General features: G+C 59.8%; 46 protein-coding genes and 2 pseudogenes (2 of these 48 cut by a window edge). 27 read left to right on the top strand and 21 right to left on the bottom strand.

The window, feature by feature from the left end:
* The 7 genes from KF708C_RS28275 to KF708C_RS35115 all read left to right on the top strand — a co-directional run.
* Nucleotides 1–1,015, top strand: the 3' portion of a protein-coding gene (locus tag KF708C_RS28275; protein WP_059414547.1) for a type 4b pilus protein PilO2. 326 nt of this gene lie to the left of the window's left edge; the window shows 1,015 of its 1,341 coding nt (coding positions 327–1,341); its start codon lies beyond the left edge, outside the window; it ends in the stop codon at nucleotides 1,013–1,015.
* Nucleotides 1,016–1,325: 310 nt separating this feature from the next.
* Nucleotides 1,326–2,744: an RNA-guided endonuclease IscB gene (iscB, locus tag KF708C_RS35120; RefSeq protein ID WP_082080036.1), complete on the top strand. Its 1,419-nt coding sequence runs from the start codon at nucleotides 1,326–1,328 to the stop codon at nucleotides 2,742–2,744.
* Entirely contained in the window at nucleotides 2,741–3,370 is a 630-nt protein-coding gene (locus KF708C_RS28270; protein ID WP_063923077.1) for a hypothetical protein, read from the top strand. Before iscB ends, KF708C_RS28270 begins: the two co-directional genes overlap by 4 nt.
* A gap of 6 nt (nucleotides 3,371–3,376) precedes the next feature.
* Nucleotides 3,377–5,209 carry an ATPase, T2SS/T4P/T4SS family gene (locus KF708C_RS28265; RefSeq protein ID WP_059414543.1) on the top strand — a complete coding sequence of 611 codons (1,833 nt, stop codon included), beginning with the start codon at nucleotides 3,377–3,379 and terminating at the stop codon, nucleotides 5,207–5,209.
* Between the two features lies 1 nt (nucleotide 5,210).
* Entirely contained in the window at nucleotides 5,211–6,431 is a 1,221-nt protein-coding gene (locus tag KF708C_RS28260; protein WP_156174006.1) for a pilus assembly protein TadE, read from the top strand.
* Between the two features lie 15 nt (nucleotides 6,432–6,446).
* A complete protein-coding gene (locus KF708C_RS28255; RefSeq protein WP_082080033.1) occupies nucleotides 6,447–7,082 on the top strand; it encodes a type 4 pilus major pilin in 636 nt (211 codons plus the stop codon).
* Nucleotides 7,083–7,206: 124 nt separating this feature from the next.
* Nucleotides 7,207–8,511 carry an adhesin gene (locus KF708C_RS35115; protein WP_082080030.1) on the top strand — a complete coding sequence of 435 codons (1,305 nt, stop codon included), beginning with the start codon at nucleotides 7,207–7,209 and terminating at the stop codon, nucleotides 8,509–8,511.
* A 55-nt stretch (nucleotides 8,512–8,566) separates the two neighbouring features.
* Here the strand turns inward: KF708C_RS35115 and KF708C_RS28245 are convergent, their stop codons facing one another.
* On the bottom strand, nucleotides 8,567–9,418 hold the full coding sequence (locus KF708C_RS28245) for a hypothetical protein (RefSeq protein ID WP_059414539.1): 852 nt from the start codon (nucleotides 9,416–9,418) through the stop codon (nucleotides 8,567–8,569).
* Nucleotides 9,419–10,353: 935 nt separating this feature from the next.
* Between KF708C_RS28245 and KF708C_RS28240 the strand changes: the two genes are divergently transcribed.
* Entirely contained in the window at nucleotides 10,354–11,220 is an 867-nt protein-coding gene (locus KF708C_RS28240; protein WP_059414537.1) for a hypothetical protein, read from the top strand.
* Between the two features lie 325 nt (nucleotides 11,221–11,545).
* Here the strand turns inward: KF708C_RS28240 and KF708C_RS28235 are convergent, their stop codons facing one another.
* Both KF708C_RS28235 and KF708C_RS35110 read right to left on the bottom strand, forming a co-directional pair.
* Nucleotides 11,546–12,388, bottom strand: coding sequence for a GSU2403 family nucleotidyltransferase fold protein (locus KF708C_RS28235; protein WP_059414535.1), 843 nt, complete (start codon nucleotides 12,386–12,388; stop codon nucleotides 11,546–11,548).
* Nucleotides 12,385–13,518 carry a helix-turn-helix domain-containing protein gene (locus KF708C_RS35110; protein WP_082080027.1) on the bottom strand — a complete coding sequence of 378 codons (1,134 nt, stop codon included), beginning with the start codon at nucleotides 13,516–13,518 and terminating at the stop codon, nucleotides 12,385–12,387. The genes KF708C_RS28235 and KF708C_RS35110 overlap by 4 nt, the downstream gene beginning before the upstream one ends.
* Before the next feature lie 797 nt (nucleotides 13,519–14,315).
* Between KF708C_RS35110 and KF708C_RS36130 the strand changes: the two genes are divergently transcribed.
* From KF708C_RS36130 to KF708C_RS28215, 5 genes are all read left to right on the top strand, one after another.
* Nucleotides 14,316–14,705 (top strand): hypothetical protein, encoded by a 390-nt coding sequence (locus KF708C_RS36130; protein ID WP_156174005.1) that lies wholly within the window; start codon nucleotides 14,316–14,318, stop codon nucleotides 14,703–14,705.
* Between the two features lie 204 nt (nucleotides 14,706–14,909).
* Nucleotides 14,910–15,545 carry a DUF1444 family protein gene (locus KF708C_RS28225; protein ID WP_059414531.1) on the top strand — a complete coding sequence of 212 codons (636 nt, stop codon included), beginning with the start codon at nucleotides 14,910–14,912 and terminating at the stop codon, nucleotides 15,543–15,545.
* A 110-nt stretch (nucleotides 15,546–15,655) separates the two neighbouring features.
* Nucleotides 15,656–15,925 (top strand): hypothetical protein, encoded by a 270-nt coding sequence (locus KF708C_RS36125; protein ID WP_156174004.1) that lies wholly within the window; start codon nucleotides 15,656–15,658, stop codon nucleotides 15,923–15,925.
* Nucleotides 15,926–16,132: 207 nt separating this feature from the next.
* Nucleotides 16,133–17,866, top strand: a complete 1,734-nt coding sequence (locus KF708C_RS28220) for an ATP-dependent nuclease (RefSeq protein ID WP_059414529.1) — start codon at nucleotides 16,133–16,135, stop codon at nucleotides 17,864–17,866.
* Nucleotides 17,802–19,277: a UvrD-helicase domain-containing protein gene (locus KF708C_RS28215; RefSeq protein WP_059414527.1), complete on the top strand. Its 1,476-nt coding sequence runs from the start codon at nucleotides 17,802–17,804 to the stop codon at nucleotides 19,275–19,277. The genes KF708C_RS28220 and KF708C_RS28215 overlap by 65 nt, the downstream gene beginning before the upstream one ends.
* Nucleotides 19,278–19,907: 630 nt before the next feature.
* Here the strand turns inward: KF708C_RS28215 and KF708C_RS35105 are convergent.
* From KF708C_RS35105 to KF708C_RS28185, 7 genes are all read right to left on the bottom strand, one after another.
* Nucleotides 19,908–20,987, bottom strand: coding sequence for an FRG domain-containing protein (locus tag KF708C_RS35105; RefSeq protein WP_197090439.1), 1,080 nt, complete (start codon nucleotides 20,985–20,987; stop codon nucleotides 19,908–19,910).
* A 1,074-nt stretch (nucleotides 20,988–22,061) separates the two neighbouring features.
* On the bottom strand, nucleotides 22,062–23,051 hold the full coding sequence (locus KF708C_RS28210) for a hypothetical protein (protein WP_059414525.1): 990 nt from the start codon (nucleotides 23,049–23,051) through the stop codon (nucleotides 22,062–22,064).
* A 956-nt stretch (nucleotides 23,052–24,007) separates the two neighbouring features.
* Nucleotides 24,008–24,688, bottom strand: a complete 681-nt coding sequence (locus tag KF708C_RS28205; protein ID WP_156174003.1) for a hypothetical protein — start codon at nucleotides 24,686–24,688, stop codon at nucleotides 24,008–24,010.
* A gap of 26 nt (nucleotides 24,689–24,714) precedes the next feature.
* Nucleotides 24,715–25,599 carry a DNA-processing protein DprA gene (locus KF708C_RS28200; protein WP_059414522.1) on the bottom strand — a complete coding sequence of 295 codons (885 nt, stop codon included), beginning with the start codon at nucleotides 25,597–25,599 and terminating at the stop codon, nucleotides 24,715–24,717.
* A gap of 513 nt (nucleotides 25,600–26,112) precedes the next feature.
* Nucleotides 26,113–26,541 (bottom strand): hypothetical protein, encoded by a 429-nt coding sequence (locus KF708C_RS28195; RefSeq protein WP_059414520.1) that lies wholly within the window; start codon nucleotides 26,539–26,541, stop codon nucleotides 26,113–26,115.
* 209 nt (nucleotides 26,542–26,750) lie between these two features.
* Nucleotides 26,751–28,475 carry a YbaL family putative K(+) efflux transporter gene (gene ybaL, locus KF708C_RS28190; RefSeq protein WP_059414518.1) on the bottom strand — a complete coding sequence of 575 codons (1,725 nt, stop codon included), beginning with the start codon at nucleotides 28,473–28,475 and terminating at the stop codon, nucleotides 26,751–26,753.
* Between the two features lie 695 nt (nucleotides 28,476–29,170).
* Nucleotides 29,171–30,019 (bottom strand): AraC family transcriptional regulator, encoded by an 849-nt coding sequence (locus tag KF708C_RS28185; RefSeq protein ID WP_370552870.1) that lies wholly within the window; start codon nucleotides 30,017–30,019, stop codon nucleotides 29,171–29,173.
* 522 nt (nucleotides 30,020–30,541) lie between these two features.
* On the opposite strand from KF708C_RS28185, the gene KF708C_RS28180 reads away from it, so the two are divergent.
* Together KF708C_RS28180 and KF708C_RS28175 are read left to right on the top strand one after the other, a co-directional pair.
* Nucleotides 30,542–30,802 carry a type II toxin-antitoxin system RelE/ParE family toxin gene (locus KF708C_RS28180; RefSeq protein ID WP_082080016.1) on the top strand — a complete coding sequence of 87 codons (261 nt, stop codon included), beginning with the start codon at nucleotides 30,542–30,544 and terminating at the stop codon, nucleotides 30,800–30,802.
* A gap of 8 nt (nucleotides 30,803–30,810) precedes the next feature.
* Nucleotides 30,811–31,122 (top strand): helix-turn-helix domain-containing protein, encoded by a 312-nt coding sequence (locus KF708C_RS28175; RefSeq protein ID WP_231586618.1) that lies wholly within the window; start codon nucleotides 30,811–30,813, stop codon nucleotides 31,120–31,122.
* 318 nt (nucleotides 31,123–31,440) lie between these two features.
* Here the strand turns inward: KF708C_RS28175 and KF708C_RS35100 are convergent, their stop codons facing one another.
* Together KF708C_RS35100 and KF708C_RS35095 are read right to left on the bottom strand one after the other, a co-directional pair.
* Nucleotides 31,441–31,722 carry a DUF4148 domain-containing protein gene (locus KF708C_RS35100; protein WP_082080014.1) on the bottom strand — a complete coding sequence of 94 codons (282 nt, stop codon included), beginning with the start codon at nucleotides 31,720–31,722 and terminating at the stop codon, nucleotides 31,441–31,443.
* Nucleotides 31,723–31,818: 96 nt separating this feature from the next.
* Nucleotides 31,819–32,369, bottom strand: a pseudogene (locus tag KF708C_RS35095) (MgtC/SapB family protein).
* Between the two features lie 1,224 nt (nucleotides 32,370–33,593).
* Here KF708C_RS35095 and czcI point away from each other — a divergent pair.
* The 8 genes from czcI (at nucleotide 33,594) to KF708C_RS28125 (ending at nucleotide 43,684) form a co-directional block, all read left to right on the top strand.
* On the top strand, nucleotides 33,594–33,941 hold the full coding sequence (gene czcI, locus KF708C_RS37110) for a cation efflux protein, CzcI family (RefSeq protein WP_156174002.1): 348 nt from the start codon (nucleotides 33,594–33,596) through the stop codon (nucleotides 33,939–33,941).
* Nucleotides 33,942–34,016: 75 nt separating this feature from the next.
* Nucleotides 34,017–35,273 carry a heavy metal efflux RND transporter CzcC gene (gene czcC / locus KF708C_RS28155; protein WP_059414508.1) on the top strand — a complete coding sequence of 419 codons (1,257 nt, stop codon included), beginning with the start codon at nucleotides 34,017–34,019 and terminating at the stop codon, nucleotides 35,271–35,273.
* A gap of 18 nt (nucleotides 35,274–35,291) precedes the next feature.
* Nucleotides 35,292–36,854, top strand: a complete 1,563-nt coding sequence (gene czcB, locus KF708C_RS28150; RefSeq protein ID WP_059414506.1) for a CzcB/NccB family metal efflux transporter periplasmic adaptor subunit — start codon at nucleotides 35,292–35,294, stop codon at nucleotides 36,852–36,854.
* 16 nt (nucleotides 36,855–36,870) lie between these two features.
* Nucleotides 36,871–40,062: a heavy metal efflux RND transporter CzcA gene (gene czcA, locus KF708C_RS28145; RefSeq protein WP_059414504.1), complete on the top strand. Its 3,192-nt coding sequence runs from the start codon at nucleotides 36,871–36,873 to the stop codon at nucleotides 40,060–40,062.
* 50 nt (nucleotides 40,063–40,112) lie between these two features.
* Nucleotides 40,113–41,063: a cation diffusion facilitator family transporter gene (locus tag KF708C_RS28140; protein ID WP_059414501.1), complete on the top strand. Its 951-nt coding sequence runs from the start codon at nucleotides 40,113–40,115 to the stop codon at nucleotides 41,061–41,063.
* A gap of 2 nt (nucleotides 41,064–41,065) precedes the next feature.
* The gene (gene czcR, locus KF708C_RS28135) at nucleotides 41,066–41,743 is read left to right on the top strand and encodes a heavy metal homeostasis two-component system response regulator CzcR (protein WP_059414499.1); all 678 of its coding nucleotides are present in this window, start codon (nucleotides 41,066–41,068) and stop codon (nucleotides 41,741–41,743) included.
* Entirely contained in the window at nucleotides 41,715–43,181 is a 1,467-nt protein-coding gene (locus tag KF708C_RS28130; protein ID WP_059414497.1) for a sensor histidine kinase, read from the top strand. The genes czcR and KF708C_RS28130 overlap by 29 nt, the downstream gene beginning before the upstream one ends.
* Before the next feature lie 98 nt (nucleotides 43,182–43,279).
* Nucleotides 43,280–43,684, top strand: a complete 405-nt coding sequence (locus KF708C_RS28125) for a CzcE family metal-binding protein (protein WP_269432187.1) — start codon at nucleotides 43,280–43,282, stop codon at nucleotides 43,682–43,684.
* A 255-nt stretch (nucleotides 43,685–43,939) separates the two neighbouring features.
* On the opposite strand, the gene KF708C_RS35085 is transcribed toward KF708C_RS28125, so the two are convergent.
* Both KF708C_RS35085 and KF708C_RS28120 read right to left on the bottom strand, forming a co-directional pair.
* Nucleotides 43,940–44,146 carry a hypothetical protein gene (locus KF708C_RS35085; protein WP_082080013.1) on the bottom strand — a complete coding sequence of 69 codons (207 nt, stop codon included), beginning with the start codon at nucleotides 44,144–44,146 and terminating at the stop codon, nucleotides 43,940–43,942.
* Nucleotides 44,147–44,327: 181 nt separating this feature from the next.
* A complete protein-coding gene (locus KF708C_RS28120) occupies nucleotides 44,328–45,395 on the bottom strand; it encodes a porin (protein WP_059414496.1) in 1,068 nt (355 codons plus the stop codon).
* 301 nt (nucleotides 45,396–45,696) lie between these two features.
* Here KF708C_RS28120 and flgB point away from each other — a divergent pair, with 301 nt between their 5' ends.
* Both flgB and KF708C_RS28110 read left to right on the top strand, forming a co-directional pair.
* The gene (gene flgB, locus KF708C_RS28115) at nucleotides 45,697–46,119 is read left to right on the top strand and encodes a flagellar basal body rod protein FlgB (RefSeq protein WP_059414647.1); all 423 of its coding nucleotides are present in this window, start codon (nucleotides 45,697–45,699) and stop codon (nucleotides 46,117–46,119) included.
* Between the two features lie 505 nt (nucleotides 46,120–46,624).
* Nucleotides 46,625–49,117 (top strand): heavy metal translocating P-type ATPase, encoded by a 2,493-nt coding sequence (locus KF708C_RS28110; protein WP_059414494.1) that lies wholly within the window; start codon nucleotides 46,625–46,627, stop codon nucleotides 49,115–49,117.
* A gap of 53 nt (nucleotides 49,118–49,170) precedes the next feature.
* On the opposite strand, the gene KF708C_RS35080 is transcribed toward KF708C_RS28110, so the two are convergent.
* The 4 genes from KF708C_RS35080 to KF708C_RS28095 all read right to left on the bottom strand — a co-directional run bounded on the left by KF708C_RS35080 (nucleotide 49,171) and on the right by KF708C_RS28095 (nucleotide 52,859).
* Entirely contained in the window at nucleotides 49,171–49,425 is a 255-nt protein-coding gene (locus KF708C_RS35080; RefSeq protein ID WP_231586622.1) for a double zinc ribbon domain-containing protein, read from the bottom strand.
* Nucleotides 49,426–49,720: 295 nt separating this feature from the next.
* Nucleotides 49,721–50,845: a glycosyltransferase family 2 protein gene (locus KF708C_RS28105; protein ID WP_059414492.1), complete on the bottom strand. Its 1,125-nt coding sequence runs from the start codon at nucleotides 50,843–50,845 to the stop codon at nucleotides 49,721–49,723.
* Complete coding sequence (locus KF708C_RS28100; RefSeq protein WP_059414490.1) at nucleotides 50,842–51,225, bottom strand: GtrA family protein; 384 nt, start codon at nucleotides 51,223–51,225, stop codon at nucleotides 50,842–50,844. Before KF708C_RS28100 ends, KF708C_RS28105 begins: the two co-directional genes overlap by 4 nt.
* A complete protein-coding gene (locus KF708C_RS28095; RefSeq protein ID WP_197090441.1) occupies nucleotides 51,222–52,859 on the bottom strand; it encodes a glycosyltransferase family 39 protein in 1,638 nt (545 codons plus the stop codon). The genes KF708C_RS28100 and KF708C_RS28095 overlap by 4 nt, the downstream gene beginning before the upstream one ends.
* A gap of 1,160 nt (nucleotides 52,860–54,019) precedes the next feature.
* Here KF708C_RS28095 and KF708C_RS36795 point away from each other — a divergent pair.
* Both KF708C_RS36795 and KF708C_RS28085 read left to right on the top strand, forming a co-directional pair.
* The gene (locus KF708C_RS36795) at nucleotides 54,020–54,310 is read left to right on the top strand and encodes a mechanosensitive ion channel family protein (protein WP_231586617.1); all 291 of its coding nucleotides are present in this window, start codon (nucleotides 54,020–54,022) and stop codon (nucleotides 54,308–54,310) included.
* A gap of 50 nt (nucleotides 54,311–54,360) precedes the next feature.
* Nucleotides 54,361–55,414: pseudogene (locus tag KF708C_RS28085) on the top strand (DMT family transporter).
* A 140-nt stretch (nucleotides 55,415–55,554) separates the two neighbouring features.
* Here the strand turns inward: KF708C_RS28085 and KF708C_RS36115 are convergent.
* The 3 genes in view from KF708C_RS36115 to KF708C_RS28080 are tightly spaced (at most 52 nt apart) and all read right to left on the bottom strand, a layout consistent with a single transcriptional unit that may run on beyond the window.
* Nucleotides 55,555–55,896 carry a hypothetical protein gene (locus tag KF708C_RS36115; protein ID WP_156174001.1) on the bottom strand — a complete coding sequence of 114 codons (342 nt, stop codon included), beginning with the start codon at nucleotides 55,894–55,896 and terminating at the stop codon, nucleotides 55,555–55,557.
* A 52-nt stretch (nucleotides 55,897–55,948) separates the two neighbouring features.
* Nucleotides 55,949–57,142, bottom strand: coding sequence for a FlhC family transcriptional regulator (locus KF708C_RS35075; protein WP_082080008.1), 1,194 nt, complete (start codon nucleotides 57,140–57,142; stop codon nucleotides 55,949–55,951).
* A gap of 2 nt (nucleotides 57,143–57,144) precedes the next feature.
* Nucleotides 57,145–57,671, bottom strand: partial view of a hypothetical protein gene (locus KF708C_RS28080; protein ID WP_059414487.1) — the 3' end only. It continues 631 nt past the right edge of the window; 527 of the gene's 1,158 nt are visible here — the last part of the coding sequence; the start codon falls outside the window, past its right edge; the stop codon is at nucleotides 57,145–57,147.

The following is a 57,671-nucleotide window of genomic DNA, read 5'->3' as shown; positions in this document are numbered from 1 at the left end:
GGTAGGCTTTGACCAGGTGATCAGCGACGAGCGGGAACTGGCGGCGCTGGTGGTGGATTTTGTCTCGAAGTGCGACGGCCAATTCAAGCTGGCGGGCAATGCTCCCGAGATTCAGGGGCTATTCCCGCCCGATACGCGCGCTGTCCACGTGCCGTTCACGCTCGAGCAGATCGCGGAGGGCCTGGGTCCACACGCCCTCCTGAAGAGGCCGAGCGCCATCACGCAGCGCAAGCAGACCATCGTGCTTGGCGTGCTCGCCGTGCTTGGTATCGTCGGTTGGCAGTACAGCGCGCAGGCCTATCGCGCCTATCAGGCAAAGATGCACCCGCCTCCGCCGCAGAAGTCTCCGGCCGAACTCTACGCGGAGGACATAGCCTCCCGTGCAAGCGTGCCGGTCGCGCTCGCGTCCACCGCAGTCCCTCGTTTCATGGCCTGGTTCACGAGCGCGGTACCGCTGCAGATCGGTGGGTGGACGCTCAAGACAGTGGCCTGCGACCGGGTCGTCACGCCGAGGACTGCTTGCACGCTGGTCTACGAGGTCAAGGCCACGACCAAGGGCGCGACCAATATGACTTTTCTGGCTGCGTTGCCGGATGACATGGCCAACCCGATCTTCCGCAACGAGGACAAGGAAGTGGTGGTGCAGGGCGGTTTCGACGTGGGTCCGGAGATACGACTGACGGCGCTGCTGGTTCAACCGCCCAAGCCGATGGCCTTGCGTGCGGGATTCGGCTCGACGCTGCAGACGCTGCGCCCGGTCGCCGGCAAGGCTGTGCTGGGAGATGCGGCCCTGTTCGGCGTCATTCCCGCCGGTTCCATTGGGGTCGAGCATGCCTACCGGACCGCTTCGTGGCAACTGGAAGGGCCGATGCGCAACGCGACCGAAATCGTGGCGTTCCCACGCACCGTCACGCTCGACAAGATCGCGGTCACCGTCGATCTGGACGCGCAGCCTGCCCTCAAGCAATCCAAGTTCATGCTCGCGCTCAACGGCACGGCCTACGCGCAAGACTGACGACTGAGGAAACATTCGTCAATAACCCCTCCCTGAAGGGAGGGGCTTGAGGGAGCGATCCCAAGAGCCCGAGATTGACCAGGGCAAGCGGTAACCAGCCCGCTACGTTGTGCAGAAGTGCGCAGACCCACCGCCGAATGCTTCCTCAGTTCGGCGCTCTGGAAGCGATGGCGGCAGACAAGCCACGGGTAGGCACGAAACGGGCTATCGCCGGGAGTCATCCCAATCTGCTGCACAACCTGCCCGAGGGGAGACCTTCCGTGAGGAAGGCGTTACAAGGCCCGTAAGGGCACTTATATAGGAGCCGATCATGTCGGTTTTTGTTCTGGACAAGCATGGCAAGCCGCTCATGCCATGCACCGAGAAGCGCGCTCGATTGCTGCTTGAGCGTCGCCGGGCGCGCGTGCATCGCGTTGTGCCGGCCGTTATCCGTCTGGTTGACCGCACGGTCGATGACTGCGAGTTTCAGCCCCTGCGTATCAAGTTGGACCCAGGCAGCAAGATGACCGGGGGGGCGCTAGTGCGCGATACGGAGCTGGCTTGCTCCGTATCCGGGGAGATCCGACGTGGTGCGGCAGTGTTGAACCTGTTCGAACTCGTGCATCGTGGCGGCCAGATCAGCGAAGGGCTGACGGCTCGCCGCTCCATGCGCCGGCGTCGCCGCAGCGCGAACCTGCGCTATCGGGCGCCGCGCTTCCTGAATCGTACGCGCCCGGCAGGCTGGCTCGCGCCATCGCTCCAGCATCGCGTGGACACGACGATGGCATGGGTCCAGCGCATCCGCCGTTGGGCTCCCGTCAATGGCGTCTCGTCTGAGCTGGTGCGCTTTGACATGCAGGCAATGGAAAATCCGGAAATTTCTGGCGTCGAGTACCAACAGGGTACGCTCGCCGGTTACGAGGTGCGCGAATACCTGCTCGAAAAATGGAGGCGCACATGCATCTATTGCGACGCGACGGACCGCCCGCTTCAGATCGAGCACTTGACTGCGAGGGCAAAAGGCGGCACGAACCGCATCGGCAACCTTGGACTGGCTTGCGGCCCCTGCAACCAGGACAAGGGTGCAAAGGACATTCGTCAGTACGTCGACGACCCGAAACGTCTGGCCCGGATACTTGCGACCGCATCGCGTCCACTGACGGATGCCGCTGCCGTCAACGCGACGCGCTGGGCATTGGCGAACGCTTTGCGGGCCACGGGCCTGCCCCTTGAACTCGCCTCGGGAGGCCGAACCAAGTTCAACCGGGCCGCGTACACCATTCCAAAGACCCATGCACTGGATGCGGCGTGCGTCGGCGACGTCAACGCCATCACCGGCTGGCAGCGACCCACTCTTGAAGTGAAAGCGACGGGGCGTGGCAGCTACCAGCGCACGCGGCTGACTGCCTCGGGGTTCCCGCGCGGTTACTTGATGCGCCAGAAGCAGGTTAAGGGATTCCAAACAGGCGACCGAGTGCACGCTGTCGTGCCAAGCGGAAAGAAGGCCGGTACCTATGCGGGCCGCGTTGCAGTACGGGCATCAGGTTCATTCAACATCCAAACGCCGAATGGTGTCGTACAGGGCATCAGTCATCGCCATTGCTCGCTGGTGCAGCGGGCCGATGGATATGGCTACCACTTTCGAACCAAAGATAGCATCTACAAAGGAGAAGCGGGAGAAGGGCGTGCTGCGCACGCCGCGCTATCCATCCCCGTCCTGAAGGACGGGGTTTCCCGCGCATCCCGATGAAACGAACCTTGATCACCTTCGCGGCGCTCGCGCTGGCCAGTTCCTTCGGTGCACGAGCCGAGGAGGCGAAGCCGACGACCGAGACGCAGCGCCTGATCGCCAAGGATGCGCAATTGGCTGAGCAGCAGCTCGATCAGGAACTCGCCAAGGGCGCGCCGCCGCCCATCGTATCGGCCGCTCCTGCCGGCGCAGTCGCCGCTGTGCCCAAAGACCGGGGCCCTCAGACCGTGGCCGTTTATGGGGTGGACGCGTCCGCGCTCGGCATTCGCAAGGAATTGCGCGGCTATGTGCGCTGGCAGGGGCAACTGTATCCCGCCAAGGTGGGCGCCACGATCCGCGGGTACACGGTGGCGTCCGTGACGGAAAAGGGCACAACGCTCACGCGCGGAAAGGCCAAGCTGGTCGCCAACTTGGTGGAGGAGGACCTGACTGCGCTCCCGGGCCAACTGGTGGACCCCGAGCCGACGGTATCTCGTAAGGTCGATCCGGTGCCCGCGGGCGTTGGCGCGGGGATCGCGCCGACGGCACCGCAGCCGCAGCCCGGGATGCCGTTGCGGGCGCCGACGATGCCCGCGATGCAGCCAGCGCCGTTGCCTGTGGCAGCGTCCGCCACGGCCAAGAGCTGACGCAACATGCGATTCTTCTCCAAACGCGACACGGCGGCTCACAGCGTTCCCACAACGGGTGGTGTGACAGTGCTGTCGGGCGCAACGCCAGCGCTGGTGCAGACTGCACCGGCCGCTCCGCACGCTCATGCGACGTTACTTGGCGCAGCAGCTGCACCGGCTGACGGCGAAGAGATCCGAACCGTCGATGACCTGCCACAGTTCGTGCGGCCGCTATATGACGACCTTCGGATGTCTCCGTCATTGCGCCATGAGATTTGCCCGGTGCTGGTTAGCGAACCGAAGAGCGCCGGCGGCACAGAGCGCGGCGAATACGCACTGATTCTCACCCGCGAGATGCTCAGTTCGGACTTCACCGAAGAGATCCAACGCCAACTGCGCCTGCGCTATGACGCTGCCGCGAAGTGCGTCCACGTGGCAGCCGCGCAGGTCATGGTGACGCTTTCGCGTGGCAGTTTCGATTCGAGCGCCGGGCGGGAGGAGATTGCCGGCGGGATGGGTCGGCGGAGTGGAAGCGCCTTGTGGCAGAACTTCGAGTCCGCGATTCGGTTTGCTTTGACCGAAAACGCGTCGGACCTGCATTGGGAGGTGGCTGACCACGGTGGCATGTCGCAGATCCGCTTTGCGATCGACGGCCATCTGGTTGCCCCGCCCGAATTCCGAATGGAAACCGGCGTGCTGCTCGATACATTGGCTCATGTCTGGCAGAAAGGAAAGGGCGGATCGCAGGGCGTATTCAGTCGGGTGTTGCCGCAACAGACCAGCATTCGTGCCCGCGTCGACGACCAGGCGGTGGTGTTGCGCTGGGCGTCGATGCAGAGCGCCACCGGCCACGTGACGGTTATGCGTTTGCACCGCGAGGAGGTCGAAGACAGGACGGTCGATTTTGTGAAGGATCTGGGCTATTTCCCGAGCCAGGCGCAGATCATCGACCGCACTACGCTCCAGTTGGGCGGTGGCACCGTCTTCGTCGGGGTGGTTGGCTCTGGCAAGACCACGTCTGCACATGCCGTGATGCAGAAGTTGCCCGACTGGATGCACAAGATGGCGGTCGAAGACCCCGTTGAGCTGCTCGCGCGCGGCACGCATCATTTCTCGATCGCGCGGACACTGGATGGCGCGAATCGCGACGAAGACCCCTTCATCGCGGTCAAGCGTCAGATCAAGCGGATGAACCCGCATTTCGTGTCGATCGGTGAGGTGCGCGATCACGAGTCGGCGGGCCTCTTCCGTGACGTCGCTGGCGCGGGCCTGCGAGCGTTGACGACGGTGCACGCGCCGAGTGCACTGCAGGCGCCGGACCGTCTCTCGGATGGGGAACTGCAAATCCCGCGCAGCGTACTGGCCACGCCGGGCTTCGTGAACCTCTACGTCTACCAGGCACTCGTTCCCAAGACCTGCTCGTGCGGCCATCAGGGCGACGAGATGAAGCAGATTCTCGGCGCGGAGAAGCTGAAGCAGATAGAGCGGCTCTTCCAGTTCGACGTCGACGGCATGCGGGTTCGCAACATGGAAGGGTGCCCCCTGTGCCGCCGCCCCAATCTGCCGATGCTCAATGGCATCCGCGGTCGCACCGTGGCCGCCGAGATGTTCGAGCCAGACGAACAGGATCTCGCATACATCCGCGACGCGCGAAACCTGGAGCTCGCCGCCTACCAGCGCAGCAAGAGAGTGCTCGGATTCGACCAGCCCGACAGCACCGGCAAATCTTGCTTCGAGGTCGCGATGTACAACGTGTTCACCGGCGTCGTCGATCCGCGCGAGGCGGAGCGCCTGTGCTCGATGGATGCCTACGAGGCAAAGCTTGCGCGTCGCAAGATGCGCCACGATGGAGCGTGACATGACGATGAGCGAAAAGATTCGCGGTGCGTTTGGCAAACTGGTCGGCCGGCGCGTCGTGAGCGCGGGCGACCGCATGTTTTCCGACAAGCTGTTCTGGGCCAAGCTGCGGTTCCGCTCGGAACGCGCGCAATACTACTTCGACCTGGCCAAGCGCATCGATGCGACACCCGGGGAGCCGATTTCCAACCATTTCGCGAAGGACGCGACACGCCGCGCCGGCGAGCCGCTCGGGCGCCTGGCTGCGCACTGGCTCGCCCGCTGGGAAGGCCTGCACGGGGAAGCCCAACAAGTCCGCCTGTCGGAGATCTTCCGCGGCACGGTGCCGGACGAGGACATCCCGATTCTCGCGGTTGCCGAGCAGGGCGGGGACATCCGGGAGGGGCTATATGCCCTCTCGGAAAACCTGATCGCGCTTGAGGATGCAAAGACCGGCATCGCGTCGACGCTCTTCAGTGTGGGTATGACGCTGGTGATTCTGCACGCGTACCTTGCGCTGATCGCGTTCCTGGTAGCACCCGAGCTGGACAAGGCGTTCGCCGTGAACCTGCGGGTTGAAAACTACGGGCCGTTGGCGTCGGCGTACCACTATGGGTCGGCGTTCATCCGGCACTGGGGCTGGGCGGTGTTGCTGACCGAGGTAGGCATCGTGTATTGGATCGTGCGTGCACTGACGCGCTACACGGGCCGATACCGCGCGTGGTTGGACCGAAGGGTCATCGTGTTCGACTTCTTCCGACGCTTCCACGGGGCGCAGTTCCTTGCGGGGATGGCCTCGTCGACCCGGAAGTTTGGCACGGACGCGCGCAACCTCACGCAGGCCCTGGAGCTGATTCGCTCGACTGCGTATCCGTACCTCGCTTACCACATCGACCGGATGCTGCTCAACCTCGAATACTCGCCGAACGACGGCGGCAAGGTTTTCGACACGGGCCTGTTCGATAAAGCGACCAGCTTCCGAATTCAGGACGTTGCCGAGTACGAGAGCAACCTGTCGAAGATGCTGGAGTCGGTCTCGAAGGAAATGCTCAAGAGCACGCCGCGCGAGATGCAGGTGAAGGCCGGGCGATTCAACCGACGCGCCAGCATTCTGCTCGTTGGGCTGATGGTCGCGCTGGCTTATATGCCCGCTTTCATGATTGACGAAGTCAAGACCAATGCCCGTATCCAGAAGATGTCTGGATACATGGGCGCCCCTTCTACCCCCGCCATTCACCCCTAACCTGGAGAACCGAACATGGCACGCACCAAACAAGCCGGCACGCTGGCAGTCGACACGTTCAACCGCAACACGCCGGATCACGCAACCACGGCCCCGCTCAATGTCTCGGGGATGAAGGAAGGGCAGCGCAACAAGCGGACACGCCGGCAGTGGGGCGGCGTGCTCGATGACTACGGCTTTTACCTCCTGCTCGCGGGCCTGGCGCTGCTCGCCGGTCTCGTCTATTTCTCGCGGAACCAGACCGATTCGCAGGTGCAGCAACTGACCACCGAGCTCAACAGCGTGATCGGGAAGGTGAAGACATCGTACCGTGGCCAGTACGACAAGGTGACGATGGCAGGCCTCATCGGCAACGGCATCTTCCGCGACCTGACCACGATGACCGAGGCCAGCGGCAGCGTGATTCTCCAGCCCGGCGGTGGCACGCTTACCGTCGCGCCGTCGCAGTTGCTCAGTGCTAACGACTCGCTGCAATGGACGATTCCGAACCAGCCCGATGCTGCGTGCGTATCGATCGTTGGTTCGTACCAAGCCAGCGCAGGCAAGATCATCGTGAACAACACGGTGATCAAGGCGGTCGGCGCCACGATCGACCCCAGCAAGGTTTCGTGCTCGGGCGGCAGCAACACGATCAACCTGTTCACGTCGTAATCACATCGAAAGAGGGCCTGTTCTCGCGAGCTTTCGGACGCAGGCGCTATGCATTTGTGTCCGAAAATAGCTTGCTGCCACACCTGCCCGGTCATTCGATCGGGCATTTCCATAGGAGCTGACCGTGCTGCTCACGGACATGTCTTTCACGCTAATCGTGTCGTCCATCGCCTTGGCCACGACGATCTCGACCTCGAACAAGGCGATCGACGAAGCCCTGTCAATCGGGACGGGCCAATATATGGCCAACGTGGCCAGTGCGGCGAACACGTACACGTTCGACAACTTCACGGCGCTCGCTGCGAGCCCGGCCGGCTCGACAACCATGACGGTGGGGAGCGTGTCCGCGGTCGTGGCCAATCCGCTGCATCCGACGATTCAGGACTTCATCAACCTGAAGCTGCTCCCGATTGGCTACAGCGAAAAAAGCCCACTCGGCCTCACGTTCGCAATCGACCTGACGCCGACGAACTGCGCGGGCGATATCACGGGCTGCACGATTCCCGGGCGGCTGTACTCGACCACGGCATATCGGGACACGGCCGGCAATATCCGGACGGACCATATGACGCTGGCGGTCGAAACAGCAGGCGTCGACGGGGGCACGTCCTACGCCGAGTCGCCGACGGTGGTCACGGGGATGGCGGCGAGCTGGACCGCGCCCAATCCGCTACCCGGCTCGCCGGCCGGCGTGCTCATGATGCGCGTGGGAAATAGCTCGCTGCTGGCGCAGAGCATGAACCAGTTCTACAAACGCGATGGTTCGCTGAACCTCACCGGTCCGATGGATGCCAACAACCAGGCCATGAACAGGGTGGGCAACTTCCAGTCCAATGGCTCCGTCTCCGCAAACGGCAATGTGGCCGCGGCCGGCCAGGTCAGCGGCGGCACGCTGCGTTCCGCTGGCGATGCGTCGATTGCGGGTAATGCCAGCGCGAATGGCCTCTATGGCAACCGCATTCAGTCCTATGGTGACGCCTCAGTAGGCGGGCTGATGTCCGCGAATGCGGTGACTACGAATCAAGTCACAAGCTACGGAAATATTTCGGCAACTGGTTCAGTGGCGGCGAATGGGTATCTGTATGCGGCGGGCTCAATTGTGCCGTCTACCGGTGGCGGGCAGACGGTCACTGAAGGGCAGTGGTGCGGAGACCCTCAGGGGTCAATCCGTTCTGACCCTGCTGGGCGCGTCTTGTCATGCCAAAGCAGTGTATGGCGACTTGGTAGCGGAACATCGAGCGTAGCTGATGGCGTCGTCGTTGGCGGAGCGACTGTTTGCAGCAACTATTGCTATGTTGGGATCTGCGTCACGAAGGCGGGAGCCCCCGGACAACAAAGTCCCGTTGGCGGGTGGGCATGCGCTCCCGGCACCGAATTCATCCCGACGTCGACCGGGTATTTGTCGAATCCCGGCGGAAACGGTGGCTAGGCGGGAGCCGCTTGTTTTGGGGGAATCGGCAACGCCGGTTCCCCCCCCCCGTAACTCAGACAGGGCCAGTCGGGCTGGTGCACTTCAGGACAACGACGCCCGAGACGTCCCCGCTCGTAGGTGTCGGCATCGAGTAGCCGAGGGCAACGAGGGGATTCTTCGGGTCGCTGCCGAGTGCTTGGAGGTGAAAAAGAACTCCCGATGCCGAGCCGACGCCGTATAAGAGGGTGCCCGTGATCGTGGCCGTTGCATGGGCATCCGACCCGATTGCGATATCGAGCGTCAGAGTCTCGATTCCGGGGAAGGTGATGCCGATCACACCGGTGGCGGAGTTCAATTTGCCCGGGGCAAAATTACCGCTGGTCGCCGTTGGTGAGGTGGCGGCGATAGCCGTGCAATTCGCCTTGACCGTCGGTGCGCCGCTGAAGTCCGCATTGAGTGCTAGGGGCTTGCCGACCACATAGTGCGCTCCCTGGTTGCTGTTCAAGCTGCCCAGAATGTTGCTCGAACCATCGGTCCATCGACCGATCGCATATTCACCGTTACCGGAAACATCGACAACCTTGCCGGAGGACAGCGAGATCAGGCTGTTGGCGTCCGGGCCGATGGTGGTGTATGCGCCTTCGCTCGTGGTCTTTTGGAATGAAGCCACAAAGGAATTCGCGGCGATCGATTGTTGCGTCGAACGCGTCGAAGTCTCGGTCGACGGCACGAAAACCACGGCCAGCGGATCAGCGGTGACAGCCGGGGCGGTGCCCTGGACGGTGATCGCCGGCGCGGGCGGAGGCGTCGTCGTGGCCGGGGCCGAGGCGGCCGGCGCATCGCCACCGCCGCCGCCGCATGCGGCCAGTGCGAGGACCGCGGCTGCGGCAACTGCGGAGAACGCGAACTTGGTGCTCTTTTGCATTTTTCTTTTCCTATTGAGTTTCAGGGCTTTGGCGCATTTCTGTAGCGCTTGTACTTAGCTTACCGACTTGGCCGGGAAGTCAAGTCCGCGCGACGCCCCGACAAATAGTTGAGCGCGCAAAGACCCCAACCAATCCACATCGGCAGAAATTGGCTGATCTTGAGCCACCAGGGAGAGGGGTAGCCGCGCGCGAGTTTTCTTGGCAGTGGAAGGTGAGCGGGTGGAGCAGATGTTCGTGCTGAGCATCGCCGCGTACAACCTGGTGCGGATGCGCTCGTTGGGACAGATCCGCCCGCAGTTGCGGTGATCGAGGGACTGACGCTGGAAACGGGCCTCCCGCCGCAAGAAAACTCAATGCGAGGGCTTGCATCTTCCGGATTATGAAATCCAGGCACACCTGCCCGCACCAGCGAAAAATTCTGCATGTGTGCGGGGAGTACTTCCGCAGCCTGCTAGGCGAGGAGCATCGGAAAGCTATGAAGGCTTGCTGTGTCGGTCGCCAGAAGTGGAAATTCTGATTTGCGGTCGATCGCCTCAGCGAATGCTTGGCCGACAGCCATGGGGAAATAGCGGTGATGATCTAGGACGTTGGGATCGCGCCCCCATACGACTGCTCCACTCATTTTCGCGTAAGCGTGTCCACCAAAAGCAGCGAGCTCGCAAACGTCGGTGCAGTTATTTTTCTGGATTGGACAGTTCGCCATGCATGAAGATTCATGCCCATGCGTCTCTCGGCACAGAGTTCGTTTAAGGTAATGCCAGTCTGGCTCCAGTGTCTGAGTTCGTTCCACGTGGGCGAAGGGAGGCCAGGCACGCACGTATTGCACGTATCAACGGCCACGGCTTTCATATTTTCCCGCGCTCACTTCATTGAAGGATATAGTAGGGTTAGGTAACCAGTCAAAGAGCCGTCCATCCAATATAAATGAAAAAATATGAACTCCACCAATTTACAGATCGACACGCTTTTTCTTCTGGATCGCAATGTATTGTCCGTCATCAAAGTCGCGATCGCCGGAAAGGAACAGAAAGGGAATAAGGAGCAACGGATGCTCGATTTTCTTCGGGGAATCGACATGCCTCAATACGCCATCAGTCCATTGCCATCGTTGATGGAGGGCGAACATGGACGCGAAGACAACGTGACCGAGAAAACAATGCAGCTTGAGAAGGAAACGGAAGCGGTCTCCCGTTTTTTCAGGTCTGCGCGTACAGACTCCGAGTACCTTAAGTCTGCAAAGGATATGTTCGCTCAGCTCTTTGCGGGACTTCGGGAAGCCGACTGGGACGCGCGCGCAGCGTTCCGGACGAAGGCGGCACCTTTAATCATTGAACCGGTCGCACCAGCTGCGCGCAGGGCCGTCGAAGATAAGTTCGCTGAACTTGCAATATCGGGCGGGCTGAAAAGGACTGACGGCATCGTGGTTCTGTTCGTCGCCTGCTTGTACGGCAACCTTGATGCACGCAAGATGCTGAAGCCTGCAAAGCCAGACGCAACGTATAACGTGCTGAGCGACGTCCACCTCATTCCGAGAATCGCGCTTGTAAAAGCTGTGGCAAGAGAATTGCCAATTCAACTCAGGGTTCGCTTTCTCACTCTAGACGGTGGTCTAGAACAGGTGCTCGATAATGTTCGGATTGTCCTGCCTGAAGTCACTGGCGGGAGCCAACTGCAGATGCAAGTGAGGTATCTGCCTCCGCTGTTCACCGAACTGAGCGAGGACGACGCCATCGACTTGCTCAACAGGCTCAATACGCCCGCACAACCGGGTCAGGCTACTGATCCAATGCGGGCCGAGTAATGCACAGTTAGCCATACTGCGAGGTACCGAGCGCATCAGCGCCGGCGAACCGGTTGTTGAACAAGGGGGCGCGGCAGAACGGATACCTGCGACGTTTAGCGCCCGCTTCGACCGGAAGCTGTCGTCGACTGTGTGTGCCGCAATCGCGCTTTAGGGGGGCGGCAGGATATGCCGATATTGCCTGCGGAGGGATATGGTGCAGTCAGGCCGCCCGGCGAAGCAGGAACCGGCCGAAGGTACTCGCGCCCCCGTAGGCATCCCCTTATTTGGGGCGGAGGAAATATCAATCCTCGGGAACTTCTTAAGCACCAGGTCGGAGAGCTACCTACTTCGCTTTGCCGAAAAGCTCCTCGAAGCCGGTTTGGCAGATGTAGAGCATTTCTTTCGGGTCGATCTTGCGGTCTTCAGGAATCTCCACCGCATCACGGATGGTGTCGTTCACGTCCGAGAACAGCGCTTTGGCGCCTGCATGAATGGACTTGCGTTGTGGTTCGTCCAAGGTTGCTTCGAGACGCTTCCAAGTCGGGACGAGGTCGCTTTCGATCACCGTATTGAAGAGGTACATTGCATCGTAGATGTACAAGACGTCCTGCGCCCGTTTCTTCGAGACTCGGTCATCACGGATGAGGAGCTTCTGGACCATGAAGCTCACCGGATTCGGAACGCGCAGGTTTGCTACAGCCTCACTAACCCCCGATTCCTCCGCAGGGATTGTTACGAGCCACGGTTCATGCAACAGCACGTCGAGATGGCGCAGTTTTTGTGCGACGACACCGGCGTTGAGTTCAGTTGCATCAACCTCAAACTCCTTCGTTCGTTTGTTACGCCGCTTGCCGCTGCCGGTCAGCGGCGTGAGAAATTCCGCGTAGAATCCGTTGGCCTGCTCCCCCAACGTATAGCGCATTGCCGGCGGTCGGAAACCACCTGCGAAATTGGGCTCTTCTTTAAACCCAGCGCCCTCGAGCGCTTTCTTGATATCACCCTCGAGGGCTTCCTCTCTGCCATACGCTACATCAGCGTCCTGGGTGAAGATCGCACCGTACTCGGGATTGATGGCGCGAGGCTCGTATCGGTATAGCCGGTAGGCCCACCCCCCAACAAAGACGATCTTCGAGCGCCAGGGCTCAAGTGTCATGGCGAGTTTGCTGAATTCGATGAGGTCGCTCACGCGCTTTCTCCGATGACGTCTGCAAGAATCCCATGTTCCAATTCAGCGGCCTGCTCAGCGCCGCGTGCAGGGTGAGCCGAAACGTCGAGCCAAGTCTGGAAGATATCAGTAACCCGGATGCCGTCACGGAGTACACTGCCGCGCTGCAGCGATTGTGGAAAATTAGGTTGTTGAAGGATCAAATCAGGGGATTCGCCTTCCCGGGCACGGCGCATCTGGTGCCATTGTTCTGCCACAGTCAAGTTCGGAACCCAGACTGTCGGTGGTATGCCGCGAACATGGCCGACACCAAGGGCGCTCGCCGCGGCGAACATTCCAAGAATGCCGTGCTCCTTCTTTAAGAGCTTGACGATCTGATCGCTAGCCGGAGCTGGTGATAGGAATTTCATGGTTACCGCGAGCGACGGAGTCTGGTACGCCGCTTTCCATCTCTCCGCCAGTTTACGTCGCCGCACAAGCGTTAGAAATGGCCTGGACTCGATGAGACCTTCTTCTTTCAAGGCGTTCACCAGCCGTGTGGCTGTCATCTTGGAGACGCCTGCGGCATTCGCAAGGTCGGTCGCCGTGCGATAGCGAGTCGCATCTACACCGATCATTCCCTCGCGTTTAATGTCGACCGCCAGCAGGAGCTTGAGCATCCACTGGCTGAGATCCGAAAGCACCAATCGCGGTGGTGCGCTGTGGCTGGCCCAGTGGGAAGCCAACTGGGTGTTGCGCTGTTTGGATCGATGTAGGCCCGGGAAGTCAACGTACTCGGTCCCATCTCTCGACAGCAGGGCGAATGGCTCGCCGTCACCGTACTGCTGGTGAAAACTCACAAGACGGTCGACAAGTGTTGGCGCTGTACTGTTCACCCAGATCAGCACAGCGGGACGCACTCGTTGTTCCTTCGCGTGCAAGCGGGCCTCCAGTAGCCCCTGTGCAAACGCAGCAGTGAGCCGGTCTGCGCGTCCCTCATTGAACAACTTGAGCACCGCACAATAGGTGTGACCGCGATCACTCGTCAGGAAGACGTCCTCCGGATTCTCCGGCGATTTAGGCTCCACCAGTCGCCAACCGGCACCCTCAAACAGGTCACGAAAGGCATCCCAAGCGCGAAGCTCAGCGGGGATGTGCGATAGAGGATTCATGTCGTAGTCACTTGGCCGTGAGGAATAACTTGTCCGTGTTACATCTCACGGCCATGTTACTACGGTGCCGAATTTCCTTCAACCAGCGCCCTTTGCATAGCGCGGAGTTGCTGCGCAGGGGCCGGAGGCTCACGCACGCGGGTGGGCGGGCGGGCGGCGCCAGAGTACTGGCAACTGGCAGCTCAGGAGATCCCGGTTAGCCTGACCGGCGGCGCTGGCGTTTGCGCGTCAGCGCGGTCCCAGCCTTGAGGTCGGAGCGGCGTACTACTGGCCATCTGTGGTACCGGCTTGGGCGGCGAGCCGGTTGGCGCTGGCGTCGCCTCGGTTCGAGCTGCCTGGTGAGCCAGCATGTGGACTCTGGCGTCTTGCGCTCTCCGGGCGGTGCCGGTGCCGGCAGTTGGTTGCGCCGCAGGCCGCGGTCGACCGGCGGGGATGTGCGGACGCTAGCCGGCTCGCGAATGAACGGTTCGCACCGGCGTGACGGCAACTGGTGGGCCTGTCCGTGGGTGGTGTTGTAGTACGTGTTGAGTCGACGTTGGGCGCGTGCCTGGCCCGCGCCGGCATGCTGGCAACTGACGGCTCGGTAAAACCCGGCAGCGCGGCCGCCGCCGGTGACCTGGACCTGCCAGGGAATTCTGAGCAGCGCGAGCGGGGAGGATGCCAGGACACGCTGCCACAATGGCCGCAGCCAGAAGCGGCCATAGATTGCCCAGTTTGGAATCGCTCGCTTACGGCCGTATGCAAGCGTTCCGATATGCTCTTGGCTTCGAATGGCAACGAACAGTCTAGACCACTTCATGCTGACATTTTTCAAGAAGCGACAGCCGGCTCAACATCCACGCCTGTTTCAGCTTTCCATCCATGTCAAACGCGGTGACAACCGGGAAATGCCCTCGGAGTTAATTGGCGCCTACGTACCAGTCTTTGCCTCAGGCACCAGCCACGAGGTCGCCGCCCAACATGCGGTAACTGTACTTGTCGACCGTGGCTTCGAAGTCGTCGAAATCTGCGACGGAAAGATCCATGAACTCGACCCACACCAATGGGATGCTTTTGTCGATCAAGCCTGGCCGGAGTTCGCCTCGCAATTCCCTAGCCAGAGCAAAGTTTGTCGAGAACTCGCTGAGGGATTTCTATTCGTTGGTCCATTTGCTGGTTACACCACCAGCATGCCGTCCGACCGCTAAGGGTCGGTTGCTCCTCGGCGGCGTCCTAGCTAGCGCTGGCGGAAGTAGGGGGCCGACAGCGGTCCGCCGGTGACCTGCCTACCAGGACCGGGGCCGGCCAGTAGGGGTCACTGGGGGTTCCGATCTGTTTTGTATACATACTCGATGCAGGCGCGCTACCATGCACCTTCGCAGAGGGCACTTAATAAAACGTCGAGAATACGAATGTTTGGGCAGTCTAAAGGGCAAAAGACGCCGGCGACGACGAGCACCGGCAAGGAAGATTCGGAGCGAGCCTCAGCAGCAGGCTGCCTGGACCTTAACCTGCTAGTCCCCATCCTAAAGGTGATGGAACCGGCCGATCCCTCTGATGATGTCTTGGTCCTCGCTCGCGACGATTCGCCTGTCACGAGGCCGTTTGCGGCGGACTTGATCGTCATGTACGCAATCGACTTGCCAACTCACTTCCGTTTCGTTACCTATCGAGAACTCACGGACGCCTCGATTTCAGAGGAAGAGTTGTATGCAGTTGCCCTTCGCAATTTGCCTATGCGACTACCCGAGATTGAGTTTCATGGCGAGGCGCCTCGCTACATGGTCACCGCAGGTGGGAATTTTGAGGCGACGTTGTTGCTCTTGGAATCATTATGGGAGCAGATCGAGGAACAGATGCCCGGAGAAATTCTCGCTGTGGTTCCCGCGCGCGATTTGCTGTTCGTGTCGGCTTCTGGATGGGATGGCGCGCTGCCATTCATGCAGGAGATGGCTAGCAGAGATCTTCCTGAGAAACGGTACGCGCTGTCGAGATGCGTGCTCGCCCGTCGTGACGGAGAGTGGGTTCCTCACGCTCTTGCGGATTAGTTTGCCGGCTGCCGAATACAGCAGACTTCCGTCGCAGGCCACCAGGAATCATTCAGGTGTGCTCGTTGCCACAGGCCAGACACAGAATCAAAGGGGCAATTGAACAGGCTATGACTGTACAAACCAAGTCTGAAGCAATCAATCGTGCCATCCAACTTGCTGCAGCCCAGGGCAACCAGGTGAAGGAAATCAGTGATGGCTGGTCGGGAGCCGAGCAGGTTGTCTACATGGCCGGACGGCTCACGGAGACATTGCGCGCCGAGATTGAAGCCGGGATCCCGGAACTACGGTACTGGAAGTCCAAGCGAACACCTCAAAATCCAGCGGATGAGGGTTTTATCTCCACCGCACCCATCGTCGGCCTGTCGTTTCCGGCTTAGGGCCGCGGGGCTGCATCCGGCCATGAACCGTCATTAAAAGATAAGATCTGAGCGGCCGATATAGGTTGCACGCGTTCAGTCGGCCTCTAGACTCTCGGTGACAGGTTTGCCTGAGAGAGCTGACGTTAGGGAAGCCTGACGAGTACCCTTGCTTCCCTTCGGCGGCTTCAGGCGCGTTGGGATTAGCCAGATCAACTAAGAGTAAACATGACGCGCGTTCGTCGCCTTGAAATTCGCAATTTCCGCTCGATACAGACGCTTGATTGGACACCGTCCAACGGCGTGAACTGCCTTATTGGCCCGGGTGACAGCGGCAAGTCGACCATCCTCGATGCCCTCGACCTGTGCCTTGGAGCGCGGAGGAGCGCGCCTTTCGGCGACACGGACTTCTTCGGCCTGGACGTCACCGGGACAATCGTGATTGCGGTCACGCTCGGCGCACTACCCGACGCGCTGAAGAACATTGACACATACGGAGAGTTCCTTCGCGGATTTGACCTCGGCGCTGGGCTACTTGAAGACGAGCCGCGTGCAGGTTTGGAAACGGTTCTGACGCTGAAGCTCGAGGTCACGGGCGACCTCGAGCCGAGTTGGACACTCTATTCCGACCGAGCCGCTCACCAGCAACTGGAACGGTCTCTGGTCTGGAAGGACCGCAGCCTCCTAGCACCAGCCCGAATCGGCACCTACGCAAACACGAACCTTTCTTGGGCTAGGGGCTCGGTGTTGAACCGGCTCACGGAAGAGCGCGCGAACCTTGGCTCGGAACTCGCCGGCGCGGCACGCGCCGCCCGGGCCACCTTCGGCGCGCAGGCCGGCCCTCAACTCGCCCAGACCCTGCAAGTGGTAACCCAGACAGCTACCGGCCTGGGCGTAGCCGTCGGTGCGAGCGCTCAGGCGCTACTTGATGCTCACTCAGTGTCGATCGGCGACGGTGCTATCGCGCTCCATAGCGAGACCGGCATTCCTCTGCGGTCGCTGGGAACGGGTTCGGGGCGGCTGCTTGTCGCGGGGTTGCAAAGGGCCGCCGCCGCCGCCGCCACCGTCGCCCTGGTAGACGAGGTCGAGTACGGACTTGAGCCGCACCGGCTCATGCGACTGCTCGACTCACTCGGGGCGAAGGACGCGAGCCAGCCACTGCAGGTCTTTATGACAACCCATTCACCGGTGACGCTCAGGGAACTCGCTGGCAACCAGCTTTTCGTCGTGCGCCAGCGTTCGGGCATCCACACGGCCATATGTGCCGGTACAGACGACGGCATCCAGGGCACATTGCGCAAGGCGGCCGAGGCCTTCCTGTCCAAGTCCGTCATCGTCTGCGAAGGCGCCAGCGAGGTCGGATTCGCTCGCGGGATGGACCAGTGGTGGGTCCACTGTGGCGCGACGTCATTCCTGGCCCACGGAGGCTCATACGTGGACGCAGGCGGGGGAAGCCCCGATCAATGCTTCACACGGGGAGAGGCGTTCCTCAACTTGGGCTATCGCGTCCTCGTCTTCGTCGACGCGGACAAGCCTATTTCAACCGTCGGACTAGTTGAGAGATTCGTTGCCGCTGGCGGCCAGTACCTCACGTGGCGGCCCGGCTTGGCACTCGAGGACGAGTTATTCCGCCATTCAAGCGATGACGCGGTGCACGCACTGCTGAATAAGGCAGACGAGATGGTCGGCCGCGAGCTCATGGCCGAGCACATCAAGTCGAAGTCAAACGGACAAGTCACCTTGGATGCCATAGAGGCCGAACGGCTGAATGGCGGCTACACACCTGCGAGCCGAGAATTGCTCGGACTTGCCGCTCGCAATAACAAGAACGGTTGGTTCAAGTCATTGAGCGGTTTCCAGGAAATCGCCAAGGACATCGTCGGTCCCCACATAGCGAATGCAGAGCCGGGCTTCATCGAAGTTACGAACCAGCTCTGGGGGTGGACGAGTGCCGCCGCCTGAGATTGACATCTTCCAGGCGCGCCTAGGCTCAGTTACCGCCCCAGCCGGATGCGGCAAGACCCAGCTCATCGCGGATGCATTGAGTCTGCACGCCGACAACAAGCCAGTCCTGGTGCTGACGCACACCAATGCTGGAGTCACCGCTCTACGCGCCAGGCTCCAGCGTGGCGGCGTCCCAAGCTCAGCCTACAGGGTGTCGACCATCGACGGCTTCGCGATGCGGCTATCGGCCAAGTTTCCGCTCCGAGCGGGCCTCGACGCGCGCGTTCTCGAACTGGCCAACCCGAATGCCGACTACCCTGCTATCCGAGGTGCCGTGCAAGGGCTCCTGCAGGCCGGTCACATCAGTGACCCCATAACCTCGACATATTCGCGCTTGCTGGTCGACGAGTATCAGGACTGCAATGCCGCGCAGCACGCCATCGTCTGTTCCATCGCGCAGACACTGCCCACTTGTGTCCTTGGCGACCCGATGCAAGCGATATTCGGCTTCCGCGAGCCACTGGTCCACTGGGAGCGCGAGGCTCAGACCATGTTCCCGCCCATCGGCGCACTGCAGACCCCCTGGCGATGGCGACTCGCAGGCATGGACGCGCTGGGTGCCTGGCTACTTCAAGCCCGCGCATCATTGCAGGCTGGTCAATCTGTGGACCTGCGTGGGGCACCGGAGGGAGTCCAGTGGGTTCAACTAACCCAAGGCGCGGAATTGCAGCAACGACTGGTGGCCGCCCGGACGGAAGCGCCAACCCGAGACGGCCGCGTTCTGGTCATTGGCGACTCCATCAATGTCAATGGTCGGCATCAACTCACCATGCAGACGCCGGGTGCCACCTCCGTCGAGGCGGTCGACCTGAAAGACCTGGTGAACTTCGCCCGCCAGTTCGATTTGACGAACCCCAACGCGTTGCGAAAAATTGTCGAGTTCGCGACTTCACTGATGACCGGGGTGGGTGCCGCAAACTTCCTCACGCGAGTCGAAACGATACGAGGCGGCCGAGCACGCATCCCTGCGACGCCTGCAGAGGCCGCAGCAGTGGCGTTCATGGCGGCTCCCAGCCACACGACTTCAATTGATCTGCTTCAGTCCCTCGCGGACCAACGCAATGCGCGTGTCTACCGACCCGAGGTGCTGCACTGCTGTATCTCAGCGCTGAGGGCGGCCGGGGGCGAAGTCGGGTTCGTTGGCGCGGTGATTCAGACCCGCGAGCGAAACCGCCAACTGGCTCGGCCGCTGGGCCGGCGAGCCGTTGGAAGCACGCTTCTTCTGAAAGGGCTGGAGGCTGACGTCGTGGTCATACTTGAGCCCGAGCGCATGACTGCACAACACCTCTACGTGGCTCTGACGCGAGGCGCAAGACGAGTCGTAGTTTGCTCGTCGACGCCGTTGCTAACGCCTGCCCCGGGCCGTTAGCGAACGCTCATTCAACAGTCACATTCAACAATCGAACTCACCCTCTCAATGGCGGCTGTCGGACCCTCGACGGCCGCTCCTCGCTCCAAATCGGACGTGCGCTATCGGACATCGAGCTTCTGCTCCCGCTACCAACTGACATTGGCGATCGAGACTCGAGCGGCTGCAGTGGGTTGCGTCAGCAGTCCTTCAATCAACCCGGCAAAGCCGCCCGCGGCAATGGCAATATGGGAACGCGGCTCGCCAAACATCCAGCCTCATTGTGAGCTAGGGCGTGGCCGCTGGCGGGTTCGGGCGTTGAGTCCCCGGTGTGCATGCGTCGGCGGTTGATCGCCCCGCTGGCCCTAGTCGGCCGGAGCAGGCGGCGCGGTAGATGCTAGCCAATTCGGGCGCGTTTAGGATTCGCAGACGTGCTGGAAACTGGCGGCACTGTAGACGCTGGTCAGCCAGAGCGGCCCCGCGGGCGGCTGCGCACGTCAGCGCGGTTCCAGCCTCGCGGTCGGCTCGGCGTGCTGCCCGCAACTGGTACGTTCGCGACCGGCTTTCAGTGGAGTTGCATGGCGCAAATGCGCTCATGCCTCGTACGACCGATACGGGTCACGAGAATCCGACCGATCGGATGCCTTCCCCTCAAGTTGGCTTACCGAACAGGCGCTGAAGTTCATCATGCAGCGATGCAAGCTCGGGGTTGTCGTGCGCTATGGCATTAACCAAACGGGGAAGAAAGGCCTCTTCGCTGCCACACACGAGGCCAGCGAGCCAGTACCGGGCATCTTCGTAAAAATCTAGCCAACGAGCTAGTTCCATAACTGGATCATACGTGGGTCCTTTTGCATAGAAGTCCCACTCCCACTCGTCGCCGGAGAAGCTATCGAGCACTTTCCCCGGCGCCCATGTTTCAACGAAGGCGGAGGCATCTGCTATCCAGTCAGGCATGGACAGCAAGTCAACTGCTTCTCCGTTACGAAACACTGTCAACGGAATATTCGATGGGAACACGATCCGATTGAAGAGGGATTTTGAAAGCACCCCCGGGGTATCCACAAAAACTCCACGCTGTATTTCAATGCGTTTAAAGAGCGGCGGGGCCAGCAGAATACGCAGTCCCTGGTCGAGAAGCCGGTTTATGTTTTGAAAGTACACCACGCCTTGAGTCATCGATCCCTCTTGGCATGCGAAGAACACGGCAACCTCGGGATCCGGGGTGAAGTCGAGCAAACTGGTCTTGAAGCCGTAGTGCTGAGCAACTGACACATAGCTCGATGGGGGGAGCCGTAGCCCGGCCATGCCATGGCCGACAGTGGCGGTCAACCGTGAAAATGCGTCAGTGAGGTGAGAGGCGGCCGCCCGCTCATTCGGAGATACCCTAGCGATTGATGTCTCAATATCCCATGATTCGTCACGCATACCTCTAAACAGCAAGGGTCCGGCTAATCCACCAAAACCCGGTTCAGTCCCTGGACTATGGCAACATTGGGTCTGGAGTCCCTTCAGGAAAATGAACGCCGCCTCCGCAGACTCCACTGCGATTGTCATTTGGCCAGCGGCGCTAGTGATCACGGGCGCTGAAGGACGGAGGGTAGCGAAGGTACTCTTTAGTTGAGAAAGGGCTGGCAATTCTGAGTCGTAAAAAAACTCAAATGGGCCCAGTCTCCTCCCCAACGCGCTTTTACGACGGCGAAGCTCTGATAATGTCTCGATTCCACTCATTCGCATCTCCCGGCCGCGCGTTTTTGGCGCTGCGCTTTTCGTCCTCTTGATACCGAAAAGAGGCCAACGTCGGTCTTGAAGTCTACTTATATTTGGAAGTAGAAGCTTTCTGTTGTGTGTGGAACCCCACGTTGACTACGACGCGAGACGAAATGACCCCTTTAGGATTGCTCCATCGTTCGCTTTGGGTCGTCAACTGCCCCCGCGCCCGGCGTTCGTCCCCGTCTCGAGGTCGCGCGCAGACCCAGTGTGTGGCAGCCTGCCACGCGCGCGGGGCAGGGCCTGCTCCAGCGTGCAGGTATTCGGCGGCATCGAAGATTCCTGCCAGTCTGGCCGGCGCTGCCGGCGCCAGCGCGCGTTAGCGTACTCCTCGCATCGAGTTTGACTAGGCGGCATGCTGCTGGCGGTTGGTAGTGTGGGCCCTGGGCGGCCAGCCGACCGGTGCCGGCGTCGGCTCGGCTCGGGCTGCATGGTGAGCCGGCATGTCGGTGCCGGCGCTGGCGTCTTGCGTTCTTCGGGTGGTATTGGTGCCGGCAGTCGGTCGCGCCGCTGGCCCCCGCCGGCCGGTGGGCCTGTCCGTGCGTGGCGCTACAGCGAGTGCGGCGGCTTGGTCGGGAGCGTGCCTGGCCCGCGCGGGCATGCCGGCAACTGACGGCTCGGTAAAACCCGGCAGCCCGGCCGCCGCCGGGGGCCTGGACCTGCCAGGGAATTCTGAGCAGCGTGAGCGGGGAGGGTACCAGGACACGCTGCCACAATGGCCGCCACCGGCTACAGCCGGACTTCCGGACCTAACCTCTATATGGCTGGTTCAGGCTGTACTCGGCCGCTTGCAGCCTGAGAGTCGAAAGTCCACCATCGCAGAGGGCAGCCATTCGCGGTCATCTATGTCTCCTGACGTCTTGCCGTTGGACACCGGACGCTCCAGTGTGGCGGCGCAGTCGGCGGCAAGCTAGCGACACCTATTGGTCGACGCGGCCGGCGTATCACGCTGCATAGCGGCCGACCGCTTTTGGCATGGCCCGCAACTTGATAAACACCAGCCGGCATGCTGGTCAACGTGGCCAGCGCCCGCGCTCAAGCGGTTTTATCCTCGCCGGGGCCGTTGAACCCACCGGCCTTGCGCGGGACATCCCAGAAGGTGTGATTCATGTTGTGCTCGATCTCCCTAATTTGTGCCACGGCATCTTGAGCATCCTCTTTGCTGATCTTGCCGGCCTTGGTCAAGTCCCGAATTTTGGCAAGCAATTCGGTCCGTTCCTCAAAGCGCCTGCGATTCAGCTTCAGCCCGTCAATGAACATCTTGGCGGTCGCACGGAGGATCTCCGGGTACTTCTGGCAGAACTCGACTGCGGGGCGCAGAGAGTCGGTCACGTCCACCCAATTCGGGTGATGGTCTGCAAGTCGGTCGAAGTGCGCCGGCGCGATGATTCGATCGTCAGGGATGCCCGTTCCGGCGACGCCGATGTCCCGATACACCTTCCTGGCCAACTCCGAGCAGTATGCGAACTTCTTGGCCGATTTCTTGGATGGGAGGATCTTGTAAGGTTGCGCCAGGTAGAACGAACACGCGCGCATGATGTGATCGGTGTTCTCCGGCCCAACCGACGTATGTCGGATCACGCGCCACCCGGGCTCAACATCGGCAAGGACGTCAGGAATGACTCGATTCGATGCGCCGACCTTCGGGATCGCGTCGATGCAGATAAAGTCAGCATGCACGATTGCGACGTGGCTAGACCTCGCGTCCTTATAAAGGGCCTTCTGAGCCTGCGCGAGGGCTAGGTTCCCTGTCATCAAAATGAGGTCGCCAGTCTGGAACCACCCATCGAGCGCATTAAGCCCACGCGAAAACTCGTTCTCTTGCCCGCGCATCATGGCCAGGTGCAGGGCAGTCTGATGAGCCGGAATGCCGCTCATCCGCGCCATGGTCTGCAGCATAGCATCGGGCATGTTTTGCAGTTCTTCGGCGAACTTGGCAGCCTTCTCTTCAGTAGAAATTTTCCGGAACAAGTCAGCTGCGGCCAAATTGCGAGCCGCGTCTCGAATCGTATATTGTTGGGCCATCGGCCTTGTCTCCTTGGTTGAGCCAGCGGCGCACCAAACCGCAGCGGTGGGCTTCGCTTGCATAGCCCCACGATGTGGGGCGGATCAACCGCAGATCAACCCCGCCGCGTATACCTTCCGTGAGCTGCTAGCTGGGAGTGTTTGCTGTCGGTCGCCGATGCATCGATGTTGTTCGCGCCTCGATGAGGGAAATGAGCGGTACACCATGAAGTAGGATGGCTGGTATCGACTGACCGCAACCGGTTGCGCAGAGGCCAATCCGAGTGACGGTGCGTGTGACAGCAATGGGTCGATAGTGTTGAAAAACTCGATACCCATGGCGCGCGCACCGTAATCGCCAGAAGTCGACCTCTCAGATCGGCTTGTATTCCACGATCGACCGACGGTTGAGGGGTAAGGTACCTCCGGAGACGAGCAGAGAACGGCTGCCAGCGAGTTTTTCAACACTATCGGCCGTCAGCGGCCCTTCGTGCCCGGAGCTCGTCCCCGTCTCGAGGTCGCATGCCGACCCAGTGTGTGGCAGCCTGCCATGCGCGCGGGGCAGCGTCGGCTCCAGCGTGCAGGTAGTCGGCGGCGTCGAAGATTCCTGCCAGCGTGGCCAGCCCCGCCTACGCCAGCGCGCGACAGCGTACTCCCTGCATCGAGGTTGGCCCGGCAGCATGCTGTTGGCAGCTGGTGATGTTGGCCCTGGGCGGTCAGCCGGCCGGTGTCGGCGTCGCCTCGGCTCCTGCCTCATTGTGAGCCCGCATGCGGTCGCTGGCTGGTTCGCGCGGGGCTCTCCCGGGTTGCGTATGCCGCCAACTGGTGGGCCTGCCCGCGCGTGAGCACCGCGTCAGCCTTGCGTGGTGTTGCAGTGCCGGCGATCGCCAAGTCGGGCGCGTGTCGGGTCCGCATCGGCCCGCCGGCGTCGGGCGCTCATAGTTGAGGAAGACTTTCGTCACTGTATCGCCCTCGCATCAATCGTCGAGCACGTCGAAGTCGTCTGCAGCATCTGCGAAGGGATCCGGCAGAAGTCGGCGGGAGACGAAGACGCCTACGAGCCTCGCGTCCGGGAAATGCTCGCGCAGGTGCCGTGTGACGGCGGCGTAGTGCGCGCCAGTGGTGAGCATGTCATCGAAGATGAGGATCACGTCCGGTTGTGCGTCCACTTTTCCAGCCACCGCATCGAAGGTGAGGTCCTCGTAAAGCCGGTCCGGATCTCGTTTCTCCTCGCTCTTGTGGCTAGCAGCGTAGGCGCCGCTGAAGGAAAGGCAATCGCGGATGTCCAACTCGGCGCCAAGGCGGCGCGACAACTCCTCCAAGACCAGCAGCATCCTCGGGTCGTAGTCCGCGTCCGTTTTCGCCTTGGACGATGGGATCGGGATCAGCGCGACAGAATACTTCTCCAGCAGTTCTTTCCACTTCCAATGGACGGCGAAGGCCTGTGCGACCTGCTTGATCGCTTCCTGCTTGTAGCGCCAATCCGGTTTGCCGCGTCGGCTCATCCCCTTCTTCAGGTTGCTGATGAGCTGGTTCGTCGGCGAGAAATCCCATAATTTGCCGCTGGTGTGCTTATGTGGGGTGTACTCGCCCCAGAAATAACATTTGTCCTCAGCAGGGAGGTGCTCGTGGTCCGGCCGCTCAAGCTCTCCGACCAAGGTTAGGCGCCTGGGCATCGGCATGGCTACGCCATGACTCGGAGAATATCGTCGAGTTCACGGACGCGGATCGCACCGAGCTTTTCATACTTCGCTGGCCACGTAATGGCCTGGTTGTGGAAGTTGCTCTCCAAGATGAACAACTTCCGCCCTTGCTTCAGGGCGGCCTGCGCCTGAATCAAAGTACCGGACGTCTCGCTGGCTTCGATGATGACCGTCGCCTCGCTGAGCGCGGACATGGTCTTATTGCGCTCAGGGAAGAACAGTCGGTTCCACTTCGGCGTCTGTGCACTGTATCGCAGCACCGGCACTTGGCTGATGAGCAAGTACTCGGATGCGATACGGTGCTGGAGACACTCGTTCTCCTTCGGGTAAACCTCGGAGATTGGCGTGCCGATGACAGCGATCGTGCGCCCGCCACATTCGATGGCGGTCTCGTGCGCGATAGTATCGACGCCCTGCGCAAGCCCCGACACGATGGTGAAATCGTGTTCGACGAGACCACGCACGAGTTTCCGCGTGCGACGTGCGCCCTCATCACTGACCTTGCGGGTCCCTACTACCGCGATGCGGCGCGGCGCTTCTGCGAGCTCCCACGAGCCAAGGAAATACAGAAGTTCGACTGGCTCGATGGCTTCGCGAAGACGGGAGGGATAGTCGTGCGCACCGTTGATCCGTACCCCGAAGCGCTTGATGCCGCGGCTGGCCAGATGTTCCACCACCTGATTCGCGGTACGCTCGGCGACCTCGACCTCCACCAAGTCGGACGGCAGGCTGCCCGGGTGTTCCCCGAACAGATCTGCCAGGCGTTTCATGGTGGAACTGGGCTGCTGCCACAAATACTCGTACGCCCCGATCTCGATCCGCGTGTCAATTGGCTTTTCCGACAGAAAGTCGGCTACGGTGCTCATGGCGCTCTCAATTTTGTGCCTCTGATAGCCCAAATATACCGTACCTTACCGGTTCGCCCTCCTGTCGCCTTGGGCATCGGGCATCGGGCACTGGGCGACCAAGACCGTTGACATCCACCTCCCCCTCTCGCTGATGCTCGCCGGCCGAGGCCGGAAAGGGGGGGGGAGAGTTCCTACTGCGCCACGTGATGCTCTACGTAGTCGTTTGTCTGGTTTGGTCTATGAGCGACGACAATGACATTCGGCACCCCAGCATTCGGCGCAAGCTGTGGAGCAGTGCGCTATGGTCGCCGTCCACTTTGCTGGAAGCTGTGGCGTTGCTCCCATTGAGATCGTCCGCTAGTACATGGAACACAGCCGACGCCACATTAACGGCCGTAACGGACGCCTTCGGCGTCTGCGCTATCCTTCCTCGCCCTGAAGGACGAGGCCTGCCGCGCCAAGGGTCATCACGCTCGCGACCGTACGCGAACCCCGTGATGCCGGATCCTATCTCGAATCGGCCGCCTGCTGTCAGGCCATTTCATTGGCAGCTTCACCAGCCAGCGCGACTTCCGTCTCGTCGGTCACCATGCTTTCCGCTATCGTAGCGTCGGCTTCGGAAACCATATCGCCCAGACCGATGACGACCGTGATATTTGGTGTCCAGTTCTTGCGGTCGGTGCTGACCTCGGCAAACGTGGTCACCGTTGCGGTGTAGCCCTGCGATCTGAGGTCGTCGGCTAGCCGATGCGCTCGCGGTTCCAGCGCCACCTTCGGATTGTCTTCGCTGATTTCGAGTACCAGTCTGGTCTCGAATTCTTCCTTGCCCCTCTGGATTGCCGTTTGCATTGCCTTGAGTTGCTTATTCGCGAGCGCGACGAGCTTGCTGTATCGGGATTCTTCCTGGCTGGCGCGCAGTGCCTTGGCGGCGTTGATGATTTCGGTGCGGTCCACGAACATGATTACCTTTCGAGGTGAAGGGAGAGGAAGCACGGGCACCGCACGGGCTTGACTTCAGGAGTCAACTTTTCCGGGATGCGGCTAGTACTGTATAAATATACAGTACCAACCTACTAACCGGCAAGGAGTAAGCGAAAGTGCCTGGTAGCAGAAGATCTGGTGAATCGCGCTACCGTTGGCCATACGGAATCGCGCCGAGGGATCGGTACTCAAGCGTGACCAGTGGCCGAATGATTCGACTGCGGCGCGAACCGTTGGAGAACATGGTGGACCATGCTTTTTGCCAGTTCCTCCTCGCCGAAGAAGACCGTTCCGATTCCCTCCTTGCGCAACATCAGTGACTCGTCTTCATTGTGCGTGCGCATCACGATCTCGATTCCCGGGTTAAGGGTGCGCGCCGTGTCGGCCATCTGGCGGACATTGAGCGAATCGGGCATTGCCACCACGAGCATGGCCGCGTCGGCAATGTGGGCCTGAATCAATACCGAAGGATCCGCAGCATTGCCCCACACTGCCACCATGCCCTTCTTGCGTAAGTCCTCAACCAGTTCCCGGTTCTGTTCCGCCACTACATAGGGGATGCCGCGGGCGTCTAGTGAACTAGCGATCCGCTTGCCCACCCGACCGTAGCCCACCAGCACGACTTGGCCCTCCAGATACTTGCGCTCTGTGGTCGTAGGCAGTTCGGCGTAGGGGTCGCCTCGTTGCTCCAGACGGCGAGCCAGTTTCGAGCGTCGGAGTACCCATCGGCGCAGCGGCTCGATGGCTGCGAAAAGCATAGGATTCAGGGCAATAGAAATGAGCGCGCCGGCCAGCACCAGGCTCATGCCTTCGGCGGGCAGCAGGCCAAGGGAACGTCCCAGGCCGGCCAGGATGAACGAGAATTCGCCGATTTGCGCTAGGCTGGCAGAGACAGTCAGCGCGGTGTTGAGCGGGTAGCGGAAGGCCAGGACGAGGGCCAATGCCGCAATGGATTTACCGAGGATAATGATGGCCACCACGCCGAACACGTGCACCGGCTTTTCCATCAGGATAGCTGGTTCGAACAGCATGCCCACCGACACAAAAAAGAGAACGGAAAAGGCATCGCGTAGTGGTAGGGATTCTTGAGCGGCTCGATGGCTGAACTCAGATTCCCGCATGACCATTCCGGCGAAGAATGCTCCCAGAGCAAAGGAGACGCTGAAGAGCTCGGCTGCACCGTAGGCAATGCCAATGGCGCCAGTGATTATCGATAGGGTGAACAACTCGCGTGAGCCCGTACTCGAGATTTGCCACAAGAGCCAGGGCAGCACGCGGCGGCCAACGATGAGCATCAGCGCAATGAAGGCGGACACCTGCAACAACGTCTGCCCAATGGTCGTCCACAAGGGTCTCGATTCGGCTGGCGGTACCGCCACGGTGCCGCCCAGGAAGTTGGTCAGCGGCGGCAGCAAGACCAACACCAGCACGGTGGCCAAGTCTTCGACCACCAGCCATCCGACCGCGATGCGGCCGTTCATGCTCTCGAGTGCGCCACGTGTTTCTAGGGCCTTGAGTAGCACCACGGTACTGGCGCATGATAGAGCCAGGCCGAAAATCAAACTGCTGCCCCAACCCCACCCCCACCACCACGCGACCAGCAGGCCCAGCACCGTAGCCAATGCCATCTGCAGCAGGGCACCTGGTACAGCGATGCGTTTAACTGCCAAGAGGTCATTGACGGAGAAGTGCAGGCCGACACCGAACATCAGCAGCATGACACCTATCTCGGAGAGCTGGGAGGCCAGACGCACATCGGCCACGAAACCGGGCGTGCTGGGGCCGATGATGATTCCGGCGACCAGATAGCCGACCAGCGCCGGTACCTTGACTCGCTCGGCAAGGAAACCAAGCATCAAGGCGATGCTGAAGCCAGCGGCGAGCGTGGTGATCAGGGGTATGCTGTCTTCCATTCAGGGGCCGCGAAAGTTGAGTGAACGGGGTCCTCGCGGCCGCTGCAGCGGCAGCCGTGGCTTGTACCGCGAATATCACGAACTCGACCACGCAGCACAAGGATATCGCATAGGCTGCTGACGCCACGGCTGCGATGTCATTTTCATTCCGAATGGGGTATGCGCAGCGCGGCGTCACTGCCTGAGCAGTGGCGAGTAGCTCTATAACAGCCCACATGGAGCCGCGATCGCACGGCACGCACATCAGCACTGGGAGCGCTTTGCGGCCGATAATGCGGCCGCGTGTGGACGGCCGGCATCGGCATTTGTGGGCTTGGCCGGCCTGGTGCCCTCTGGGTGCGACGTCCGAGCCGTCAAAGCGGCGTAGCCGTGTGACTTTGACCCCTGGGCGCGGCAAGCTTCGTCCTTCAGGCCGAGGAAAGACAGCGCGGACGCCGACGGCGTCCATCACGGCTGTTAGCGTCGCCCCGAGCGACATCGCGATCGCGCTGAGCCGGTTTCTGGGCGTGCCGGTGGAATCCGTTCCTGCCGATCGCGCGCAGGCCCATTTTGATTGGCTGGGCGCGATCTTCGGTGCCGATGCGCGGCTTCTAGTGCGCGCACGCGTTCGCTACTGGGCTGGGAGCCGACGGGCGCGGCGCCGTTAGAAGACATTGCCGCAGGCCAGTATCCCGGACGTTGAACGAAAGGAAGGGTTACCGACTAGCCTCTACCCGCTGCTCGCCGAGCAGGGCCAGCTTGCGCGAGCCGGCGAAGATGTCGCTCGGCTTGAGCCCATAGACCTGCCGGATCGAATGGCTGAAGTGGGTGGAATCCGGGTAGCCGGTATCCAGCGCCACGTGCGCCAGGTTGGAATCCTGTGTGACGTAATGCAGCAGGCTGCGCGCGCGCTTCCAGGTGCGGAAGCTGCGGAACGGCGCGCCCACCTCTTCCTTGAACAGATGCAGGAAGCGCGAGAACGACAGATGCGCCGACGCCGCGCAGGACTGCGCCGTGGCCGTGTCCGACGGCGCGCCGCGGATGCGCTCCACCACTGCCCCGATGCGGGGGTCCAGCGCGCGCCGCGCCAGCGCCTGCCCGAAGAAGATCTGGTCGAAGCTGCCGGCCTGCAGGTCGAGCGCCTTGCCGTGCCGGCTGAGCCAGGCGTGGGCCTGGCGCACGTGCCGGGCGAAGGCGGCGTCCTCCACCGGCCCGGCCTGCCCGCGGATCACGGCGGGCAGCCGCGCCGGGTCGATGCTCTCGGCCTCCAGCCCGATGTCGCAGATCATGCGGTCGTCGCACGCGACCGAATGCGGCATGTAGGCCGGCACCACGGCGAGTTCGGTGGCGTCCCAGCGCGTACCGTCCAGGCTGATGCGGATCGGCGCCCGCAGCGCCACGTAGATCAGCAGCCCGCCCATGGTCCGCACCGACGGCGAACCGAGCAGGCCCGCATAGAACAGCCGGTCCGGCGTGATCCACATCACCCGGCCGCCGCCGTCCGCGGCGCGGGGCGCCGGGGTCGTGGCTGGCGGGCACGCAAAGCCGCTTGCCTGCATCTGCATGTCCTTTGTCTCCTGCCGGCGCCATCCGCGCGCCCGTGAGCGCATCGTTAGTCCGGCTTGTATGGGGCAGTAGTCTGCCTCTCTCATCGGGAGGATATCTGGTAGCTACCTGATAGCTATCAGGCGACTTCGGGGAAATCACACCGCCGGAATCATCGTAATGTGACTGTTGGAGCTGGCGCAACTCGAATTTCTGGAATGCTCTCCCCGCCTTGAACACTGCGGTTTGCCGCGCCATGCCAGACCAGCGCGTGAGCGATCTGCCAGCGTCGTGTGTCGCAACAGTGTTGCCGACGGCTGCGTCGGGGGGGGGGGGACTACGCCGGCGGACCCGAAACTGGTGGATCTGATGGTCCTATATTCCCCAGAGTCGCCCGCCAACGGCAGTCATCGGCTACCTGGACATTGAAATGCAAAATGATGCGATATAGAATCAGAAATGATGCTATATCAGATCATGATGCCAAGCTATAGGAAGCCTTTCGGTCAGTTTGTCAAGAGGGCGCATAAGCCACTCCCCAAGTGGCCATTGAGGACGAAGTAGAGGTCGTTTGTAGCAACCCGGATATCGGGGAGCCAAAGGTAGGAGACCTGGCCGGAATCTGGGTCCACAAGTTTAGGTTCCGGAGCCAAGAATACTTAGTCGCCTATCGGCCGCCAACGCCAGAGCAACGAGCCGAAGGAGTCGATGTCGAGTTGTTGATGATTGATTTTTACCAAGTGGGCTCGCACGAGAATTTCTACGCGCAGCTCAAGCTGTACTCGAAGGCAGAGAGGAAATGATGAGCACCATGACTGCAGTAGAACTGATGGAGACCCTCGGCAAGATGCCTGCCCGGGAGCGTGTGAAGTTCTTCACGCTGGTGGGGCAACAAGCATTCTCCGGTGGTAACCTGAGCCACGAAGAAGTCTTTGGCCACCTTGCCGACAATGAGTTCACGGCTGCCGAAGCCGCTGAGTACCTGGAAGTGTCAATGCCAACCTTCCGACGCTATGTGCAGGCTAAGAAGCTGGTCGCTAGCAGCGAGATTGGCCGCAGCCAACTGTTCGCTGTCTCCAACCTGAAGGCATTCAAACGCCAGTTGAAAGCCGTCAAACGCTGAGATTCTGGTATCCAGAGAAAAAGCGCGCCCAAGCGCCCTTTTTCTTTTTCGGTACTATCGGCGTCGCCAACCACTTCTGCGCGACCGTGAGGCTCGTGCTCCGACTCTGGCCTTGACTGTCTCCCGCGTGCGGCGCTTAGGAACGTCGCGACAGCACTACACTGGCGCTCGACCGGTGCGCCCCATCGCTAGCACCAGTTGGTCGCGGGAATACGAGAGCAGAACCCATCCGGCGCAATTGGAGTACCGTGTGACCATTTGGATAGACAGGAGGCCTCGCCCTCGACGGCCTTCGAGTATGTGCTCTGGTCAATTGACTTACCGATGGGCATTCGGCTCGTCATGCTTGTCAAACGCCGGATTGGCACCGTCTTTGGAATGCATCCATGCGGCATGCTCAGCCTTCTGTTGCTTTACCGTCTGCTCGCTGGGTGGGTACTCGCCGTTCTTCTTGATGAACGTTCCGTCGTGTTTGGACTTTGCGAGCTCCTTCTTGACCTCCGCACGGCTGCGACCTTGTGAGGAATCGCTGCTGCCTTGCGCAAAGGCGGGCGCCGCGATGCTGGCCGATAGAACGATGGCAAATGCGATACCTTTCATTTTATTGACTCCTGCTCCGGCTGATGCCAAATATGTGGCTTTAGGTGATTGAATCGACTATGCGATCGGGGATAGTCGCCTGCCCATTTATAGCGCTCACAGCTTGCTGTCTCGTTGACGGTTCATGACAAGTTCGTAAAGTTCATCGCAAGCGGTCTGCGCAGTTCGCACTGGACGCCCCTGCTTTTTCGATATTTGCAGAACTCGGAGAACAATAAGCGCGAAGCCGGCTGCAATGACGGTAGTCGTCGCATGCCCCATTCCGGCAGCCAGGACAATCACAGCAGCGATCCAGATGTTGGCGGCGGTCACGAAGCCCCTTGTATGCGTCCCATTGTCAGGCGTCAGGATGGCGCCACCCGCACAGAGGAACCCAATGCCCGATGTCAGTCCCTGAAGGACGCGGCTCATGTCGGCGAGTGCACGTCCGCCTGGAGAGGCATCAGGACAAAGATGCGGGCGCCCAGCGCCACGAGCATATGAGTGCGGACGCGGGCGGATTTTCCAGAATTCTCACGCTTATGCCCAGTAAGTCCCCCCAAGACGACGGATACCGTCATCCGCGTCCGGGCGACCGCTCGTATGGCTTCGGCGGCACCAGCTAGATCGGAGAACTCCGAACTCAATGTGCGAAGGGTGTCGTTCATGATTGTGCAAGTCTCCGACTGGGCGCTGATAATGGCCGCGACAGTCAATTTTTTCGATGATGACGCTCGGATTGCTGAGCCATGATGCGGCGCGATTCGGGGCGATGGGAAAGATTAACGACGTATTACATTTTGGCAATAAAGCCTCGTAGACGAGGGCCTACTTTAGAATACTGGCCATTAGCGCTCGTTTCGTGTGAGTTACTGTCCAAAGACGGTGCGCGCGATTTCCTCTCCCAGCCCCTGACAGCATGACCGATTCTTCCATTTTCGCTTCACAGCCCGCCGGCCTCCCGAAGACGCCGGACGAATTTTTGACCCGTCATCGTATTGGCGTTTGGCGTGTCGTCGTAGCATTCGTCCCGGCAAGCCTGCTCTGCGGTCATTCTCGGTGGGACGGTAAGTGAGTCTGGCCGCCAATGCTGACGCCGGGAATGGTCGGAGTGAGCCTGGCCACGGTCGGATGGCTCCGCTGCTCGCTATACCCTCCAGGGCGCAAGAACAATACCTGTCACATCGGGTCCATTTCGCTCTGCCGGCATCCGCTCCATATGTGCAACATCCTGGGCATCGTCGGATCGAGCCCGATGACTGAATCGCTGATGGTTACGGCTGTCCTGACGTCTGCGTTTGTGCTGATGTCCCCGGCTGTCATCCGGACAGATGGTCGCTTTCTTTCGTCTGCGTTTCTTGAGTTCGCGGAGTATGTTCGTCGCATACCAGCGTTTTTCCCCCAACTGTCGTTGTGTCGGGGAAAATCAACATGGCCGGCCCATATATCCTCGTTCCAACGGAACATTGCCGACTCTGTCTGGTTTCTCAGCCTATCCGTGGTCGTGGAATCGTTTGACCTCTTCCATAAGACCGGAGTCCTTCGGGCCGTCATGACGCGGGCCTGATGCTAGACGCCGGGCCCGCTCAACACTGCATACTTGCGCAACCATGCACTACGATCACGTGTCCGATTCTGTTGTTTTCAGCATGGTCATTATGTTGATCGGCCTAGTGGCCCTCTATGTGGGGTTCGCCGCATACCTACGATGGAAGTACGGGCCGACACCGAAGCGCAAGGACGATGAGAGCAGCAAGCGCCGCTCGAAAACGAGCAGGCGAAGGCGGTAATCGTAATCTGATCTTAATGCTAGTGATCGTGGATTCATGTAGACTTCGTCAACGGCCAAGCCGGCAATACTCCACCTCCGAGCCCCGTACCTTCGCCCCGAAATGCGACGTTTCGCCCTGATCTTCGTGCTGCTTATTCTGCCATTCCAGTTCTCCTGGGCGGCAGCCGCACGCTATTGTCAGCACGAGAAGGCGGCAGCCGTGTGGCACCTCGGGCACCACGAACACCGACATCAGCAACCGGAAGGTAAGGCCGATGTTGAGAAGAAGTCGGTCGTGGATACTGACTGCGGTGTGTGTCACCTTGCTTCCCTCCAATTTGTCCATGGACAGGCGCAGGGCATGCCGACTGCGAAACGCGTCGAAGTGACCAATTGCCAGCACGGATTCGCCTTCACATCGTTGAACGCTAGGGAACCCGACCGTCCTCAGTGGCAGCGTCTCGCTTGATCGGCGAGACGACGACTCTATTTCTCCTTTCGTCGCTCGCCGAATTCTCCTGGTCAAAAACCCTGGTGCAATTCGATGCGAAGACTATTTCTGCCGCTCGGGCTGACGGTAGCATTTCTCAGCCCAAACTTTGCTGTAGCGCAATCTGATACCGGCACGTCTGCCGCGCCCGCGTTTCCCATGGAAGCAACGGGGCCGTTGACACTCGAAGCCGCGTTATCGCTGGCTGCAGGAAGCAATTTCAGCTTGTCCGCTGCGGCCAAGGAACTGGATTCCACGGAAGGTGGGATCATGCAGGCAAGGGTTATTCCCAACCCCGAACTCCAGACGCTGGTCGAAGACACGCGGAAGTCCACCCGCACATCCACCGCGCAGATGAATATCCCGATCGAACTGGGCGGGAAGCGATCGGCCCGTATCAATGCTGCGGAAAGGACGCGCGAACTGGCGCAGGCAACGCTAGCTGGCGTTCGCGGCGACATCCGGGCGCAAGTGATAGAGAGCTTCTTTGCCGTCTTGATAGCGCAGGAGCGCATCAAGTTGGCGACAGGCTCCGCAGATATCGCTGTACGGGGCGCACAAGCCGCCTCACGTCGCGTGGCAGCCGGCAAGATCTCCCCTGTTGATGAAACCAAGGCGCGCGTGGAGCAGGCCAATGCCGAACTCGAACTGGCAGAAGCGACTGCCAGCCTGCAGTCTGCCCGCCAGGCTCTGACAGCGCTGTGGGGAAACGCGGCGCCGCAGTTTGCCGAAGCACAGGGCAACCTGGACGCGCTCCCATCCAGGCCGGCACCAGAAATTCTCCAGAAGGAACTCGAGAACTCGCCGCTGGTGGCTGCCAGTCGTGCTGAGCTCGATCGTCGCCAGGCGTTGATAAATGTTGAGCGAAGCCGCCAGTATCCGGACCTGACTGTCAGTCTTGGCGCCAAGCGTGATTCCGAGGCAAATCGGAATATGGCAGTAATAGGCGTGGCGATCCCTCTGCCGCTCTTTGACCGGAACCAGGGCAATCTGTACTCGGCCATTCGCCAGGCTGACAAGGCACAGGATGAATATCTGGCCAATCGGGTCAGACTGACACGAAACCTTCTGGCTGCTTCGAACCAGCTTTCGGTCTCCCGCGCCTCCGCGCAAACACTGAAGCAAACCGTCCTGCCTGGGGCGGAACAAGCTTTTAACGCGGCCACCATCGGCTTTGAGGCTGGCAAATTCAACTATCTGGACGTCCTGGATGCGCAGCGCACGCTTTTCCAGGCACGCATCCGCTATCTCGGGGTGCTTGGACAAACCTATCAGGCGGCGACCACGATCGATCGCATTCTGGGACGTTAAGGCGGGAACTCAACAAACATGGTTATTTCAAATAAACAAAAGGCTGCTATCGCAGCCATCGTGTTGGTGGGCGGCGTCACGACCGGCGCCGTGCTGCTGAGCGGTCGGTCCGGCACCGCAGAACAGAGCGGACACTCCGAAACCAACGGGCATCGCGACAACGAGCATCATGGCAAGCAGGCGGAGAACGCTGAGCACAAAGACGACAAATCACACGGTGACGGCGAGCATCACGAAGTCAAAAAGGGCGTCAACGGTGGCGCGCTCTTCTCCCGTGATGGCTACGATGTGGAAATCGGCACCGCCGAATCGAAGGGCGAAGCTCGCATCCGTGTCTGGGTCAGCAAGTCAGGTAAGGCCGTGGATAAGGGTGTGGCCGGCACTGGTCAACTTGTGCGGGCTACGGGTGAAACGCAGGCCCTCAAATTCGTGGTCTCCGGCGATGCGCTGGAAAGCCAGCAGCCTGTTGCAGAGCCCCACGTCTTCGACGTGACGGCAGATGTCACTCTGCCCGGTTCCACGACGCCGTTGGCCGTCAAGCTTTCCAAGGAAGAAGGAAAGATCGAGTTGACGGCCGACCAGGTAGCCAAGACCGGGGTGGTTGTACAGACGGCCGGCTCGGCCAAGGTTCAAGCAGGTGTCCAGTTCCCGGGTGAGATTCGCTTCAACGAGGACAAGACGGCTCACGTTGTGCCGCGTCTGGCTGGCGTGGTGGAGAGCGTTCCGGCCAACATCGGACAGCAGGTCAAGAAGGGACAGGTTCTTGCCGTTATCGCGAGCACCGGGCTCTCCGATCAGCGCAGCGAACTGCTCGCTGCGCAGAAGCGCCTGGATCTGGCGCGCGTCACCTACGACCGCGAAAAGAAACTGTGGGAACAGAAGATCTCTGCGGAACAAGATTATCTGGCCGCCCGTAACGCGTTGCAGGAAGCCCAGATCAGTGTCCAGAACGCCCAGCAGAAGTTGACGGCCATTGGTGCCAGCAACAACTCTACCGCACTGAACCGCTATGAACTGCGTGCGCCGTTCGACGGCATGATCGTCGAGAAGCATATCTCCCTCGGCGAAGCCGTCGCGGACAACGCCAACGTTTTCACACTGTCGGACCTGTCATCTGTCTGGGCCGAGTTTGTGGTATCGGCCAAGGACCTCGAGCGGGTGCGCATTGGTGAGAAGGCCTCGATCAACTCCGCATCGTCGGACGTGAAGGCGGGTGGCACTGTTTCATACGTGGGTTCGCTTTTGGGTGAACAGACGCGGACGGCGAAGGCCCGCGTAACATTGACCAATCCGCAGATGGCGTGGCGACCGGGTTTGTTTGTCACAGTCGATGTCTTCGGCGCAGATGTCGAAGTACTGGTTGCGGTTCGGACCGAAGCCGTCCAAGACATTGATGGCGAGAGCGTCGTGTTTGTTGCCGTGCCAGGAGGTTTCGTGCCACAGCCGGTGAAGATTGGTCGCACGAACGGAAAGGTCGTCGAGATCGTCGAGGGCCTGAAGCCGGGTGCACGCTACGCGGCCGCCAACAGCTTTGTTCTGAAGGCCGAACTTGGCAAATCCAGTGCCGAACACGGCCATTGATACGGGGGAAACAGCAATGTTTGAACGTATCATTCGCTTCGCCATCGAGCAGCGATGGCTGGTCTTGCTCGCCGTGTTTGGAATGGCCGGGCTGGGAATCTTCAACTACAACAAGCTCCCGATCGACGCCGTCCCTGACATTACCAACGTTCAGGTCCAGGTCAATACCTCAGCACCGGGCTACTCGCCACTGGAAACCGAGCAGCGCGTCACATATCCGATTGAGGTGGTGATGGCCGGCTTGCCGGGTCTGGAACAGACCCGTTCGCTGTCCCGCTATGGCCTGTCGCAGGTCACGGTCATCTTCCAGGATGGCACGGACATCTATTTCGCGCGACAACTCGTCAACCAGCGCATCCAGGAAGCCAAGGATAACTTGCCTGAGGGCGTTGTGCCGGCGATGGGTCCTATTTCCACCGGTCTTGGCGAAATCTATCTGTGGACCGTCGAAGCCGAGGAAGGGGCCCGCAAAGCCGATGGGAAAACCTATACACCCACAGACCTGCGTGAAATTCAGGATTGGGTGGTGCGGCCGCAACTCCGTAACGTGCCGGGTGTGACGGAAATCAACACGATCGGCGGGTTCAATAAGCAGTACCTCGTTGCGCCGAGTCTCGAACGGTTGGCCTCGTATGGGCTGACCCTGACCGACGTCGTCAATGCGCTGAACAAGAACAACGACAACGTTGGGGCAGGCTACATCGAGCGCCGGGGTGAGCAATACTTGGTTCGTGCGCCTGGTCAAGTCGCGTCAGAGGACGACATCCGCAACATTATTGTTGGCACGGCGCAGGGTCAGCCGATCCGCATCCGCGACATAGGCGATGTGGAGATCGGCAAGGAACTGCGCACGGGTGCGGCGACCGAGAATGGCAGGGAGGTCGTGCTTGGGACGGTGTTCATGCTGATTGGCGAGAACAGCCGGGCTGTGTCGCAGGCGGTCGATGAAAAGGTGGCCGCCATTAATCGCACGATGCCCGAAGGCGTAAAGATCGTGACGGTGTATGACCGCACGCGGCTGGTCGACAAGGCCATCGCTACGGTCAAGAAGAACCTTCTTGAAGGCGCGGTGCTCGTCATTGTGATCCTCTTCCTCTTCCTGGGGAACATCCGTGCGGCGCTGATCACTGCGATGATCATTCCGCTGGCGATGTTGTTCACCTTCACAGGAATGGTGAACTACAAGATCAGCGCTAACCTGATGAGCTTGGGCGCCCTCGACTTCGGCATCATCATCGACGGCGCGGTGGTGATTGTCGAAAACTGTGTGCGACGGCTGGCACATGCACAAGAGCATCATAGGCGCCCATTGACGCGCACCGAACGGTTCCACGAGGTGTTCGCGGCAGCGAAGGAGGCACGTCGCCCGCTGATCTTCGGTCAGCTCATCATCATGATCGTCTACTTGCCGATCTTTGCGCTGACCGGTGTGGAAGGCAAGATGTTCCATCCGATGGCTTTCACTGTCGTGCTGGCACTGCTCGGCGCGATGATTCTCTCTGTGACATTTGTGCCGGCTGCGGTGGCGCTGTTCATCGGTGAGCGCGTAGCGGAAAAAGAAAACCGCCTCATGCTGTGGGCGAAGCGTCGCTATGAGCCACTGCTGGAGAAGTCACTGGTTAACACTCCAGTCGTTCTGACGTTTGCGGCAGTGTCCATCGTTCTATGCGTGGCCATTGCAGCGCGGCTGGGTAGCGAGTTCATTCCGAGTCTGAATGAAGGCGATATCGCCATCCAGGCGCTGCGCATCCCTGGCACGAGCCTCTCGCAGTCCGTGGAGATGCAGAAGCAGATCGAAACGACGCTGAAGGCGAAATTCCCTGAGATCGATCGGGTTTTTGCGCGTACCGGTACCGCGGAGATTGCGTCCGACCCGATGCCACCGAACATCTCTGATGGCTACATCATGCTCAAACCAGTGAAGGACTGGCCGGAGCCGAAGAAGACGCATGCTGAACTGCTGTCGGCCATTCAGGCGGAGGCCAACAGGATTCCTGGGAATAACTACGAGTTCTCCCAGCCGATCCAGTTGCGCTTCAACGAACTGATCTCCGGGGTTCGCTCCGACGTTGCCGTCAAGATCTTCGGTGACGACAACAACGTTCTTAACGAAACCGCCAAGAAGGTAGCGGCGGTGTTGCAGAGCATTCAGGGCGCCCAAGAGGTCAAGGTGGAGCAAACCACCGGCCTGCCGATGCTGACGGTCAAGATCGATCGGGACAAGGCCGCGCGATACGGTCTCAACATGAGCGATGTGCAAGACGCCGTGGCAACAGGCGTGGGCGGTCGCGAATCCGGTACCTTCTTCCAAGGTGATCGCCGTTTCGATATCGTGGTTCGCCTGCCCGAGGCCGTGCGCGGAGAGGTAGAGGCTTTGCGCCGCTTGCCGATTCCGTTGCCCAAGGGGGTGGATGCGAAGACGACGTTTATCCCATTGAGCGAAGTGGCCACGCTGGAGATGGCTCCCGGTCCCAACCAGATCTCGCGGGAAAACGGAAAGCGCCGCATCGTGATCAGTGCCAACGTGCGTGGACGCGATATCGGCTCCTTTGTGCCCGAGGCGGAAGCGGCCATTCAAAGCCAGGTCAAGATCCCGGCCGGCTATTGGACGACATGGGGGGGAACCTTCGAGCAGTTGCAGTCGGCGACCACCCGCCTGCAGGTGGTAGTGCCCGTGGCACTGCTACTGGTGTTCGTGCTGTTGTTCGCGATGTTCAACAATATCAAGGATGGCCTGCTGGTCTTCACGGGCATTCCCTTTGCACTGACGGGCGGTATCCTGGCACTTTGGCTACGTGGCATTCCGATGTCGATTACCGCGGCAGTGGGATTTATCGCACTGTGCGGTGTGGCGGTGCTTAACGGCCTGGTGATGCTGTCGTTCATCCGATCGCTGCGTGAAGAAGGTCATTCCCTGGACTCCGCGGTCCGGGTGGGTGCGCTGACTCGACTGCGCCCGGTGCTGATGACAGCGCTGGTGGCTTCGCTGGGCTTTGTCCCGATGGCCATCGCGACAGGTACAGGCGCTGAGGTCCAACGCCCCCTCGCAACCGTGGTGATCGGCGGCATCTTATCCTCCACGGCGCTGACGCTGCTGGTGTTGCCGGTGCTCTACCGCCTTGCCCACCGCAAGGACGAGGACGCCGAAGACACACGCGTGGAGGTTGCTCAACAGGAGCAACCTGACCAGGGCCATCAGCCGGCATAACGTACACCGGGGCGGTCTTCGGATCGCCTCATCTTTTTCTAGGAGGTTCTATGGGTGCAGGACACTCTCATGATCAATTCAGTGGCAACGAGAGATCCCTCAAGATTGCGCTTGCACTGACCGGTACGTTCCTGATTGCCGAGGTAGTGGGCGGTGTTATGACGAAGAGCCTGGCATTGATCTCCGACGCCGCGCACATGCTCACTGACACGGTTGCTCTGGCGATCGCGATTGCAGCGATCTCCATAGGGAAGCGTCCGGCTGACAAGAGACGCACGTTCGGGTATTACCGCTTCGAGATTCTCGCCGCGGCTTTCAACGCGCTGCTGCTGTTCGGCGTCGCGGTCTACATTCTGTACGAAGCCTACGTGCGCTTGAAGTCGCCTCCGCAGATTGAATCGACGGGCATGTTGATCGTGGCGGTGCTGGGCCTGATTATCAATACTATCAGTATGCGCATGCTGTCGTCGGGGCAAAGCACCAGCCTGAATGTCAAGGGGGCCTACCTTGAAGTATGGAGCGACCTGCTTGGCTCCGTGGGCGTGATTGCCGGCGCGATCATCATCCGCTTCACCGGATGGGCCTGGGTGGACTCGGCCATTGCCGTACTGATCGGGCTGTGGGTATTGCCGCGGACATGGATCCTGCTCACGTCCAGTCTAAATGTACTGCTCGAAGGCGTGCCCGATGACGTGGACCTGGCGAAGGTCGAAGCCAAGATCCTCACCACGCGCGGCGTCAAGAGCTTCCATGATCTTCATATCTGGGCACTGACTAGCGGCAAAGCCAGTTTGACGGTTCATGTCGTCAACGATACCGCTGTCAATCCCGAGATGGAGGTTTTGCCTGAACTGAAGCAGATGCTGGCCAAGGAGTTCGATATCACCCATGTGACCATCCAGTTCGAGCTTTCGTCCTGCGAACTAGCGGATGTTGCACAGCACTTCAACGCGTCACCGGCATTGGTCGGATCAAAATCGCACGTTACAGGAGGAGACTAACGGTGCGTGTACTAGTTATAGAAGATGAGCCGCGAACCGCGGAGTATTTACAGAAGGGGCTGACAGAGTCGGGATTTGTCGTCGACATTGCGGATAACGGAAGCGATGGCATTCACATGGCGGAAGAGACGGAATACGACGCTATCATTCTCGACGTCATGCTGCCGGGTACGGACGGTTGGACAGTGATCAAGTCGATACGCTCGAAATCCGAGACGCCAGTGCTGTTTTTGACGGCATTGGATGATGTCGCGGATCGTGTCCGGGGGTTCGAACTCGGGGCGGATGATTATCTCGTCAAGCCATTCGCCTTTGCTGAGTTGCTCGCGCGCATCCGGCGCTGCCTCCGGCAAAGCACATCTAAGGAGTCCGAGCGGCTACGCATCGCGGATCTGGACGTCGACGTCCTTGGTCGTCGGGTCTTCCGAGGTGCGATCCGGATCGAGTTGACCAACCAGGAGTTTTCGTTGCTGCATCTGCTCATGCGGCGACGAGGCGAGGTGTTATCGCGGACCACCATCGCGTCCCAGGTCTGGGACGTGAACTTCGACACGGACACCAACGTCGTCGACGTTGCCATCCGGCGCCTACGCTCTAAGCTTGATGACCCGTTCGACCAGAAGCTGATCCACACGGTAAGGGGTATGGGGTATGTTCTCGACCCAGAACGCGGTCGATGAAGGGTTGCGCCGCAGGAAATCCGTGACACCGCTATCACTTACGAGCCGCCTCGGACTGTTCTTTGCACTAGTGCTGTCCATCGCACTGGCCAGCATGGGTGCATTTGCTTATTATTCGCTGGCCGCACAACTTGAGGCCAGGGACGGGGCGGTCGTAAAGGGAAAACTGGAGCAGGTCGAGCATTTTTTACGCGAGGTCGATGGGGTGCAAGGTGTCCCTGCAGCGCAGCACCGATTCGATGACCTGATACGTGGCTACACGGACCTCATCGTCCGTGTAGCCGCACAAGACGGCCGGATATTGTTTCGAACCGGTAATGATGCACTGCTTCAACTGGATTCTAGCGATGCCACGACCGCACAGAAGTCGTCGTTGATGATCCAGTCCGCTGATGCGGTGCTGGGTAAGGATGGGACGCAGGTGATTGTGGTAGTCGGAAAATCCGGCGATGACAGGAAGCAGGTTACGGCGAGATTCCGCACCACGCTCATACTTGGTACCACCGTTGGCGTAATATTGACGGCAATGGTGGGCGCCGCCATTACGCGCCGCGAGCTGGAGCCGGCTCACGCGCTGATCAAGCAGATTAACAGGATCAGTGTGGAGCGGCTCAGCTATCGGGTGGACACGCCACCGGCACCGACAGAGGTGCAGGATATTGCCATGGCGTTCAATGCCATGCTGCAGCGTCTTGAGGATGGATATCAGAAGCTGTCGCGATTCTCGGCGGACCTCGCGCATGATTTGCGTACACCGCTCAACAACCTTATCGGACATGCGGAGGTCGCGCTGTCACGCGAGCGTTCAGGCCCCGAGTATGTCGTCTTGGTTGAGGAAAGCCTGCTCGAGTATCAGCGGCTTGCCAGGATGATCGATGCAATGTTGTTCCTCGCGCGGGCCGACAGTGCCAAGGTGGCGCTCGAGTTAACGGTAATTCAATTGAATGCAGAGCTACGCAAGTTGTCAGCCTATTTCTCGGTACTCGCAGAGGAGCGAAGTGTCGAGATCAGGGTGAGTGGTGATGCAACCTTGGTCGCTGATGCGATTCTCTTCCAGCGCGCTATCAACAACGTGCTGTCGAATGCGGTGCGACATGCACGACCTGGTTCTCCAATCAATTTGATCGTGCGCCGCGAAGCTGAGTATTGCTGCATCGATGTAATCAACATCGGAAATTCGATTCCAGAGCCGGAACTATCGCTCATCTTTGATCGATTCTTCCGAGGAGACAGGGCAAGATCCAACTCATCGCAGTCCACGGGATTGGGACTTGCCATCGTCCGGTCCATCATGGAGCTTCATGGCGGAGATGCCCAAGTCGTAAGCGGCCCGGATGGAAAGACGCGTTTTACATTGCGCTTCCCCATCGACGGAGCTCAGGCATCGGCACGGTCGGCCGGTGGCCGGCTCAGCCAAGGCCGCTCAGTCGTTGGGTAGGGACCAGATTGAGCGCCATTACCTATCTGTAATCCCTGGGCAAGACTGTAGACGGAGTGCAGCTCGTACACTCGTTTTCATAGATCAACGACATTTCTATGAAGGAGATGATCATGAAGGCGAAGAGATCTGCCTTGCTGTTTGTGGCGATTATGTTGGGCGGGATGTCGGCGTTGTACGCAATGGAAGAGCACGGCTCGAAGGCTAGTGTGTCTGCTTCGGCCGAGCAAGCGGCGTCGAAGCGTCACGCCGCCTTGTTCGGTGATCAAGCCGATCCTTCCGGCGTGACTCGCATTGTCGACGTGAAGTCAGGGCTGCGGTACGTCAACGTTGACTCTGGCGAGACGGTCGCATTTCGGGCCGGAGAGCAGGTCTCCGCTTGGACCTTCGCACAGATGATCAAGGACACGAGCGTCGACCTTGGCTTGTTGTTGCCAGACCTGCCAGGTAGCGCTGGCGTGCGCGTCTACATTGATAGGAGCGACCTCTTCACAGGTGGTTGAGCGTCGTTGGGAAGATGAACTGCAAGTCCCGCCAAATGCGGGGCTTTCTCCATGTTGTATAAGTGCCATTTCCGCGACCTGGCGATGCACAGTAAAGCGTGGAATCGACGGGTTGGACAAAAAAAATTGTCTACTTTGCGGAGACAAGCTTCGAAATCTTTCGCTGTCGGGCCGGAGCGAAACGGCACCAGGAGCCAAGCAACTGACCGATTCTCCCCTCACAGGGTCGGTCTGTACTCAGTGTGTGGCCGTGCGTCAAATCCCGTGTGCACCGTCGGTGAACACGTCACGCGTGTCGAGGCGTGCACCATCGGAGTAGATGTTGCTGACTGCTGCACGTCCCCCGTCGGTGTACGGGTCGCGCGGGCGGTGGATCTGTCCTTCAGGCGTTGCAGCAATGGCCGAACCGGCGGCAGCAATCATGAGGGCAGTAGCGACCAGGGCAGTGTGGATCGTCTTCATGGAATCTCTCCGGAGTCAATATTCGTGAGTCTTTAATCGCTCACAGTTTTCATAGTCTAGCGATCGGATCTGATCCACTGGATTACTTGCGTATTACGATCTTGTCATAAAAAAATGCCTCCCGGTGGGAGGCAAAAACTCTCTTGAATTAACAAGAAAGTGTCGATCCTATTAAGGCGGTTCAGAACTTGTGGCGTACGCCTACGATAACGCCGGTTTGGTCCTTGCCAGGAACAACATTATTCGGGCTTCCCGTCGCCGAGTTGAAGCCGTTCATGCCAAGTTGGGAGTTTCCGCGGTTCAACGCGTAGCCAACGTTCATATATACATCGGTGCGCTTCGAGAACGCATAGTCTCCCGAGGCAACGAAGAGGAGCGGGTCTGCGCCCGAGTTGCGGCTGTCGGTGTAATAGGCCGCCCCCGTCAGCGTCAACGCCGGCGTCAGCCCGTAGCGCAGACCGGCCCAATACAGGTTCGAACCGTTCGTGGGAAGCGTGCCGACATTGCCGTTGTACCATCGATAGCCGATGAACGCCTTCGCCGGGCCAAACGCGTAGGAAGCACCAACGAGTGCGCGGCGATCTTTGCGATCTGCCGTTGCGACGGAAGTGCCTTGGAATTCGTCATACACCGCGCCAACCGCCAGCGCACCGGTTTCGTACATGAGCGACACGCCCATGTTGCGGTCAACTTTGTAGTTGCCCGGCACTTCACCACCGCCGGTGCGGCTGAAGCTGTAGAGACCGCTGACTGTCAGGCCGCTGAACGTGCCACGGTATTTGACAGCGTTATCCGCGCGGCCTGCCAAGACGTCATCCATCTTGTAGAGCGAGTAGCGCGGCGCGAAACCCATCGGATCGAGTTGCAGCGTGGTGTCATATAGAGGCGTGGTCTGGCGGCCAAGTGTCAGCGCGCCGTACTTGCTGCTCAGGCCAACGAAAGCGCCGCGATCGAACAGGCGCGTGCTGTTGTTCTGTGCGCCGGTATCGAACGAAATGCCGCTTTCCAGCTCGAAGATGGCCTTCAGGCCGCCGCCGAGATCTTCAACGCCACGCATGCCCCAGCGCGACGTCGACATGTTGCCGGAGCTCATGCGAACCTGGCTTGAACCACCAGACGAAGCAGACGGAACGTTGCTCAGATACTCGATGCCTGCGTCGGCGACACCGTACAGCGTCACGCTGGATTGGGCGAAGGCTGTTGTGGCAAACAGACCGAGCGTTGCGACGGTAATGCGACCAATCTTCATGGATTCTCCTCAGTAGGGCTCGAAAGAATTTTCGTAGGGCGAGTATAGAAATCCGCAGATGACGCTCAGATTGCATTGCAATTACACTGAGTCACTTCGTGGTCAAAAGGCGACATAAGGCGCGCACCATGGAAGGCCATCATTGAAAATACTTCAAGGAAATGGAAGCTTCGTTTTTTTACCTCGATACCAACATTGCGAATTGGTAATGGGAAACTCGTGAAAAGGGGGCGTTGCTCTAGCGATAGAGTCAAATGTTGCTGGAATACGCTGCATGCTCCGAACTAGTTGGATATTCGAGATGGGCATCCCTTACATCGCCAAGTTGACCCGTAGTCAAGACAGCGTTCACGAGCAGGCGCTGAGACTCCGGACGCGGAAGTTTGAACTGTTATCTGCAAACATCGCGAATGCGGACACACCGAATTACAAGGCGCGTGACATCGACTTCAGTGCCGAGTTGGAGCGGGTGATGGGAAGTGGACAGAATTTTTCCGGGATGACGATGACCTCGTCGCGGCATATTGAAGCCAGCAAACCGACGCTGCAGGAGGATCTCCTGTATCGGGTGCCGCTTCAGTCGAGCATAGACGGCAACACCGTGGAGATAGACGTCGAGCGCGTGGCGTTTGCGGAGAATACGCTTCGCATGCGGTTCTCCATTCAGAGGACTGCAGACGAGTACAAGGACATCCTCAAGCTCTACCAGAACATGCGGCCGTAGTGGTTGCTCGTACTATCGGCCAGTTGGCATAGGTCTGCTTGAAGCGCTGGAGGTGTCTTTGGGAGGGTCTTTGGGAGTCGGCTCGGGTGTACTGGCTGGTGATTGCTGCTTCGACGGGTGCTTGGCGGTGCGATGTCTGGGATTGGCTGCCCGAGCCAGCAGATACCTATATGGCGCACATCCGTATGCTCGCTGCTCGGTGGTGGCATCCCACGTTGGGTGCTGCCGGCAGAAATTGCTATCCGCGCCAGCAGGAACAGGCGACACGTAGATTAGCAGGGCGGAGTAGGCAACGGCGCAGATCATGTAAGGGGTTCCGGAACGCGTTGCGCGCAGACCGTGTCATCCACACGATAGTACGCCCAGATGGCCGCCAGATTACCGATGTATTACGGACCTGCAATGTGATGGTGAGAAGTTGGCCGGACGGAAGAAATGCGAGGCACACTGATTGCTAATAGTGCACGCAATAACTGCCATTTCAGACTAACTGGAGCCCGCGACAATGACCAAAAAGCTGCGATTGGATATCCCGATACTGCTTCCCGACGTTCCCGATTCCTCGGACCCCTGTGTCGAGCGGTTGCTAGCCGAGTTGCGAGCAAAGGAAGGCGTCGAAGCAGCGCACCTGAAGGTTGGAAACGTCGGTCACGGACCACAGATATGTGTCCACTACGATCCGGCCGTCATTTCCCTTTCCCGAATCCGTGAACTGATGACCAGTACCGGCGCGACGATCTCTTCGCGCTTCGGACATGCACTCTGGAAGGTAAAAGGCATTACGCATGCACGGCGCGCAAGGACCATCGCAAGCCAGTTACGTTCTTTGCCAGGTGTCATTGAGGCAGAAGTCAGTCCGGCCGGCCTAGCGCGCGTCGAGTTTGATAGCGAACAGACCTCGGCGGCAAGGGTTCAGGAGGCCTTAGGCCGGCGGGATTTGGTTCCGGTTGACAGTGGAGCACCGAAAGGCGGCGGCCATGCTGATCATGATCACGACGAAGGCGCTGAAGATCATGCGCATGGGAATGGGAAGGAGCATGTGGAGCACGGGCATGGCGGGATGTTTGGGCAGAACACTGAGCTGGTCTTCTCTGTCGTTTGCGGGGCCTTGCTCGGCACTGGATTCGCGATTGAGAAGCTGGCTGACAATGCGGCCGGCTGGATCCCGACCGTTCTCTTTGTCGGTGCATACTTCTTTGGTGGTTTCTATACCGTGCGGGAGGCCATTGAGAACCTTCGATTGAGAAAGTTCGAGATCGATACGCTGATGCTGGTTGCCGCTACCGGCGCGGCTTCCCTCGGGGCGTGGGCCGAGGGCGCACTACTTCTGTTCCTGTTCAGTCTCGGTCATGGACTCGAGCACTACGCGATGGGTCGGGCAAAGCGGGCCATCGAAGCGCTTGCCGCGCTCGCGCCTGCGACGGCCAGGGTGCGTCGCGACAGCGATGTGCGGGAGGTTCCAGTAGAGGAGTTGCGTGTCGGCGATGTGGTTGTTGTCCGGCCAAACGAACGTTTGCCGGTCGATGGGTTCTTGGTGAAAGGAACGTCCTCGGTCAATCAGGCGCCTGTAACTGGCGAGAGCATTCCGGTTGACAAGCAGCCGGTGGATGACGCCCGCACAGCAAGAAAGAAGCCAGACGCCGTCGAGGCCACCTCGCGCGTGTTCGCCGGAACCATCAATGGAGCCGGGGCCATTGAGGTAGAAGTGACACGCCTTTCCAGTGAGAGCGCATTGGCTAAAGTCGTCAAGATGGTCAATGAGGCCGAGGCGCAGAAATCGCCTAGTCAACGATTTACCGAGAAGTTCGAGCGGATTTTTGTCCCAGCGGTACTCGTGCTGGTGGCGTTGTTGCTGTTTGCGGGGATGGTCGTTGATGAGCCGTTCAGCGCCACCTTCTACCGCGCCATGGCGGTGTTGGTTGCTGCTAGCCCATGCGCGCTGGCCATCGCTACACCTAGCGCGGTCCTCTCAGGGGTGGCACGGGCGGCCCGTGGAGGGGTACTCATTAAGGGCGGTGCTCCGCTCGAGAATCTTGGTTCACTCAAGGCAATCGCATTCGATAAGACGGGAACGCTCACCGAAGGGCGTCCTCACATCACCGATGTTATTGCTGCTGACGGCATTTCCGAAAAGGAATTGCTGACGGTAGCGGTGGCCGTGGAGTCTCTTAGTGACCACCCTCTGGCCGCTGCGATAGCGCGCGATGGCCGCAAGCTCCTGAACGGCAGCGTCGTTCAAGAAGCATCGCATCTCCAGAGTCTGACCGGGCGCGGCGTAACTGCGACGTTGGACAACGAAACCGTGTGGATTGGCAAACCGGACATGTTTGGAGCCGAAGCCATTGCACCGCTGGGCGACGCGATGATGAAGGCTGCGCAGATGCTGCGCAGCAGCGGTCGCACGACCATGATCGTGAGGCACGGAGACCGGGATCTTGGCGCCATTGGTCTCATGGATACGCCTCGGGCTTCGGCACAGGCCGCTCTTCAGGCACTGCGCGATCTTGGTATTATGCGGATGATCATGATTTCGGGCGATCACCAGCGCGCTGCAGAAGCGGTTGCCAAGGAGGTGGGCATCGACGAAGCCTGGGGCGATCTGATGCCCGAGGACAAGGTCGAAGCGATTCAGAAATTGCGCGAGGAAGCCAAGGTGGCGATGGTGGGGGACGGCGTCAACGATGCCCCCGCCATGGCAAATGCTACCGTGGGCATTGCAATGGGCGCTGCAGGTTCGGACGTGGCACTCGAAACAGCCGATGTTGCACTGATGGCCGACGATCTCAAGCACCTGCCGTTTGTGGTCGGGCTCAGCCGTCACACGCGGGCCATCATCCTTCAGAACGTGTATATCAGTCTCGGCGTCGTGGCCTTCCTTCTGCCTGCGACGATTCTTGGTCTCGGTATTGGCACCGCCGTCGCGATGCACGAGGGTTCGACCCTCATTGTCGTGTTCAACGCGCTTCGGCTGCTCGCTTATCGCGAGAAGTCCAGATGATGACGTGCCGCGTCCTGGCAAAAAGATGCCGGACGCGCCGTCTCACAGTGCCTTTACTTCGCGGCCTTGCCGCAACTGCCGCAGAACTTCGCATTCTGCGAAAGAGCGGTGCCACATTGCGTGCACGGAGCGGGGACCAGCGAACTACCGCATTGCTGGCAGAAGCGTGCACCCTGGGCGCTCACGACACCACAGATTGGACAGGTAAGCCCGGCATAATTTTGCGGCGGGGCTGGCGGATTGTCGTACCGGTGGCCGGAATCACCATACCCGCTACCGTGATTGCCCCCGCCATGACCGCGCCGCATTCCCTTGCCGTGGTGGCCACTGCCGTGACCGCTAAAAAGCCGTTCTAGGAAACCCATCTTTTTCTCCTTAATGGATATGTGTCATCGCGTTCGCCGCGCCTTGGGTGGCTCTGGTTTCGCCGTCTCGTAGCGCATCGCGTTGCCAATGACTGTAGTGGATAGCCTGTAGTAGCTACAGGGTCAATGAATGGAAATGGGGGGCGGCGGTGAAAGTTGATTGCAATTCACTTTCTGTCGAAAACGTCATGATGTCGACGCTTGCTCGCCATCTTGGGGGGCGCACCTCTCTATCCGGTTAGCGAAGCGGCGCCGGCTTCTCCGTCAGAACTGAGGTCTGCTGGCGGCGGTCCCGAAGACACAGCTCTTCCCTGGGAGATCTGCCCGGTGCGTGGAAGATGGTCGCAGGCGCCATTGGGCACCTTGCCGGCGGCCGTGCCTCCTGACCCATGGCAGTAACGTTAGGCTCGGAGCCCGCAGGGGCCGTATAGCTCGCAACGAGATAAACAGGCCGCCGCTTGACCTCGTTGAACAGCCGCCCGACGTACTCCCCGAGTACCCCCAGAAAGACGAGCTGCAGGCCGCCGAGCATCAGTAAGACCGTCATCATCGATGGATAGCCGTGTACGGGATCACCATAGATGAGCGTCTTGCCAACGATGAAGGTGGCCATGCAAAAGGCAGGAATCGCCACAAGCAGGCCAATCGACGTGGCGAACTTCAGCGGTACGGTGGAAAAGGCAGTAATGCCATCCACGGCAAAGCGCAGCAGCTTGCGGTAGTTGAACTTGGTCGTTCCCGATGCCCGCGCGTCGCGGCGATACATGACAGCGGTCTGGCGGAATCCGATCCAGGAATAAAGCCCCTTCATGAACCTGTGCTGCTCTCGAAGCTGTCCCAGCGCGGCAACGGCACGTCGGCTCATGACGCGAAAGTCGCCGGTGTCGGCCGGGATTTCCGTATCGCTGAGCTTGCCCATCAATCGGTAGAACCAGTGCGCGGTGAACTTCTTGAGCAACGACTCGCCGTCACGAGAGGTACGCGTGGCATAAACCACGTCGAAACCCTCGCGCCATTTATCGATCAAGGCAGGAATCAACTCGGGCGGGTCTTGCAGGTCGGCATCGATAATCACCACAGCGTCGCCGCCCGCCATATCGAGGCCCGCAGTCAATGCAGCTTCTTTGCCGAAGTTGCGACTGAGCTCGACAATTCCGACGCGTGCTTCGTTGGCCTTCAGCTGGTGCGCCAGTTCTAGCGATCGGTCTCGGCTGCCATCGTCGACATAGATAATCTCGTAGTCAGATGCCAGTCTCTCCATGACGCGGAGAAGCCGAAAGTGAAACTGGGGCAAGACGGCTTCTTCATTGAAGAGCGGCACGACAACCGAAATCTTTTCGGTTGGCAGGGTGGAAGCATTCATCGCATCGCTCCATTCATGAACGTCCAGTTCGCATGGAGTACGTAGTTGACTAACATGACTAAAAGGGTCGAGACGATCTGGGCAATCAGATAGTGCAGGCCGACCGCCAGTCCTGCCAACATCAGAAGTGAGTTGAGCAGGAACGCCAGGGCCGAGACCAGGAAGAACCTGACGAAGGCGATACGCTCGGGGTGAACGTGTACGAACACCCAACGGCTGCTGATGAAGTAGTGGGTCAGCAGTCCAACGACGCTACCGGCTGCCGACGCCGGGAGCGCAGGCGCACCAGAGCTGACGAGCGCGATCAGCGTGACATAGTGCAACGCAGTAGCTGTCGCGCCAGCGCCAAGAAACCGCACGAATCGCGCTGTGATGTTCATGGCTTTTGCACCAGAACGTTGACCCCATGCTGGCTGAGCACGGTCGTATCCGTTCCGAGCAAAGTCTTCAGGCGCTCGAAGGTGTCCTTGCGCATGACGGCGAGCTTGTGTCCGGAGGCCTTCCATCGCTGTACAAACGCTGCTTCATCGGCGATCCACTTGTTTGGTTCGACAGAGAAGCCAAGATCCAGCTCGGATCTGGCGGCCACAATGATGGGCTCCCGCTCGGCATAGAACGCCAGGCCTCGGTCAATCTGCCCGACGTTGAACAGTTCCGTGTCGATGCGGGCCGCTGCCTTGACTTCCATGCCGATCGGCTTGATGGAGAGCGATTCAAATGCCCGGGACGCCAGCAATCCCGCCTGCAGGCCGGCAAGCGTGGTCAGGGACGCAACGGCGACCGCGCGAAGACTGCGGCCCCGAATTGCGATGCCAAAGGCCAGGAAGCCGCCAAGCACCAGGATCGCCATGGCGATGAAGCCCCATATTTGAAGCGATGCGGGGTCGCTCACGTCGCGCTTGAGCATCGCGCTCGAAAGTGTCGGGTGCCACAGCAGGAACGCGATGGCTACGCCGAGCACTGGCAAGGAAAGGAAGCTTGCGGCAAGGGTGGTGCGAGTCACGCCCATCGCGCGATGGGCAAGCAGTACGGCCGCCGGCGGAAAGGCCGGGAGGATATAGAGCGGCAGCTTAGAGCGGGAAATCGAGAAAAAGCCAATGACAACGATCACCCATATCGACAGAAATAGCTGGGAATCGAAGCTCCGCGTTGTCCGGGCCATCCCCGGCCGAGGTACGATGGCGCCGGGAATCAGAGCGATGAATGGCAGAACACCGGCGGCGCCCACTGCAAAGAAGAACCAGAAGGGCTTGTCTCGCTCGTGCACCGAGGATGAGAACCTTGCAAAATGTTCGTGGATGAAGAAGTAGTTCAGAAACTCCGGGTTGCGCATCGAGACCACGATGATCCACGGCACTGCTATCGCTACGGCGAGCAGACTCCAGCGCCAGAATTTCGTGTTCAGGAAGCCGAAGAGCTGTCCCGTAAGGAGCGCATATAGCAGTAACGTCATCGCAGGAAGCACGATGGCGATCAAGCCTTTGGCCAGGAACGCCAGTCCAACCAGCAGCCAGACGACAGGAAACAAACGCTGGTTCTGGGTCTGGTACGCCACAGTGAATACCAAGGCTGCGCTTCCGAGAAGCGCGCCTACGCCAATGTCCGTCGTTGTTAGGTTCGAGCCGAGAATCCAGAGTGGGGCGCCGATAAGTGCCAGCGCCGCGGCCAGGCCAATCAGGCTTCCGTAGAGCAATCGGGCTGCCCACCATGCGGCAGCTACCCCTAAGAGTCCCGCGAGCGCACTCCAGATCCGAGCAGTCCATTCTGACGGGCCGAAGATCATGTAGGCGCTGGCTGTGGCCCAGTACTGCAGAGGCGGTTTGTCGAAAAACTTGACGCCGTTCAGTCGCGGCGTAACCCAGTCGCCTGAGACGTACATTTCGCGCGGAACTTCGGCATATCGCCCCTCATCGGGCTCATACAACGGGCGCACAGCTAGCGTGAAAATCCAGAGGACCGCCAAGATCGCGATGGTCAAGGCCAAGAGAATCTTTCGCTTCAAGAGACTGTCCATCAAGGTTTTCGGCGACAGTTGCCACCAATGTTTCTCAAATACGGCCAGCCGCAGTGAAGGGCCAGGGCCTCGGAGGTATTGCGTTGCTTTCGTGACGTTGTGCGTGTGGCAGAACACGCGGCGCATTCTTGAGCTCCACGAGGAGCAGATGTGTTTCACTGGGAGCCGATTAGACGGCGGGCCGTCGGAGTGCGTTTGCCGAGCTTGGGGGCCCCTCGCTCCCCGGGAACGAACATCGGGATTCTAGGGGGCGTACCTGTCGGGGGGATTGCGAGATGATGACGGCGTGGCCACTAGTGAGTGTCCAGCGAGAGCAGCCGGAATGTTGTAGCGTCGCCCCCGCGGCCGGAAGGATGGCTAGTAACTGTTTTGCAATGTGTGCGCAATCTTCCTCATGGTAGACTTGTGCCGCTCACGCGTTGGCGTCGGACACGCCAACGCGCCGAAGTCGACAGACCGGTCGCAAAGTTAGGTGAGGGGCCGTCGCGGGCCGCAGTGCTGGGAGGATCCCTTCACGCAGTGGAATGCGTGGAAGACCTCGCGTCACGCGGTCAATATTAGCGTCCGCTTTGTTGATGATCTCAGCCTTTCAGGCATGGGATTTCCTCCATTTCACTACCAAATCCTCCGATTCCCATGCACTTGCGGAGGCAGGTGTCGGCACGTTAAGGGCAGCGGTAATGGCCCGGCTCGTGATTCGTGAGGGGTGGCGTCGCACCATGTATAAACTGGGCGTCGTTGCTACCAGTCTGAAGGCTCGACAGCGGGCGATGATCTGGCAAGACGAAGCAGCCGTCTAGCTCATGCGGAATTTCCTGCTGTTGATGCAAATTCAGTTCGAACGGTGGAACTTGACTCCATCGGAGATGGACGTGGTAACGCTTCTCATGAACAGACTTCTTCAAGCTATACACGATAACCATTCCGCAATGGATGGCAGATTGGTTCGATATCCTGATTCCGGCAGTTGAGGTGGTTCTGATAGGCGCGGTTGCACGGCTAGCGATGCGAATCGCAAGTCGGTCACTTCGCAAGCTGACTAACACGTACTCACTATCGGCCAAGGTTACCGCGCTTTCATTGCGTGTTGTCGCGACTATCGTCTATGTGGCGGTCACCCTCTGGGCCCTGGAGCGTTTGGGCGTATCTGGGGCCGTGCTATGGACGGCATCACGGGCTTCGCGACCGTGGGTGCGGTCGCGTTCTTCGCTGCATGGAGCGTGCTGACGAACTTGTTCTGTGCGCTGCTTATCTACTTTACCCGGGCTTTCCGCATCGGGGAAACAGTTGAGCTGCTGGAGAATGGGGAAAAGCCGGGGATAAAAGGACGGGTAGTGAATATCAACCTAGTTTATACGACGTTGCTGGAAGCGACGTACGACGGCCAAGAGATCGTGCTACGGCTACCGAATAGCCTTGTCTTTCAGCATGTTCTTCGCCGATGGAAGTAGCGTCGGACGATCACTCCACTCTGCCCACTAGCGTTTGAGTTCCTCCTGCAATGTCCCTGCGCACCGCATCCCCAGCACTACTAGCGGCACTCCTCTTCGGTGCCAGTACACCCGTCGCCAAAGCCCTGACAGGAGCAATTTCACCGCTCCTACTTGCAGGCTTTTTGTACCTTGGTAGTGGCGTTGGCCTGGCGCTGGTGGTCGTAGCTCGACGGCTGTGGCGTTCGTCTAGTTCGCCGAGTGAAAAGATCGGCATACCCAAGGCTGATTGGGGCTGGCTATTGGGCACCATTCTGGCCGGTGGCATCGCCGGCCCAGCGCTTTTGATGACGGGGCTCGTTTCAACCGCTGCCGCCTCGGCGTCGCTCCTCCTGAACATGGAGGGGGTTTTGACGGCGTTGATTGCCTGGGTCGTGTTCAAGGAAAACGCTAACCGGCAGATCGTGCTCGGCATGATCGCCATTGTCGCGGGCAGCTTGATGCTCTCATGGCAGTCGGGAAGCCTGCAGTTGTTGATGGGCGCATTACTTCTCGTCGGGGCCTGCTTGTGCCGGGCGGTGGACAACAACCTGACGCGCAAGGTGTCGAGCAACGATGCGCACTTGCTGGCTTGCATCAAAGGTGGGCGCCGGACTTTGCAATACTGCGTTGGCCTTGGGGCAGGACGCGATGTTGCCCCCGCCCACTGTCCTAGCCGGTGCGATGTTGGTCGGATTCGCTGGCTATGGTATTAGTCTTGCGCTCTTCGTAGTGGGGTTGCGTGCTCTTGATTCCGCTCGAACTGGAGCATACTTTTCCGTTGCCCCATTGTTCGGGGTGCTGATCTCGTTCTTGATTTGGCCGGAGGCTCCAAGCGTAACGTTCGGGTCTGCCGCAGTCTTGATGGCACTCGGGATCTGGCTGCATTTGCGGGAGCGGCACGAACACGAGCACGTGCATGTGACGCTTGATCATAGCCATTCGCACCGGCATGACGAGCATCACCACCACACGCACGATTTTCCGTGGGACGGCAGAGATCCGCATCGGCATAGGCATTATCACAAGCCAATGGTGCATAAACATCTCCACTATCCTGACGTTCACCACCGGCATTCGCACTAGTGGATCGCGGACGACACTTCACATTCCGGCGGAATGTCTGCTCAGGGCTTGACCCTGCGCGCTATCCTTCTTCGCCCTGAAGGACGAGGCTTGCCGCGCCCAAGGGGCATCGTATTGTCGTTCCGTTGGGCTCACCCCGCTCAACCGCTTCGATACAGCAACTCACCGCAGTGATTGCAGAAGTGTCGTTGGTGGATTGCATATCCCGACTCGTCGCGCCACAAGCGAATACTTCGCGAGCCGCAGAATTTGCACGCAATGCCGGTGGGCGTTTTGCAGGTCGGGTTCGCTGCCAGGTATTCGGCTAGCGTGGGCGTGCTGGAAGACCGCATTAGTGCCAGAATCCCGACGACAAACCATGAACCGAAAATGCCAGCGATGAACCAGAACATTTCGCTCCGGCCCTTGCGGCGAGCCATTCGTCGAGCCATATATGCAGGCAGCCCGTTGATCAATATGAACATCGCGATGGCAGTGAGCATTAAACCTCCAAGGTATGCCGATTGGCGGTGAGGGGCATGATTCTAACGTCCGCTAGACACGCTTCAACCGCGGCCGTCCGCGAAGGCGTTTTCGATTAGGTGCATTTGGTGAGGACAGGACCCCGGTGCAGCAGGGGCATTGGAACGAGTTGCTCAGTTCGATGCGTGCGGCGGCATTCGAGGCAAGGTATGGCGTTCCGCAACTCCGGCATGTCTTGATGGCGAGCTCGTTGTTGCTGGCGAATGAACGCAGTAGGTGGAGCGCGCGTTCTGTTGGAAGCCTATCTTCTCTGAACATCCGGTTGCTGACATCCATCGCAGCTAGAAAGGCTGAGGGGATATTCAAATCGGATGCCAAGGCGCATCGGAAGAGCCAGACTTGGAACGTCGACTGGACTCGCCTGGAGCCAGAATCGAGGTACCAAATCGCGGAATCAGGTTGCTTCCCGGATGGCGAAGACTCGCCGTGCAGTAGGGTGTAGAGGTCCCGCGTGCGCTTGGGCGTAACGTTGAACAACGTGGCCACACTCATGGCTCGACACCCGAGCTTGATGAAGGCTTCGCAATACCCATCGACGGCCAATCTCGGAAGTTGAAAGTGACCCCATACGCCCGAATGCGGCATTCGATCCGCGCGAGTTGGGGACGTATCCATCAGGTAGTGTGCAACGAGTTCCGGCGTCAACGTTCCAGCAACAGCCTCGTACCAAAAGAGTCGGTTCTGGATACGCCACTGAAATAGAGGCACCCGTCTTTCCGAGATCGCGAGATCAATCTCATGTTGCGGCACCGAGCGAAGGTACGCCGCCAGGTCGTTGGAGATGCCTAGTAACGGAGCCGCGAGCGCTGACATGTTGAGCACGTCGTACATGGCGCCGACGTACGAGCGGTTTGCCTGTTCAAGAAGCATCGAATCGACGATGGACAGTTCAGGCATCTTCTTGCGCAGATCGACGAGTGTCTTGGTGGGCGTCCGGCCGTCGATGAAAGATCGCCAATCCTCAGGCGTGGATAGTGTGGGGGCGTAGGCGAGAAACGGACTATTGAAGATGAGCGCCGATATGGACAAGTCGTCTCGAAGCTGGGCAAGTTGCGACTGGTCTACCTCGAACGCCGATGCGAGCCCTGTATTGACCGTCATCGCGTTCAGCAGATACGACGAGAGACGAAAATTGGCAGAGAAGACCCGGTCCAAGACCCACGTGGGAACACTCTGTTGGGGGTTGTTGGGTGCGGCAGGTTTCAAGATCAATCTCCGAATGCTGTCTGCACGGCATCCGACAGCGCGCGCATGCTGTCGCGGATGGACGCGATGTGAGGCTGGTGTTCTCGGCTGAAGGTGCCAAGACCGGTCGCCGAGCGAACCTTCATGGTGGCCTCGTCGATGTCTGCTTTCAGCCCGGCCAGCCGAATTTCGATGCGCCCCTTTTCGGCAGCAGTTGTTTCGCGGTCAAGAAGCTCCGACGCTATCGAATTGAGCTGCTGCTTTTTCACGTTGAGCTGGTTCTCGGTTTCGGCGAGTTCACGCCTCGCGGTGTCGATCGCGTCAGATACGCTCTTGTACCCCGATGGAACCACCTCGACTTTGACCTCGCGTACCACTTCGCGTACTCGCATCTCGGCTATCGCCTTCTCGGCACCTTCCTTTTCCAGCCTCAGTCGATCGATAGAAACGCGTTGGGACTGGACCGTGTGACTTTGAGAGTCGAGCGCTGCCTGTGCCGCGGCGAGTGCTTCGCGGTGCTCGGACTCTTTGGTGTCGGCGCTGGTCGCCC

The sequence above is a fragment of the Cupriavidus basilensis genome, assembly GCF_000876015.1.
GTDB classification, from domain to species: domain Bacteria; phylum Pseudomonadota; class Gammaproteobacteria; order Burkholderiales; family Burkholderiaceae; genus Cupriavidus; species Cupriavidus basilensis_B.
The sequence above is the reverse complement of the archived record's forward strand: the minus strand, read 5'-3'. Positions and strand labels throughout refer to the sequence as shown.

What these genes read in the sequence shown, in the direction of transcription:
- KF708C_RS28130 (WP_059414497.1), top strand. Translation starts at nt 41,715, where the DNA reads ATGTTCTCGACCCAGAACGCGGTCGATGAAGGGTTGCGCCGCAGGAAA.
- KF708C_RS28225 (WP_059414531.1), top strand. Translation starts at nt 14,910, where the DNA reads ATGTTTGGGCAGTCTAAAGGGCAAAAGACGCCGGCGACGACGAGCACC.
- czcA (WP_059414504.1), top strand. Translation starts at nt 36,871, where the DNA reads ATGTTTGAACGTATCATTCGCTTCGCCATCGAGCAGCGATGGCTGGTC.
- KF708C_RS28100 (WP_059414490.1), bottom strand. Translation starts at nt 51,225, where the DNA reads ATGAACATCACAGCGCGATTCGTGCGGTTTCTTGGCGCTGGCGCGACA.
- KF708C_RS28215 (WP_059414527.1), top strand. Translation starts at nt 17,802, where the DNA reads ATGCAGAGCCGGGCTTCATCGAAGTTACGAACCAGCTCTGGGGGTGGA.
- KF708C_RS28140 (WP_059414501.1), top strand. Translation starts at nt 40,113, where the DNA reads ATGGGTGCAGGACACTCTCATGATCAATTCAGTGGCAACGAGAGATCC.
- KF708C_RS28210 (WP_059414525.1), bottom strand. Translation starts at nt 23,051, where the DNA reads ATGGCCCAACAATATACGATTCGAGACGCGGCTCGCAATTTGGCCGCA.
- KF708C_RS28095 (WP_197090441.1), bottom strand. Translation starts at nt 52,859, where the DNA reads ATGGACAGTCTCTTGAAGCGAAAGATTCTCTTGGCCTTGACCATCGCG.
- KF708C_RS28270 (WP_063923077.1), top strand. Translation starts at nt 2,741, where the DNA reads ATGAAACGAACCTTGATCACCTTCGCGGCGCTCGCGCTGGCCAGTTCC.
- KF708C_RS28105 (WP_059414492.1), bottom strand. Translation starts at nt 50,845, where the DNA reads ATGAATGCTTCCACCCTGCCAACCGAAAAGATTTCGGTTGTCGTGCCG.
- KF708C_RS28185 (WP_370552870.1), bottom strand. Translation starts at nt 30,019, where the DNA reads ATGCAGATGCAGGCAAGCGGCTTTGCGTGCCCGCCAGCCACGACCCCG.
- czcB (WP_059414506.1), top strand. Translation starts at nt 35,292, where the DNA reads ATGGTTATTTCAAATAAACAAAAGGCTGCTATCGCAGCCATCGTGTTG.
- KF708C_RS28120 (WP_059414496.1), bottom strand. Translation starts at nt 45,395, where the DNA reads ATGAAGATTGGTCGCATTACCGTCGCAACGCTCGGTCTGTTTGCCACA.
- KF708C_RS28245 (WP_059414539.1), bottom strand. Translation starts at nt 9,418, where the DNA reads ATGCAAAAGAGCACCAAGTTCGCGTTCTCCGCAGTTGCCGCAGCCGCG.
- flgB (WP_059414647.1), top strand. Translation starts at nt 45,697, where the DNA reads ATGGGCATCCCTTACATCGCCAAGTTGACCCGTAGTCAAGACAGCGTT.
- KF708C_RS35085 (WP_082080013.1), bottom strand. Translation starts at nt 44,146, where the DNA reads ATGAAGACGATCCACACTGCCCTGGTCGCTACTGCCCTCATGATTGCT.
- KF708C_RS28220 (WP_059414529.1), top strand. Translation starts at nt 16,133, where the DNA reads ATGACGCGCGTTCGTCGCCTTGAAATTCGCAATTTCCGCTCGATACAG.
- KF708C_RS36795 (WP_231586617.1), top strand. Translation starts at nt 54,020, where the DNA reads ATGGACGGCATCACGGGCTTCGCGACCGTGGGTGCGGTCGCGTTCTTC.
- KF708C_RS28240 (WP_059414537.1), top strand. Translation starts at nt 10,354, where the DNA reads ATGAACTCCACCAATTTACAGATCGACACGCTTTTTCTTCTGGATCGC.
- ybaL (WP_059414518.1), bottom strand. Translation starts at nt 28,475, where the DNA reads ATGGAAGACAGCATACCCCTGATCACCACGCTCGCCGCTGGCTTCAGC.
- KF708C_RS28175 (WP_231586618.1), top strand. Translation starts at nt 30,811, where the DNA reads ATGACTGCAGTAGAACTGATGGAGACCCTCGGCAAGATGCCTGCCCGG.
- KF708C_RS35110 (WP_082080027.1), bottom strand. Translation starts at nt 13,518, where the DNA reads ATGAATCCTCTATCGCACATCCCCGCTGAGCTTCGCGCTTGGGATGCC.
- KF708C_RS28125 (WP_269432187.1), top strand. Translation starts at nt 43,280, where the DNA reads ATGAAGGAGATGATCATGAAGGCGAAGAGATCTGCCTTGCTGTTTGTG.
- KF708C_RS28110 (WP_059414494.1), top strand. Translation starts at nt 46,625, where the DNA reads ATGACCAAAAAGCTGCGATTGGATATCCCGATACTGCTTCCCGACGTT.
- KF708C_RS35105 (WP_197090439.1), bottom strand. Translation starts at nt 20,987, where the DNA reads ATGAGTGGAATCGAGACATTATCAGAGCTTCGCCGTCGTAAAAGCGCG.
- KF708C_RS28265 (WP_059414543.1), top strand. Translation starts at nt 3,377, where the DNA reads ATGCGATTCTTCTCCAAACGCGACACGGCGGCTCACAGCGTTCCCACA.
- KF708C_RS28260 (WP_156174006.1), top strand. Translation starts at nt 5,211, where the DNA reads ATGACGATGAGCGAAAAGATTCGCGGTGCGTTTGGCAAACTGGTCGGC.
- KF708C_RS28200 (WP_059414522.1), bottom strand. Translation starts at nt 25,599, where the DNA reads ATGAGCACCGTAGCCGACTTTCTGTCGGAAAAGCCAATTGACACGCGG.
- KF708C_RS36115 (WP_156174001.1), bottom strand. Translation starts at nt 55,896, where the DNA reads ATGCTCACTGCCATCGCGATGTTCATATTGATCAACGGGCTGCCTGCA.
- iscB (WP_082080036.1), top strand. Translation starts at nt 1,326, where the DNA reads ATGTCGGTTTTTGTTCTGGACAAGCATGGCAAGCCGCTCATGCCATGC.
- KF708C_RS35100 (WP_082080014.1), bottom strand. Translation starts at nt 31,722, where the DNA reads ATGAAAGGTATCGCATTTGCCATCGTTCTATCGGCCAGCATCGCGGCG.
- KF708C_RS36130 (WP_156174005.1), top strand. Translation starts at nt 14,316, where the DNA reads ATGCTGACATTTTTCAAGAAGCGACAGCCGGCTCAACATCCACGCCTG.
- czcC (WP_059414508.1), top strand. Translation starts at nt 34,017, where the DNA reads ATGCGAAGACTATTTCTGCCGCTCGGGCTGACGGTAGCATTTCTCAGC.
- czcI (WP_156174002.1), top strand. Translation starts at nt 33,594, where the DNA reads ATGCGACGTTTCGCCCTGATCTTCGTGCTGCTTATTCTGCCATTCCAG.
- KF708C_RS36125 (WP_156174004.1), top strand. Translation starts at nt 15,656, where the DNA reads ATGACTGTACAAACCAAGTCTGAAGCAATCAATCGTGCCATCCAACTT.
- KF708C_RS35080 (WP_231586622.1), bottom strand. Translation starts at nt 49,425, where the DNA reads ATGCGGCGCGGTCATGGCGGGGGCAATCACGGTAGCGGGTATGGTGAT.
- KF708C_RS28255 (WP_082080033.1), top strand. Translation starts at nt 6,447, where the DNA reads ATGGCACGCACCAAACAAGCCGGCACGCTGGCAGTCGACACGTTCAAC.
- KF708C_RS28195 (WP_059414520.1), bottom strand. Translation starts at nt 26,541, where the DNA reads ATGTTCGTGGACCGCACCGAAATCATCAACGCCGCCAAGGCACTGCGC.